Origin of the sequence: Clostridium sp. (assembly GCF_034179595.1) — a bacterium.
Taxonomy (GTDB): Bacteria; Bacillota; Clostridia; order Clostridiales; family Clostridiaceae; genus Clostridium.
Genome location: NZ_JAXFPT010000027.1, coordinates 1 through 57,671 on the forward strand (window position 1 = coordinate 1; position 57,671 = coordinate 57,671).

A 57,671-nucleotide genomic window follows, 5' to 3' on the forward strand; every position below is an offset into this window, starting at 1 on the left:
TGATGTTATAGTTATAACTACTAATAGTAATTAAATACAAATCTGAGCTATTTCCATTTGGAATTGATTCATATATATTTCTCCTAATTATTGTTATATTATTCGTAAAATTACATTTCTGCTTCTGTCATTGTATAATCTTGTCTTTGATTATATGTACATATTCAATAACCTATTGTCCAATTTCCTCTTACATATTGATAAGCTGTCGCTGAAAATCTTTCCCACGACTTAATAAATAAAATATTCAACATAGCTTAGGTCATTCGAAACTATCTACAACTATGGATACTTATTAACATGTAACTAAGAAGATGCAAACTTCAACAGTAAATATTTTAGAAAATATTATTGCCGCCAAATAGAACCTATGTCGGCAAATTGGCGGCAAATAAACTTATTTTATTAATATCAATGCTTGTAAAAACTAACTTATTTCTTAATTAGCTTAACTACAGTCTCACCATGTGGTGTATTAGGGAACATATCCTTAACTCTTGTTTTTTCTATTCTGTATCCTACTTCAGTTAATCCTTTAAGGTCATTTACTAATGTCTTAGGATTACATGATACATACACGATTTCTTTTGCATTAAATCTTATTACGTATTCTAACGCCTTAGGACTTACTCCACTTCTTGGTGGATCTAGTATTATTATATCTGGCTTATCTTTAACTTGTTTTATAGTTTGTGCAACATCACCAGCTATAAATGTACAATTATCTAGTCCATTAAGCTTTGCATTTTCTTTTGCAGCTTCTACTGCCTCTTCTATAAGTTCAAGTCCTATAACCTTTTTAGCCTTAGGTGCAACTATTTGACCTATAGTTCCTGTTCCACAATAAAGGTCAAATACTACCTTATTTTCTGAATCTCCCATAAATTCTCTAACTATACTATAAAGACTTGCAGCCCCTTTAGTATTAGTTTGGAAGAATGAAAATGGTGATATTTTAAACTTTAAGCCTAAAAGTTCTTCCATTATATGATCTTTTCCATAAAGAAGGTTAACTTTTTCAGGTATTACTGCATCTGATAATGAATCATTTTCTGTGTGAAGAAGTGATACTAATTCTCCATCAAACTCTAATCCTTTAATTATATTAACCCATTCAGTTAAATCAAAATCAACTTGTGTTGTTGTTACAAGATTTACTAATAACTCACCTGTGTTTTTAGCTTTTCTAATAACTAAGTGTCTTAGATATCCTTCCTTCTTCATTACTCTATAATAAGGAAGACCTGTTTTTCTAAAGTATTCTACTGTAGCTTTTATAACTTTTCTAAAATCTTCATCTACTATTTTACATTGATCAACTGTTATTATGCCAAAGCTTGCATTTTTCATATGCATACCAAGGCAAAGTTCTCCACCTTTACACTCATCTCCAAATGTAAATTCCATCTTGTTTCTATATTCCCATTGATCATCACTTCCTGTTACACCTTCATATTCTCCAGTTGTAACTTCAGCATCTTTAAATAATTCTAAAACTTCTTCACTTAAAAGTTCTAGTTGCTTTTCATAAGTAAGATTTTGTGATGAACATCCCCCACATATTCCAAAGTGAGGACATTTAGCTTCTATTTCATAAGGTGCCTTTTCTAAGACCTCTAAAAGTTTAAGTTCAGCATATTCTGCTCTACTTTTTTTAACTCTACCTTTTACTGTTTCACCAGGAAAAGCATTCTTTACATATATTTTTTTACCATCTTGAATTCCTACACCTACTGATGGAAACTCAGTTTTATCTATTTTAACTGTTATTTCTCTTGCTCTTCTTCTGCCCACTCTTTGTTCTCCTATTCTTTAATTATATTATTCCTAGTATTCTTTTTCCTATAGTTCTTCTATCTTTTGATTGAAGTATAGATTGATAAATTATATTAACTATTACATCTATTATAAATAAAATTGTTGTTGGTTCAACCACCATATAACCTATAAATCCTATTATTAAATCAAATAACATTAATATGATTGCAGATATCCCTAAAATTATTGCTTGATCTAAGATATTTGCAAATAATCTCTTTATAAATGATGGATTTGCATCAATCTCAACACTTATCTTTTTTTTATCTTCTATATTAGTATTATCTTGCCCTTTAATATTCATACTTTCTTTTTCAGACATAGTCCCCTCCTAAATATAATTATTTTATACCTTGATTTGTATTGTCAGTAAATTTATATATCTTTGTAGATAAAGTATATACTATATAGTCTTTGCTTACTGCAAATTCTTCTGATAATCCATTTATATTATCATCTATTATGCCTTCATTTTTATCACTCTTAATTATATCCACTATCTTCTTGTTTATATCATCAAAGTTTCTATCTTTTTCACCTGTCATGATTTGTGAATATTGAGCTAATGAAGTATCTCCTAAATTAAACTTATTATCCTTCTTTATAGCATTTCCATCAATTTTAATTGATATCTTTAATTGCATTCTACCTGAATCTTGAGCTTCTCCCATAAGTTGAGATTCAAATTGCATACTTTCAAGTTTATTTGTTTCTGGATTTTTATTATCTAAATAAATTGACTTAACACTAGCTGTAACTCCGCCTATTTCTTTAACTTGATCTTCTTTTTTGTAGTCTAAACCGAATTCTTTAGTCTTATCTTCAAATTCCTTCATTAAACTATCACTTTTATTAACAAACTCTTCGCGAGTAAAATCTTTAATCCAATATCCTTTTAAATCCTTAAATTGCTCTTGGTTATCTATATTAAGTTCTGCATTTTTTGTATTTTGACTTGTATTATCTTTTTGTTTACTACTACCACATGCTGCTAATGAAACTAATAGTGTGGCACTTACTAATAATCCTACAATTTTTTTAATCATATATTTCTCCTCCTAAATAGAACATCTACAATCGGAATTTCTTCATATTTTTTAATTATAACATTCTTGTAACTATTCTTACAACTTATATTATATATAAGTATACGATTTAAAGTATAATATTTTCCTTACAATTTCTTATTTTACGCTTAAATAAAAAGATGAAGACAAAAGCCTTCACCTTTTATATTACTATTTATTTTATACTGATATATAATCCTTTATTTTTAAGAAAGTTCCTTCACCAATTCCACTTACATTTTTTATATCTTCAATTGAGCCAAAGCCACCATTTTCTTCTCTATAACTTATTATAGCCTTAGCTTTTGCTGGACCTATTCCATTAATCTTTACAAGTTCACTTTCACTTGCAGTATTTATATTTATTATTTCATTCCCATCATCACTATTAGTTGAAGCCATGCTACTTGGCATACTTGCTATATTATTGCTTTGAGGTCCTTTAATTTCATTACTTTCCTCTTTACTTGGTATTATAATACATTTATTATTTGTAAGCTTCTCTGCTCTATTTACCAAATCAAGTGAAGCCTTATCTGTAATTCCACCTGCTTCTCTTATAAGGTCCTCTACTATACTCCCTTCATTTAAATAATATACTCCTTGATTTTTAACTTCTCCTTTTATATCAACAACAATTCTATTATCTTTAAGTTCTATAATTTCTCCACTTCCTTGACCTTTAACATTTGAGGAACTTTGTTTATTATTTTCTTTTGAATTTTCTTCTAATTCTTCATTCTCTTCTTCAACAAAAATATTATCATTATTATTCTTATTTAAACTATCTCTTCCGCTAACAATATAATTTATAAGTAATCCGCCACCTATTATCACTGCTATTATTATTAAACCTATGCTTTTCTTTTTTGCATCCATATAAATTCTCCTAGTTTTTTCTAAATTATTATCAAAATTAAAATAATTTATTCTTTAACAGCCTATTTTTTAATAAAATATTATTAAAGTATAGAAATTCCAAAAACTTTTTGTTAAAATTAAAAAAATTAAATATAATAATAAGGAGAATTCATGAGTAAAAAATTTAAATCTTTAATTAAGTTTTTATTTCTTATACCTGTTTTCTGCAACTTATTTTTAACTACTGCAAATGCTAAAGAAAACCCACCTAAGATTAATGCTGAATCTGCAATATTAATCAATGGTGATACAGGTCAAGTTTTATATTCTAAAAATGAAAACACTAAACAATTTCCAGCTTCAACAACTAAAATTTTAACTGCCTTAGTTGTATTAGAAAATACTAAACTAACAGATATCGTTACAATAGGCGACAAACCTCCTTTTGCTGATGGTAGTTCAATTGGTTTAAAAAAAGGCGAAAAATTTACTGTTGAAACACTTTTAACAGGACTTTTACTTGAATCTGGTAATGATTGTGCTGAAGCATTAGCAGAACATGTTGGCGGATCTATAAAAGGATTTGCAAAAATGATGAATGAAAAGGCTAAAGAACTTGGATGTGAAAATTCAAATTTTGAAAATCCAAGTGGACTTCCAGACAAAAATCATAAAACAACAGCTTATGATTTAGCACTTATAATGAAGGAAGCTTTAAAAAATCCTGATTATATTAGAATTTCAAGGATAATATCTTTAGAACTTCCTGCTAGTAATTTAGATGGTACTAAACGTTGGGTTAATAATCATAATCATTTAATTAATAAAAATTCTAAATACTATTATTCTAATGCACTTGCTGGTAAAAGCGGTTATACAGAAGTAGCTAAACATACTTTTGTTATATCTGGTAAAAAAGATGACAAATTATTAATTGGAGTATTTTTAAAAGCTGAAGATAAAAATAAAAATTTTAAAGATATGAAAGACTTATTAGAATATGGCTTTAATAATTTTGAAGAAGTTAAATTATATTCTAAAAATCAAGAAGTTGATAATATAAATATCGCAAATAATACTAACTTACCTTTAATTATTGATAAAGATGTATTCTTTACCGCTAATAAAGCTAATATAAATGATATAAAACCTACTTTAGAATATACTTTACCTGCTAAAATAAAGAGGTTATCATTTAAAAAAGGTGATGTAGTAACAAAGGCTAAAGTAATAGTAGATGGACAGGTTATATCTGAAGTTAATTTATTAAGCGGCATTGACAGAGATTATAATTTTAAAACAGAGATATCACAAATAATCACTGATAATTCCTTTAAAATCACATGTATTGTAATAGGATTTACTTTACTAATTATTTTAGTAATTATCAGAATTATTATAGTTAAAAATAGAAAAAGAAAATAATTAAAACTAAAAAAGCATATATTACTTCATTGCAATATATGCCTTTTATTTTATTTAATCTTTTCTATTAATTGCTTTAAATCATCTGGAAGCTCAGCTCTTAAGCTTAATGGTTCTTCTGTTCTTGGAGACTTAAAATCTAATCCATAAGCATGAAGTGCTTGCCTGTTTATAAAGTCTTTTTCTTCATCTCCATCACCATATAAGAAATCTCCATATATAGAATGACCTAAATGAGATAAGTGAACTCTTATTTGATGTGTTCTACCTGTTTCAAGTAGACATTCGACTATATCTCCACCTTTAAAACTTTCTAAAACCTTATAATGAGTTATACTTCTTTGACCTCTATCATCTACAACTCTTTTTATGCTATCAAAGCCATCTCCTTCTTGAGGTCTATATATTGGAAGGTCTATTGTTCCTTCTTTTTCTTTTAAGTTTCCATGGACAATTGCAATATATCTTTTCTTTATATTGTTTTTTTCCATTTCTTTTGATAGTGCCATATGAGCAAATTGATTCTTTGCAATTAATATAAGCCCTGAAGTGTTCATATCTAATCTACTTACAAGTCTTACTATGCAATTTTCACCTGTTTCCATGAAATAATTTCTAACACCATTTGCTAATGTTCCTGATTGATATCTTTTTGTAGGATGCACAACTAAAAATGGTCTCTTGTTTATAACTAATATTTCATCATCTTCATATACAATATCTAAATCCATCTTTTCTGGAGTAATATCTTGCGTTTCTTCTCTATCTAAGTCTATCTTTAATATATCTCCTGTTGAAACTCTAAAATTCTTTCTTACTTTTTCACCATTTATAAATATTCTTTCTTCTAAAGCTGCTCTATTTATAAGTCTTGATGAAAAATTTAATCCTTCTTTTAAATATTTTCTAAGCTTAATTCCATCATATTCTGATGGTACAGTTTTTTCTAGGATACTCAAATCTTAAAATCCTCCTAATCTTAATGTTAATAGTTTTTGGCATCATTACCAAGTATAATTATCACATCATATCCTGAGTTTTGATATTTTGAATTAATGCTTTCATAATCAGTTATTGATTTAAAATCTTTTTTAAGAGAATTCTTTATATTATCATTATCAACCATGATAACACTCTTATCTCTAAGGTCTGTATTGCCTGTATCTACATTATTATATCCAAGCTGTTTAAGCTGAATTTGATATGTTGCTGCAAGACCACTTATCTTAGTTGCATTTAATATCTTAATTCTTACATCTTCAGGCTTTATTACTGTGCTTGATGACTCTGAAGAATTAAGAGTTTTAATTAGGTTCATGTTCTCTTCTTTATTTACTATAAAGTAAGATTGACCATTAATCATCTTAGGTTCTCCTTTAAGTGTCATCATGTTAACATTACCTGATTTAACAGTCATTAGTTTTAATGCGTATTTAAGCATTGTAGTTCCATCCATATTAGTTTCTACATTTTCTTCTATGGCTTTAAGTATTGCTGGCATCTTAAATATTGTCATTGGACTTGCACACTTTTTAGATAATTGTTCTAAAAATGCATGCTGATTTCTTATTCTTCCTATATCCCCATCAGCAAGTCCTGTGCCATCATTATTTTTTCTCCATCTAAAGAATTCTTCTGCCTTCTTACCATTTAAATGAACTGTTGTTCCTTTTTTAAAGTCAATTCTTAAATTTTGAGATTTATCAGTGTAGTCCATATTATATTCTATTTTCATATCAACTCCACCAATTGCATCAACAATATCTCTAAATGCTTTATAATTTACTTTAGCTATATAATTAACTTTAACTGATAATAAATTTTGTACCTCTGTTATTACTCTTTGGTCTCCTCCAATTGGATAAGCAGCATTTATCTTCCACATACGTCCATTTATAGTTATAAGGGTATCTCTAGGTATTGATACGATGTTTATCTTTTTTGTTTTTGGATTGAAGTTTATAAGCATCATTGTATCTGTTCTTTTAATAGATTCATCACTTGGGTTATTCACATCCCCAACATCCATTCCAAGAAGTAATATATTTACTGTATCATTCATAGACACCTCCACTGGTGCTGTTATATTATCTGTATTTATTTTATTAACAAGCTTAGCTATTCTTACACCACTTATTACAATAAATATTAAAAATATAGCAAATATAATCCCTATTATCTTTTTAAATGATATACCCTTCTTTTTCTTTGATGCATTTTTCTTTAAATTTCTATTTTTACTTTGTTTATTGCTAGATCTTAAACTTTTAGATGAATTTCTATCTTCTCTAACTGAAGAATCTACTCTTCTTCTTGCATCATTATTAGGAATACGATTATTGTCTGAGCTTCTTCTACTTGTTTGTCTTCCTCTTTTTAATTCTTCATTTCTCTTAGCAATACGTTTTCTTCTTATGGCCTCTTCTCTTTCATTTTCCATTCTCTTTCTTCTCGAAGAGGAATTTCTAGGTTTTCTATCATCAGCCAAAACTTTCTACACCCCATCTCCAATTTAAACTTAAGTTAAGCTTTATTTAATATTAAATAATTTCTAGCTTTAACGGTATTTAAATCTATAAGTTGTTCTCTAGATAATAAATATTTTATAGTATGATCCATTCCCATAAGTACTCCTTCATCTAGATTTTCTAAAACTTTTTGTCTAATTTCTTCAACGCCATCATAAGTTCTTGATGGTTCAATCATATCTGCAATATAAATAATCTTATCTAGAGTACTCATATTTTCTTTACCTGTTGTGTGCCATCTCATAGCTTCAAGCACTTCTTTATCATCTATATTAAACTTTTCTTTAGCAAGTATCCATGATACTATTCCATGCCAAAGTTCTGGTGTTTTTTTCTCATCTATTGTCAACTCTATATTATTTTTTTTGATGATATTCATTAATTCTTCCGGAGTTAAGTTTTTAGCTACATCATGACATAATGCTGCTAGTTCTGCTTTATCTTCATCTACACCATTTAATTTTGCTAATTTTTTTGCTGTAGACACAACTCCTAGTGTATGTATATATCTCTTTGGTTTTAAGTTTTCTTTTAAGTAATTATAAATATAAGTAATTTCTATATTATTTATCTTTTCCATAAGCCCTCTCTCTTTCGATAATTTTAAGTACTTCTTTTGGTACAAAAAAGTCAACCCTTTTTCCTTCTCTAATTCTTCTTCTAATATCAGTTGATGATATTTCCAAATCTAAAACATTTAAAAATGTTATTTCCCCATTATACTTTTTTTCAGCAATTTCTTTTTCTTTTAATAAATCTTCTTCTCTAAAACCTGGTCTTGTAAATACAACAAAATTACAAAGAGAAAAAATCTCACTTACATTTTTCCATTTATCTAAATCAACAAGACAGTCTGCACCTGTTATAAAATATAATGATATATCTTCACTTTTAAAATGCTCTAATGTCTTATATGTGTAACTGAGTTCTTTCTTATTTATCTCATAGTCTGAAACCTCAAAATCTTCAAAATCCTTAATAGCTTCTTTAACCATTTCGTACCTTAAAGAAGCCCCCGTTACCTTCTTTAAAGATTTATGTGGGGGACTTCCATTTGGTACAAATATCACCTTATCTAAGCCTAATTTAACTTTCGCTTCATAAGCTATATAAAGGTGTGCATTATGGATAGGATCAAAGGTTCCTCCAATAATCCCATACTTCTTCATTATTTTTGGTTTTTAAATTTTCTAGGTATTTGTATTTTAGGGTTTTTTGAAGATCTTTTATATAAAACTAATTTACTTCCAATTGCTTGAACACCTTCACATTTTATTTCATTGCATATATAATCTGAAGCTTCTCTTGCAGTAAATCCGCTATTTTCTAAAACCTTTATCTTTATAAGCTCTCTAGCTTCTAGTGCATCTACTACTTGTTTTAAAAAGCTCTCCTCTATACCATTTTTACCAATTTGGAATATTGGTTGCATATCATTAGCTAAGCTTCTTAAGTAAGCTCTTTGTTTTCCTATTAACATTAATTTTCCTCCTATAGTAAGTATTCAAATTCAAAGTCATTAAGGTTTACCATGTCACCGTCTTTGATTCCCATTTCTCTTAATTCGTTAAGTACTCCCTTATTAGTTAATACTTTATGGAAGTATCTTAATGAATCTGCATCATTTACATTGACTGCACTTAATAATCTATCTACGAAGCTTCCTTCAACGAAGTAAGTATCGTATTCTTCACCTTTTTCAACTCTAATTTCATAAGTAAATTTCTTATCTTCAGGAATATATCTTTCTTCATCTGATATTTCAAGTCCTGTTATAGGAATTTCCTTAAGCATTCTAGCACATTCCTTAATTACTTCATCAACACCTTCTCTAGTTGCAGCTGACATCTTATAAACTTTATCAAAGCCTAATTCATTAACCTTATTTTTGAAGTTTTCAAACACTTCTTCATCAAATAAAAGGTCTGTCTTGTTTGCTACTACTATTTGTGGTCTATCCCAAAGCTTAACAGAATATTTCTTAAGTTCTTCATTTATCTTAACGAAATCTTCAAATGGATCTCTTCCTTCAAGTCCTGATATATCAACAACGTGAACTAACAATCTAGTTCTTTCAATGTGTCTTAAAAATTCAAGTCCAAGTCCTACACCTTCACTTGCTCCTTCAATTATTCCTGGAATATCTGCCATAACAAATGGTTCAATACCATCTACTGCAACTACACCTAAGTTTGGCTTTAAAGTTGTAAAATGATAGTTAGCTATCTTTGGCTTTGCTTTAGTTGTCATTGATAAGAATGTTGATTTACCTACATTAGGGAAACCTAAAAGACCAACATCTGCAAGTAATTTTAATTCTAAAACTATATCCATTTCTTCTCCAGGCATACCTGGTTCTGCAAAGTTTGGTGCCTGTCTTGTAGGTGTACAGAATTTACAATTTCCTTTTCCACCTTTTCCACCCTTTAAAAGAACAAATTTATCATCTTTTTCTGAAAGGTCACAAATAATCTTATTGCTTTCAGCTTCTCTAATAATTGTTCCCATAGGCACTTTTATGTAAAGATCTTCTCCATCTCTACCATAGCATTTTGATGTACCACCATTTTCTCCTGGTGCTGCTACGAATTTTCTTTTGTATTTAAAATCCATTAAAGTTGTTATTCCAGTATCAACTGTGAAGATAATACTTCCGCCTCTTCCGCCATCTCCACCATCTGGTCCTCCAAGTGGAACATACTTTTCTCTTCTAAAAGAAACTGCGCCATCTCCACCTCTACCAGACTTTACAAATATTTTGGCCTTATCTATAAACATATAGTCACCTCTCCTTTTTGCAAAATCTCTATATTCATATTATTCCTTAACATATGAATAATAAGTCTTCATTTTTTAAATATTTCTATTTTATAAAAATATTTTCTTAATTATAACACAATAGTATTATATATAAAGAAAAAAAACACTATTTAATGTTATTATTTAAGTAAATCTTTATTTTTTTACATTTAAAAAGCACCCAAATTAATGGGTGCTTTATATAAATAACTATTATTCAGCTATTTCTTCTACATTTACTGGGTAAACAGAAGCTTTCTTCTTGTCTCTTCCCATTCTTTCGAATTTAACAACTCCGTCGATTTTAGCGAATAGAGTGTCATCCTTACCCTTTCCAACGTTGTTTCCTGGGTGGATCTTAGTTCCTCTTTGTCTTACGATGATGTTTCCAGCAAGTACGAATTGTCCGTCAGCTGATTTAACACCAAGTCTCTTTGATTCAGAGTCTCTACCATTCTTTGAGCTACCTACCCCTTTCTTGTGGGCAAATAATTGAAGGTTCATTATCATCATGTCACTACACCTCCTCTTTTAATAAATTTATATATTCTCTACGTTTATTATTTCCAAACATTTGATCTAAGCTAGAAATTACACTTTCTAAACTTTTCTCGAAGGTTTTAAGTAAAACCTGTGACTCTTCTAATTCTTCTTTTGAAAAATCAGTTAAGTCTAATTTCAAGTATCCGTCTGCAATCTCGTATGTACAATTCAGTTTTAAAACTTCATCTATACCTATAAGAACACTTTGTGATAAGACTGAAACTGAGTTACAAACCATATCAAAAGCTTCTCCTACCAATAAGACATCATTATTAAAATCTCTATCTCCTGGCATTGCATGATTGTCGATTACGAATCCTATAATATCGTTATTCTTGTAAAAAATCTTTGCGTTAATCATAGACTATGCTTCGATCTTTTCGATAACTAATTTAGTGTAAGGTTGTCTGTGACCAGCTTTTCTTCTGTAGTCTTTCTTAGCCTTATACTTGAATACTGTTACCTTCTTAGCCTTACCTTGTGATAAAACCTTAGCAACAACTTTAGCTCCTTCAACCATTGGCTTACCAACTGTTAAAGTTTCTCCGTTAGAAACAGCTAATACTTCTGTTAATTCAACTTGTGAATCTACTTCTGCTTCAAGTTTTTCAACGAATAATACGTCTCCTTCTTGAACTCTGTATTGCTTTCCTCCTGTTAATACTACTGCGTACATTAAAACACCTCCTCATAACGGTCTCGCCACTACGGGTACAAAGAAAAACTTTGTTTCATTAAAAACCCTATCGTGAGCGGTTTACTAACCTATCTTAACATACCATCAAATTTTTGTAAAGAAATTAATTAATATTTTTCTATTGCTTTAACTTTATAATCTGCAAGATTTTCTTTTTGATTTTTAAATATTAAAGGCTCTATTTTATATCCATCAATTCCATCTGAAAATTTAAGGAATATTTCTTTATCTAAGCCATCAATATTTTTTAAAAAGCTAAATAAATCACCATTTACACTTTCCTTATAAATATTATCTAATTCAATAAAGAAACTTTTTATAGTATTATCTTCTACTGATCTTAATATATCATTTCTTATTAGATCTTCAATATATGATAATTTAAGAATATTGCCACTTCCCTTGCATAGTGGACATTTTTCTTCTATTGAATCATATATGCTCTTTCCTCTACGTCTTCTTGTTATTTGTACTAAATCAAGTTCTGTAAAAGGATATATCTTGCTGTTTCCTTTATCATTTTTAAGTGCTTCTTTTAATTCTTTCATAACTTCTATCTTTTGAGTATGATCTCTCATATCAATAAAGTCTATAAGAATTATTCCACTTAAATTTCTAAGCATTATCTGCTTTCCTATTTCTTTTGCAGCTTCTAGATTTGTTTGAAGAATAGTCTTATCAAAGCTTCTTCCTTTGATATTTTTGCCGCTATTTACATCAATAACGTACATAGCTTCTGTTTTTTCAATAACAATATCTCCACCACAGTTTAGCTTAATTTTGTTATGTCTAAGCTTTAATATTTCTTTTTCTATATTGTAATAATCAAATAATGTTCTTAATCCATCATAAACTATTATCTCAATATCTTTCTCTCCATCTAAGAATGTTTTAACATAAGCTTCATCTTCAATATTATCTACATATATCTTTAGATTTCCCTTTGTTATATTATCTCTTAGAATCTTGTCTAAAAATACATTCTCTCCATATACTTTTGAAAGTTCTATGCTGTAGTTAAGTTTTCTATTCATCTCATCTAATATATTCTTTAACTTATCTCTTTCAGCTTTAAGAACTTCTATTGGTACATTAACAGCTTCTGTTCTAACAACAATATTAATGCCTTCAACTTTTTCAAGTTCTGCTTCTATTAATTTCTTTTTAACTTCATCAGTTATTCTTTTAGAAAATGATATGTTAGTTTTATCATTTGTAAATACTAAATATTTTCCAGGTATGCTGAATTTATTAGTAAGTTTTGCACCTTTTTCATTTAAAGGTTCTTTTAAAACTTCAACTAAAAATTCATCACCCTTTTTAATATGTGATTTCTTCAATTCTTCACTATAATACATATAGCCTTCTTTATCTAATCCTATATCTAAAAATAATGAATTTATTGCTGGAACTATATTTTTAACTCTTCCTTTATATATCTCTCCATAAGTTGGTTCGTTAAGTTTTTCATCTATGAAACATTCTTCTAATTCATTGTTATTTTTAACTGCAATCCTTATGGATCTTTCTCTTCTTTCAATAAAAATTTCTCTCATTAAAATTACACTTCCTATACACACTTATAAAGAGGTACTAATACATCTTCCTTCATAAAATACATTTCTTCTCTTTTTATTTCAACGAAAGCTTCTTCATCAAAATTAGTTGTGTTTTCTTGTATAAGCTTTACTAATAAATCTGGTGCTAAGTGCTCTCTACTTCCAGAACTTATTAAAACATTTAATACAACTTCATCATCTTTAATCCAATATTTAAATTCATGAACCATAGGCTTTATATCAACTTCTTTTACGCCTTTTTTACTTCTCTTAGTCATTATCCAAGCTTCTTTATCTAAAAGAGACTTCATCTCTTCTTCAAAATTTGTTAAGTCCTTATAGTGCATCTTTATTGTATATCTTGCTGCATCTATTAAAGCCATAGCTTGTGGCACTTTTTTAACATTTGGAATTACTTCTATTTTAATTGCATTTAAGAACTTAATTGCATTTACAGAACTTTTGTTAAGTCTATCTATTATTTCATCTGTATCAACTTCTTCTTTTAGCACTACATCCATATATTCACCTTCTGAATATACTCCTACTGAAAGTGGTTGTGCTATTGAAAGAGCCATGTGTGGATTAAATCCTTTTGAATAATCAACAGGTAATTCTGATCTTCTAATAATTCTTTGAATTGTTCTCATTAAATCTAAATGAGCTACAAATTTTATATCTGCTTCTTTAGTGAACTTTATTAGATATCGCACCTTCGAAACACTTCCCTTCTCTAAAGTTAACGTTGATTCCACATCCTGTGCATCCCTTTTTACAGTTTTGTGTAAGTTCAACTCTTCTAGCCTTTTCATTTTCTTCAACTAAATATGCTCTATCAACTCCGATATCAATGAAATCCCAAGGAAGTATTTCATCATAATCTCTTTCTCTATAAGCATAGAAGTCTCCATCAACATTACATTCAGCTAAAGCTTCTTTCCAAGCATCAAAATTAAAGTATTCTGACCATCCATCAAATTTGCATCCCTTTTCAAATGCCTTTACTAAAACATCACAAAGCTTTCTATCTCCTCTTGCAAATACAGCTTCCATATATGAAGTTTTTTGTTCATGATAGTTATAAGTTATGCTTCTTGATTTTATTGAGCCTTTGACAGCCTTTATCTTTTCATTAACATTTTCTATTCTTTCCATTGGAGCCCATTGGAATGGAGTAAATGCCTTTGGTACAAGTATTGAAGTACTTACTGTAATTTTTAAGCCTTTCTTTCTAACTTCTTTTGGTACAGTATAGTATTCTTCTACCATTTTTTCTGCAAGTTCACCTATAGCTGCGCAATCTTCTATATTTTCATAAGGAAGACCTATTATAAAGTAAAGCTTTATTGTGCTCCAACCATTTTCAAATGCACTCTTTGTAGCTTCAAGTATTCTTTCTTCAGTTAATCCTTTATTTATTACGTCTCTCATTCTTTGAGAGCCAGCTTCTGGTGCAAAAGTTAATCCTGTTTTTCTAACCTTTTGGATTTCCTTTATTAAATCAACTGAGAATGCATCAACTCTTATTGAAGGTAATGCTATACCAACTTTATTTGCTTCATGTTCTTCCATTAATTCATGTATAAGTCCTTGAATATCTGAATGGTCACATATACTTAATGAAGCAAGTGAAATTTCTTGATACCCTGTTTTCTTCACTAATTCTCTTGCTTGCTTAATTAATGTCTCTCTAGTTTTTTCTCTAACTGGTCTATAAATCATACCTGCTTGACAGAATCTACATCCATTAGTACATCCTCTAGCTGTTTCAAGCACTATTCTATCATGAACAACTTCTGTATAAGGTACTATCATATCTTCAATTGGGAAATCAACTTTATCAAAATCTCTTATTATTCTCTTCTTTACAACTTTAGGAACATCATCATATTTTGGTTTAAACTCTTTTATTGTTCCATCTTCATTGTAAGTTACATCATATAATGAAGGTACATATATACCTCTTATCTTTGAAATTTCTCTTAAGAATTCTTTTTTCTTTCCTTTACCCTTGTACTTAGCATATACATCTAAGACATCATTCATCATTTCTTCTCCCTCACCAAGTTCAAAGAAATCTACTATATCATATAGAGGTTCTGGGTTGTATGCACAAGGTCCCCCTGCCATAATTATTGGCTCATCTTCTCCTCTTTCTGATGCTCTTATTGTAATATTTGACATATCAAGCATATTTAATATGTTTGTATAACTCATTTCATATTGTAATGTAAAGCCTAATATATCAAATTTATCAAGTGAGTCTTTAGTTTCTAGAGTATATAAAGCTACGTTATTATCTCTCATTTCTTTTTCCATGTCTGGCCATGGTGCAAAAACTCTTTCACAATATGTATCTTCTCTATTATTTATTGTATGATAAAGTATTCTTGTTCCTAAGTGAGACATTCCTACTTCATAAACATCTGGAAAACAAAAGGCAAATCTAATGTCTACTTCTTTTGGATCTTTAATTACTTGATTTAGTTCTCCACCAACGTATCTTGCTGGTTTTTCAACCTTGCATAAGATGTTATCTGAAATTTTATTCATTAAATTACATCCTCCTAAAAATTACTTTGTATATATTTATTTAATTAATCTATTCATACATATACATCCCTATATTCTAGCACAAATTAAATTTTTGTTCTACATAAAAAAGAAACCCATCACTGGGCTTCCTTTAATTTATTAATATATTCTTCTAGTGTTATATTACCAAAATTCTTTAAACTTTCAATCAACTCATCTTCATGCATTATCTTAAGAAGCTTAAGTTCTTCATCTAATATATAAAAGGTATTAAACTTACTTTTATCAAGCAATCTCATTACATCAAGTAATTCATTTTTATAAAATACTGATACTGTTTTATTTTCTATATAATCATATTTTTTTATTTTTTTTCTTTTCTTAATTATATCCCCCATTATTATATACATAATTAATTTCTTTTCTAAGATAGTTGAATAAAATATCAAAATACCAATTAAAAATAGGTTAAGATTTACTTTATGTAAAAAGATCATAATAAAAAACAATATAATTAAACAAGCTGATAATATATAACTTGTCCATATGGTTACTTTTTTACTGTTATTATATGAATTATATTTTGACAACATTATCTCTAATATCCTTGAACCATCTAACGGATATGCTGGAATCAAATTAAATATAAAAAGCCCTATATTTACTTCACACCCTGTATTAAATATAGAAAAGCCACTTATAATATATAAAACATAAAAAAGTAATGCTAAAATAAAATTCATAATAGGTCCACTTAAATATAATATAAGTTTTTCCTTATCTATAAGATCTTCAATATCTGAAAGCTTTGCTTTAGCTCCTACTAATCCAAGTTCTAAACCATAAATCTTACATCCAAGCTTATTACCAACGAAAATATGTGTAAATTCATGCAATATTATTGATATAACTCCAATTAGAATTTTACTTTCAAAGCTAATTGCAAGTAATAATAACACTATCTCTATAATTATTAACTTATAAGATTTTTTCATTTTTATCCTCAAAAATATTGCTAAATATCAAAATAATCATCCTTTAAAATTAATATATTTTGCTGGCTCTATAAATCTTCCCATATAACTAATTTTAAATTCTATTTTATAATTTTCTTTATCAACTTTTGTATTAAAGCCTATACATTCTCCCTTTTCAACTTTATCCCCTTTTTTTACGCTAGCTTTACTTATCATATTATAATAACTTTCTATTCCATTTCCATGATCAATAACTAAGTTTGTTTTATTGTCATCTAATGATATCTTTGTTACTTCTCCATCAGATGCAGAAAAAACTTCTTTTTCACCTGTAGATTTTATATATATTCCGTCTTCTATAGTTTCTATTTCACCTATTAATGGAGTCATTAATTCTCCGTTTATTTTATTTTCTATTTTATAACTTTCTGATACTTTGCTTTTAAATTTATTTAATGCCTCAATAGTATTCAAATTATTTAATTTATCAAAATAATCTTTTGAAACCATGATATCTTTTATATTTGAATATATAATATTTACCTCTTTATAAGGTATATATTTTAATGCCATAATAATTAACATTATTGTAAATATCCCTATGATTTGTGTAAATAAAAAATTTATCATTCCTCCTTTCTTTTTTCTTCTTCCCCTTATGTAATAAGAATTTAAATTATCTCCTTCATCAGAAATAGGTCTATATCTGCTACTTTTTTTACCTATACTTTTATAATATCTCTCGTATTGATCCCTATAACTTCCCATTTTACTTATCTCCTTATTACTTAGCACTACTTTATTATATTTTTGAAATAAGTATTTTATGAAATCATAAGAAAATTTATATTATAAATATAATATATTAAAGAAAAAGAGTATCTTTATTATAATAAAGATACTCTTTTTTAATGTTATATCTAAAATCTAATTTTCTTTCTTCTCATTCCTATATTTAAAATTAATCCTATTGACATTATTGTAGTTAAAAGCGAACTACCACCATAACTTAAAAGCGGTAATGTTATACCTGTTATAGGCATAAGCCCTATAGTCATACCTATATTTTGGAATATAGCAAATAAGAAATAAGATACTAATCCAACACATATTATTGATCCAAATATATCCTTAGAGGTTCTAGCAATAGCTATCATCCTATTTATAAGTAATCCATACATAGTTAATAAGAATAAGACTCCAAGTAATCCCCAATTTTCTGCGATTTCCGCAAAAATAAAGTCTGTTTGTACTTCAGGTACGTGTTGTGCTGCATATCCTGAACTTGAATCATTTGAAAAAGATGGTCTATTCCCAGTAAGTCCCCCTGAACCTATCGCAATTAATGACTGGCTAAGGTGATAACCTGATCCTGATATATTAGCTTCTGGATTCATAAATGATGTTATTCTTGTTTTTTGATAATCTTGAATAAGTCCTGAATTCCATACAATGACTATTCCAAGAAGTAATGTAAAGAATCCCCCACTTATTATTCTCATATCTATTCCTGCTATGAAAAATATACCAAGAACTATAAAGAATGAAACCATACTCATTCCCATATCTGGTTGTATTACTATGAAAGCTACTGGCACTGCTGCATAAAAAGCAAGTGTAAAGAAATTTTTTAAGTTATTTATCTGTAAGTCCATTTCTTCCAATTTTTTTGCAAGCATGAGTATCATACCTATCTTTGAAACCTCTGCTGGTTGTAAAGATATAGGACCAAATACTAACCATCCTCTAGCTCCACCTCTAACAGAACCTAAAAACATTGTTGCAATAAGTAAGAGAACTCCACCCCAATAAAAAATTGGAACATAATTATAAAGAACTCTGTAATCAACAGCCATAAATATATAAAGTGCTATAAGCGAAACTATAAACCATATTAATTGCTTTTTTGCATAACTAAATCCATAGTTCCCTTTTGTGGCGAAATATATGTTTATTATACCAAATACCGCTAATACTATTGTTGTTAACAATAACACCTTATCTATATCTCTGATTTTTTTAAAATCCATTTTATACTTGTTTTGAGTTCTTGGCGTATCAAATAATAAATCTCCTCTTAACAATAATCTTTCACCTCCTGAAAAACCTGTATTTTTATTATATATTATTCTCTAAAACAAATCATAAATAAATAGTAAAAATAATAAATTTTTAATATATAAATTAAATATAAAAGGCTTCATACTTAATAGTATGTAGCCTTTTAATCATAAAATTCTCTTATATCAATTTACTTACCTCTTACATTTTTAATAGGTATATTAGCGACTAATGCTGAACCTTGTTCCCCTTCTTCAATGTCGCTTTTGCTTACTGATATTTCCACATCATCTGCTGATATTTCTACATATTTTGAAAGAACCTCTAGTATTTCACTTCTTATCTGCTCTAAAGTGTCAGTTGGAAGATCACCTCTATCATGTATAAGTATCAACTTCAATCTATCTTTAGCAATATCCTTTGGTTTAGGTCTGCTATTTGTAAAACTACTAAAGAATCCCATTTCAAATTCCCCCTATTTACGCTTGAATAACTTCATTATAGATCCAAATAACCCTTGTGATTCATTGTTTAAATCCATGAAAGGTACATTTTCACCCATTATTCTCTTTGCTATATTTCTAAATGCTTCCCCAGCTCTAGCTTCTTGTTCTAAAACTATTGGTTCTCCTTTGTTTGTAGAAACAGTTATCTCTTTATCATCAGGTACAACTCCTAATAATTCAATTGAAAGTGTTTCTATTATATCACTTACATCAAGCATGTCTCCTCTTTGAGTCATAGCATAATTCATTCTATTTACAATTACTGAATGATCTTCAAGTCCTTTAGCATCTAACTTTCCGATTACTCTATCTGCATCTCTAACAGATGTAATTTCTGGATTTACAACAACTACTGCTTTATCTGCTCCAATTACTGAGTTTTCAAATCCTTGCTCGATACCTGCTGGAGAATCTATAAGAACATAATCGAATTCTTCTTTTAATTCTTTTACGATCTTAAGCATTTGTTGTGCAGTTATATCGTCTTTATCCTTTGTTTGAGCTGTTGGAAGAAGACAAAGATTTGGAAATCTTTTATCTTTAATTAATGCTTGTTTTAATCTACATCTTCCTTCTATAACATCAATTATTGTATATACTATTCTATTTTCTAATCCCATTAATACGTCTAGATTTCTAAGTCCTGTATCACCATCAACAACGACAACCTTTTTCCCATGTGCTGCTAATGCAGTACCAATATTCGCTGTTGTTGTAGTTTTACCAACTCCACCTTTTCCTGATGTAATTACTATAGATACTCCCATTTAATATTCCCTCCATGCTTTAATAAATATATTTATTTGGTATGTACGGCTCTACTATTATTGTTCCGTCTTTTATTTTTGCAACCTCTGGATAACTAGGTTTTTCTGAGTCTGGTGAAAATGTTACAAGATTTGAAATTTTCAATGTTTCTGGTTGAAGGCTAAAAGCTGCAACTATCGCTTTTGTATTTCCATTAACACCTGCGCTAACATTTCCTTTTATACTTCCTAAAACAATAACATTTCCAGTTGCCATAACTTCTGCACCGCTATTTACATCACCAATTATTACAATATTTCCATTATAATTTATGCATTGTCCACTTCTTACTGTTTTTCTCAAAAATTTTGTTTTTCCTTCGTATACTCCTGAAAAAATCTTTTTATCATTTTCTTTATCTTTTGAAGCTTCATCTTGTAAAATTATATCTTTTATTTCTATTTCATTAAACAATACTTCTTTAAGACGCACTAGATTTTTTTCATTGATTGAGTTTAAATTTGTGCTAATAACTAATGTAGAATTTTTGTAAAAACGCTTTCCTTTTGATAGCTTACCAACTAAGTTTTCTAGCATTTCTTCAAAACCACTAAATTTATCGATATTTATTATAGCACTTATTCCAACTCTATTACCTTTTATAACTATTCTATCATCCATTATTGGTTTCCCCCCACCAATTCTCATCACTTTAACACTATTCTACAAAATATAGTAAAATCCTTCTACTATTATAGCATTAAAATGTAAGTATTTGTAGGTTTAGTTTGTTTTTTTAAGATAAAAAAATAACATTGATACTATTAAAGTTCAATGTTATTTTTATTGATTGAATTATATTCTAATTTGTAGAGTTATTTTTTGATGAATCATTATTATTTTTCTTTGAGTCATCTTTTTTCTTATTCTTATCTTTTTCAGCTTTCTCTTTTTCTGCCTTTTCCTTTTCAGCTTTTTGAGCTTTTTCTCTTTCGGCTTTTTGAGCTTCTTCGCTGTTATCTTTTGGTACATTCATTACATACTTTTTAAATGATTCTGAACTTTTAGCATATTCAGGATAATCTTTTAAGATTTTATCTTTAAAGTATGCTTCATAAACTGCTTTTGCAACTGGTGCAGTGTAAGAACCATGACCTCCGTCATATATAACACCAACAAAAGCAATTTCTGGTTTATCAACCGGAGCAAAACTTACATATGTTGCATAAGGTGATCTACCATAATCTCTTTGATCATTTGAGTAATCGGCTGTACCTGTCTTACCTGCTGTTTTTATAGGGAAGCTACTAAATACTGATGAAGCTGTACCACCTTCTGAGTCATTGTTAACTCTTGCCATCCCTTCTTTAACTGCATCAAGAGTTGATTTGCTAATATTTATCTTATCAAGCACCTTAGGTTTATATTCCTCTACAACATTTCCATCTACATCTGTTACACTATCTACTAAATGAAGTGCATATCTAGTTCCCCCATTTGCAAGTGTTGATATATATGCTCCAAGTTGAAGTGGCGTATAATGGTTTATACCTTGACCGATAGCTGAATATACAAGCTGTCCTGGTGATGTCATTTCTGCTGATTTATCAACAACAACATATCTTGCAATTGCATTAGCAACAAGTGAAGCCTGTTCATCTATATTAGCACTCTTATTATATTTTGCTTCGTACTTTTTAACATTACTCTTATATACATCTGAATTTTGCATTATACCTTTTACATCTGATAATATACTAGCTGCAAATTCATTTTCATTTTTACCTGTTGTACCTGTTCCTACAACTTCAAATCTTTCTTTAATTTTTTGTTTTAAGTCTACTTTTAAATTCTTTACTTTTTCTGAATCATCATCTGTGTAAGAGAAATCGAAAGGAATAAAATTAATAATTCCTTGATAAGTAGCTATTGCTGATCCTTTTGAAGTTTCATTTTGTAGGAAATCTGCTATTTCAAATCCTGAAAGCGCAATTATGCTATTTTTAAATGTTTTGAAATTATATGTTTGTCCTGTAGTATTTTCTTCTATTTCAATTCCTGTTGATGGATTAGTATTACTATCTGGATCTACTCCAAGTCCAAATTTCCAAGCATATTTTGCAATAGTATTTAGAGAATCTGGTCTATTAGTTCCTCCACCATCTTTCATATATAATCTATATGCAGTTTCATAGAAGAAGAAGTTACATGAAACTTGAAGAGCTTTCTTTACATCTGTTGGACCATGACTTCCTGGATATATCCAACATACTGGTCCAAATCCTGTACCAAATGTTTCAGGGTGAATATTAAATTTACCAGTAGCATTTACAGTTTCGTTTGGAGTTATTACGCCTTCTTCAAGTCCAGCAACTACTGTTACTGGTTTAAATATAGATCCTGGTGGCATTGTACCTAAAGTAGCATAATTATAAAATGGTTTTGCATATAAATCATAAGGGTCTGTTCTATAACCATTTTTATCTTTTGGGAATAAATCATTTACTGATTTTTTAAGTCCCATTCTCTTTATAAGCTCTTTACCAAATTTCTCAAGATTAGGTGAGAAATATTGTTCTGTTTGAGCTTCAGTAAGCTGTCCTGGTATTGCAAAAAGATTTGGATCAAAGTCTGGATAACTTGCAAGTGCAAGTATTTTACCAGTATTAACGTCTATAGCAAGTGCAGCTCCTCTAGTAGCATTTTGGAAAGTATGTCCATTTGAATCTGAGATTTCAGTTTGAACTTGCTTTATTCTATCCTTTAATGCTTCTTGCATAGCATACTGAATATTTTTATCTATAGTAAGATTTACAGTATTTCCTGGATAAGATTCTAACTTAAATAACTCTTCTGTTGTTCTACCTGATGAATTTACTTTAACAGTTTCTCCACCTTTAACACCTTTAAGTTGATCCTCAAATGCTGATTCTATACCAGATTTACCAATAAGATCTGTTGATGTATCATAACCTCTTAATTTATATTCATCTTGCAGAGAACTATCAATTTGACCAACATATCCAAGTACTGCTGATGCTAAATTATTGTAAGGATAATATCTAACTGGTTGAAGTTCTACTCCAATACCTGGTAAATCATTAAGTTTTTGATATATAATAAATGCTGTATCTTTTTTAATGTTACTTGCAATAGTTACAGCTTTATATCCCTTAAAACTTTGCATTTTTATGGCATCTTTAACAACCATATAATCTCTTATATCATCTAATGAATATTTTTTTAATATAAGATCTGTTAGTTGTTTATCATCCATTTCTTGATATTGTTTCTTTTCTTCATCTGTTGGGTCTGGATTAACAAGGTTTATCAAATCATAAGTTCTTACTAAATAATAAAACGCTTGTTCTGGAGTTACTTCTAATAACTTTTTATCTATTTCAGCTATTTGATTATCAGTTAAATCATTATTTGAGCCTTTAAAAAGTTCTTTTTTTACTTCTTCATCCATTCCTCTATCTTTTAAAAATCTTAATTTTTCAGATTGTTGATTATCAGCTGATGAAGTTTTATATGCAAAATAAAACTCACCTTTATCATTAACCTTTACTAATAAATCATCTTGAACTGTTTCTTTGTTTTCTTTAAGAATTTTAAATATTGATGCTAGTGTGCTATAAAAATCTTCTTTTGATTTGTCTGTTGTTGTAAATGTTAATGTATAAGTTTGTTTATTTGTAGCTAATACATTTCCATTCTTATCTAAAATTTCTCCTCTTGGAGCTTTTTCTGCAATAAACCTAACTGAGTTTTCATTTGCTCTATCTTCATAATCATCATGTTTATATACTTGTAAATAAAGCATTCTTAATGTTATTGCTGAAAATATAACTAACATTATAATATTAAGAACTGTATATCTAGAAAGCTTTTTCTTTTTATTTTTTGGTTTATTAACTATCATTTAAACCTCCACTTACTGTTTACATCTTCAGTATCTGAAAACATAAGTATATATTTATATACTATAAATGCTATCACCGAATTATATATTGCAACTATAAGTATGTTATTTAAACTAGCCTTGTAATTTAATAAATATAGTATTATAAAGACAACTAAATGCTTAACTATAGTAGCTACAAAAACAGTTGTTACTGGAATTAATTTCCTCTTCTTAAATACTCCATTACCTATATAAGCTGCTAATATACATATAAACATATTAACTAAGGCATTTATCCCTAATCCATTTGCAAAAAAAATATCTTGCAATATTCCACTAATTGCACCAATAAATACCGCATCTTCTAATCCATTTATTAATGAATATAATACAGCAAAAATAAATAATAAACTTGGAAAACCTCCCCATACTCCTAAAAATGGCATTATAGAATTATCAATTATTAATAAGAGGATAGATATTAAAACTACTATTAATTTTTTCATCTCATCACCTCTTAATATTTAATATCACGTTTATCTTTAGGTGCAACAATAAATAAACTTTCAAGTTTATTAAAATCAACACTTGGTTTAACAATTGCATTCTTCATTACATTTACTTTATCTTCTTCAACTGATACAACTTTACCGATTACTATATCCTTAGGATATATTTGACCAAGACCTGAAGTAACTATTGAATCTCCAACCTTTACATTAGAATCCATAGGAAGATTTTCAACCTTACACTCAGCTTCTCCATTTTTACTTCTATATCCTCTTAGTATACCAGTATTTTCTTTAGTGCTTTCTACTTTAACACTTACTGCAATGTTTTCATTTAAGATGCTTTTTATTATTGACCAATTACTACCAACTGAAGTAACTTGACCAACCAACCCATCTGATGCAATTACAATCATGCCTTTTTCTATTCCGTCATTATTACCTTTATCAACTATATAACCATCTAATATATTTCCTCCTGCATATCCTATAATATTAGTAGCTATATAATTGTAATCTTCTCTTGAATCTTTGAAATTTAAAACTTTTCTAAGCTGATCATTTTCTTGTTTAAGTTGTGAATATTTTAAAAGTGTCTTTTTAAGATCTGCATTTTCTTTAGTAAGTTCTCTATTTTCTTCTCTTACTGTAGAAAAGTTTAAACATAAATCAACAAAGTCTTTTACCTTTGTATTAACAGTATAAGCAATTTTCTGTATAGGATTTAATGCTGCGCCTGCACCACTTTCAATAATATTTTTATTTGAATCTTTAAATGTGAAGATAATTAAGGCTAAAAATGTAACTGACAGTACTATTATAGTAACTGCCAGTTTGTTCTTAAGACGCTTCATGCTCTTATCTATCTTCCTTGCTAATTCTGTCGAAATCTTCTAAAGCTTTTCCAGCTCCTAGAACAACACAATCTAATGGTGATTCTGCAATATGTACAGGCATATTAGTTTCTTTCATTATTAAAACATCTAATCCTTTAAGCATTGCTCCTCCACCTGCTAACATTATTCCTTTTTCCATTATGTCAGCTGCAAGTTCTGGTGGTGTCTTTTCAAGAGTTGTCTTTATTGATTCAATTATTGCATATACTGGTTCTTTTAAAGCATCTCTTATTAATGATTCTGAAATTTCAACTACTTTAGGTAAACCAGTAACTAAATCTCTTCCCTTGATTTCCATTTCTCTTTCTTCATCATCAATCTTATAAGCTGATCCTATTTCCATCTTGATTTGTTCTGCTGTTCTTTCACCAATCATTAAATTGAATTCTTTTTTAATATAAGCAATTATTGATTGATCTAATTCATCACCAGCAACTCTTAATGATCTACTTGTAACTATACCTCCAAGTGAAATAATAGCTACTTCTGTAGTACCTCCACCAATATCAACAATCATGCTTCCTGTTGGTTCACTTACTGGAAGTCCTGCTCCAATTGCTGCTGCCATTGGTTCTTCCATTAATATAACTTCTCTTGCTCCTGCAAGCTTAGTTGCTTCTTCTATTGCTCTTTTTTCAACTTCAGTTACTCCTGAAGGATAGCAAACTATTATTCTTGGCGCTTTGAATGCACTTTTACTTGCTGCTTTTTCTATTAATGATTTTATCATTGTGTGTGCAACATCAAAATCTGCAATTACACCATCTCTAAGTGGTCTTATTGCAACTATGTTTCCTGGTGTTCTACCAATCATCATTTTTGCTTCTGTACCAACTGCAAGTGGCTTTCTTGTTGTGCTATTTATAGCTACAACTGATGGTTCTCTAAGAACTACACCTTTACCTTTAACAAACACAAGTGTATTGGCTGTTCCTAAATCTATTCCCATGTCTTTACTAGTTCCGAAAAATCCCATTTTTCATTCCCCTTTCGATTATAATATTCCTTTTTCTTTTAGACTTACGTAATTATTTCTACCTATTATAATGTGGTCAATAAGTTTGATTCCTATTATATCTCCACTTTGATTAATTCTGGTAGTAACTTTTATGTCTTCACTACTTGGAGTTGGATCTCCTGATGGGTGATTATGACATATAATTATTGAAGCTGCACTATTATTTATAGCCTCACTAAATATCTCCCTTGGATGAACCAAAGAAGAATTTAAACTCCCCTTAAAAACATCCTTAATCTTTACAACTTCATTTTTAGTATTTAATATAATTAATTTTAGTATTTCTTGATTAATTGTTCCCATCTCACCATAAAGCATATTTGCAACATCTTTTGGCGAATTAATCCTCTTAAATTCACTATAAGATTTATAAGTATTAAATCTTCTAAAAAGCTCTGCTATTGCTAATATTTGAGAAGCCTTTGTCTCTTTTATACCTCTAATTTTTGTCATTTCTTTCATTGATGCATTTAAAATACCATTCAATCCATTAAGTTCTGTAATTATTCTCTGACTTAAATTTAATACATTTTCACCCCTAGTTCCAGTTCTTAAAACTATAGCTAAAAGTTCTGGATTACTTAAAGATTCTGCACCATATTTTAATAATTTTTCTTTTGGTCTTTCATTTTTAGGTATATCTACAATTCTAAGGTAATTATTCAAAATTATTTCTCCTTACTTTTATTAGAATACCCCTCCCCCATAAAAATTATTTAATTATTGTTTCAATCATCTTATATGTCCCATTTAGTGGTAACCCAACTACATTATAATAGTCTCCTTTTATAGATTCAACAAAAACTCCTGCTTCATCTTGTATTCCATAAGATCCTGCTTTATCAAGAGGATTTCCACTTTGAATGTATTTTTTTATTCTGTCATCACTAATTTCTGAAAAAGTTACCTCAGTTTTAAAACTATCACATAATATGTCCTTTGTCTTATTATTTATGACACAAACTCCTGAATAAACTTCATGAGTATTTCCACTAAGCATTTTTAGCATTTTAAAGGCATCTTCTTCGTCTTTAGGTTTACCTAGGATATTGTTATCAAAAGAAACAACTGTATCTGCAGATATTACTATACTGTCATCACTTATATTATTTAAAATAGCACTAGCTTTACCTAATGCGATTTCTTCCACATATCTATTAACGTTACCTTTAAATTCGACATTTTTTTCTTCAAATTCACTAACGATAATATCGAAATCAGTAATTATTCTTTTTAATAATTCTTGTCTTCTTGCGGATGCTGATGCTAATATAAACTTCATAATATCCCTCTTTTAAATAACTTTAATATAATATAGTATCTCCATATTTATATTCAAATACTATATTTTATAAAATAATATTAGGTGTAGCATTTTAGAACTACACCTAATATAGTTTATCATTTTATAAGGCTTTAAACAAGTAGCAATGCCATATAATGATAGAATTAATTTTTTTTTAAGAATTGTTTATACTCTATGCTTTATAAGCATTTTATACATAAATTCTAAGGATTTTTTAGCACCATTTCTATCTAATTCCTTTGGTAAATTTTCTATATGTTTTCTTAAACTTTTAAGTTCATCACTTTTTATTTCATCTTTAGAATCATTTCCAAGCTCACTTACCCATTTTTTAAATTCTGTCGTATTTACACTTTTTACTTGCTGATTCTCTAATTCATTTAAAATTTTCATAAAACCTGAAACTATTTCACATATCATTGAATTTTCACTGTCGCTTAATTCATAATCACATTTTATTTTAACATTAGCTATTTCTTTTTCAGTTAATTTTTCTATTACCTTATCTACATTATCCTCTGTATATATTCCAGCAATTATTCTAAATTTACCATCTTCCTCTATTATAAACTTATTATACGTTGATGGAATTTCATTTAATACTTTTTCTGCATTTTCTTTTTTCCCATAAAATCCACATTGAATCATAGAAAATCTTTTTTTATTTTCAGTTTCTGTTACTTTATTAGATGTATCTATACTTTCATTATCTAAAACACCATTTGGTTCAGTTTCTTTAATTTCACTTGTTTTTTCTGAATTTGCAACATTATTAGGTTTAAATATAACCTTTCCTATAAGTAAGCCTATTACTATTGCTAAAAGTATTCCAACTGCTCCTATGCTTAAGAAATTCCTTCCTGGCTTTTTTCTTGGCTTATAATTATATCTTGTGTATCCCATGTTATCCCTCCTAAAATATTACTCTATTAAAATATATTAAGAAGGATACAATAATATTCATTATGTAAAAAAAATCTTCACCTAAATTTTAGATGAAGATTTTAAAAATAATTTTTTATTAAAGTGGAAATATAAATTATTTAATTTCTTTTAGTATATTTAATAGGTATTCCCAAACATTTTGAACTGATTTTATGCTCATATGTTCTTGTGGTGTATGAACATCATAAAGATTTGGACCGAAACTAATCATATCTAAATCTCCTAATCTTTCTTTAAATAACCCACATTCAACACCTGCATGTATTGCAACTACCTTTGGTTCTTTTCCGTACATTCTCTTATATACATCTTTACAGATTTCTCTTATTTTTGATTCACTATTATATTCCCATTCTGGATAATTAGCATGAGTTGAGAAGCTTCCACCTAATATTTCAGTTATTGCCTTACTTCTTAAAACAATTTCTTCTTTTAATGAAGCAACTGAACTTCTTACTGCACTATCTAAGCTAACTGCATTTTCTGAAGTAGTAACTACTCCTATATTAGTTGAGCTTTCTACTAATCCTTCTATTGATTTACTCATTGTATTTATACCATTTGGGTAAAGATATAAAAGATCTATAATATTTTCTGTACATTTTTTATCAAAAGTCTTTTTAACATCATTGCATTCTACAACTTCTAAGCTAACATTTGGATCTTGAACCTTAAGTTCATGTTTAAATATTTTATCAAATTTAGCTACTTCTGCTTTTATGTTTTCAGCATCACTATTTAATACAGTAATTATTGCATCAGCTTCTCTTGGAATTGCATTATCTTTAGATCCACCTTCAATATGAACTAATCTTATGTCATGATTTTCATAAATGTTTTTTAATAATCTTGCCATAAGCTTATTTGAGTTTCCACGTCCCTTATTTATTTCCATTCCTGAGTGTCCACCCATAAGTCCTCTAAGCTTGATTTCTAAAGCTACATGATTTTCTTGTTTATCTTCCCAGTTGATATTCATTGAAGCTTTACTTCTTAATCCACCAGAACAACTTACTAAAAGTTCTCCTTCTTCTTCTGAATCAAGGTTTAATAATATCTTTCCATTTATATGTTCAGGTGATATATTCATAGCTCCTGTCATACCTGTTTCTTCATCTGTAGTTAATAATACTTCTATAGCTGGGTGTTCTATTGTATCATCAGCTAAAATTGCCATACCATAAGCAACAGCTATTCCGTTATCTGCACCAAGAGTTGTACCATTTGCATATATGTTATCTCCATCAACTCTTAATTCTATTGGATCTTTTGTAAAATCATGTTTTGTGTCTTTATTTTTTTCACAAACCATATCCATATGTCCTTGGATTATAACTCCAGGAGCATTTTCATATCCTTTAGATGCTGGCTTTTTAATTATTATGTTTAAAGCTTCATCTTGTATTACTTCTAATCCAAGACCTTTAGCAAATGAAACTAAATAATCACTTATCCCTTTTTCATTTCCTGAACCTCTTGGAATTTTTGAGATTTCTTCAAAATAATTAAATACTAATTTTGGTTCAATGTTTTTTAAAACTGACATTTTCTATTCCTCCCATTATTTTAAATATATTGCATATAAATTAGTATATCATAGTATATTTATTTAAATATACTAATAATAAATATTTAACTTAGATTTTAAATATTTTTATATAATATATCATATTTAAATAGTGTAATAAATATTTGTGAGGTAGTTTTATGCAAAAAACAAAGATGATTTTTACAATTGGACCATCTAGTGATTCAGAAAATACTTTAAAAGAATTTATAAAGATAGGTATGAGTGCTGCAAGACTTAACCTTTCTCACGGAACTCATGAAACTCATAAACAAAAGATTGACCTTATAAAAAAGATACGAGAAGATATAAATTCTGAGACAGCAATTATAATTGACATTAAAGGCCCTAAAATAAGAACTCATAATTTTAAAAATAATAGTGCTACACTAAAAGAAGGTGATAAATTTTCATTTATATGTAGTGGCGAAATATTAGGTGATAATTCTAAATGTTCAATAACTTATGAAGATCTTTATAAAGATGTTAAAGTTGGGGCAACTATACTAGTTGATGATGGACTTTTAGTATTTGAAGTTGATAGTATAGAAAATAAATCTATAAATTGTACAGTTAAAGTTGGAGGTATAATTACAAATCATAAAGGCGTTAATGTGCCAAATATAAATATAAATTTACCATCAGTAACTGAAAAAGATAAAAAAGATATAATATTTGGTTGTAATAATGATATTGATTTTATAGCTGCATCCTTTATAAGAAAAGCATCTGATATATTAGAAATTAGAGATATTCTTAAAGAGCAAAATAATAATCATATAAAGATAATAGCTAAAATAGAAAATCAAGAAGGTGTAAATAATATAGATTCTATAATTGAAGTTTCTGATGGAATAATGATTGCTCGTGGTGATATGGGAGTAGAAATTCCTATAGAAAAAATTCCTATAATACAAAAGAAAATTATTAAAAAGTGTAATGAAGCTGGAAAGATAGTTATTACAGCAACTCAAATGCTTGATTCTATGATTAGAAATTCAATTCCAACTAGAGCTGAAGCTTGTGATATATGTAATGCAATATTTGATGGAACTGATGCTATAATGTTAAGTGGCGAAACTGCCTCCGGAAGCTTTCCTATAAAAGCTGCAAAAACAATGTCTAAGATAGCTATAGAAACTGAAAAAAATTTAAATTATAGCCAATATAAATATGTAGAGCCATCTAATCTTTCATCTTCTGATGCTATAAGTTATTCTGCATGCAGAACTTCAAATATAGTAAATGCAAAAGCTATAATAGCTGCAACTCAAAGCGGCGCAACAGCTAAATTAATCTGCAAGTACAGACCTAAATCAGAAATAATTGCTATAACCCCATCTAGATATGTAATGAGAGAACTTGCTCTTAATTTTGGTGTTATTCCGGTTCATTGTAAAATATTTAATACAACAGATGAGATATTAAGTGAAGCAAAGAAAATCGCTAAAACTTTCGATTTTGTAAAAGAAAATGATGAGATAATAGTTGCAGCTGGACTTCCAACTACACATATAGGTGGGACAAATATGCTTAAAATAGAAAAAGTTTAAAAGTTAAAGGATACTAAAAGTTTTAGTATCCTTTAACTTTATATTAGAATAAGTCCTTAAATAAATCTCCAAGACTTACTCCATCATCTTCATTATTCATATATTTAAGGTATTCTGAACTTTTTTCAACTGCATCTTTAATACTTAAAGCTAACTTTTTATTTTCTTTATCAATATTTAAAACTTTAACTTTAACCTTTTGATTCATCTTTAATACATCTTCAGGTTTTGTTATATTTTCATCAGTTATTTCACTTATATGAACTAATCCTTCTACACCCTTAAATAATTCAACAAAAGCTCCAAAACTTGTAAATCTAACTACTGTTCCTTCTAAAGTATCTCCAATATTTATTGAATCAGCATGAAGATTCCAAGGTTCTTTATTTACATCCTTTAATACTAATGATAATTTTCTATTCTTTGGATCTACATTTCCAATATAAACTTCTATTTCATCACCAACAGAAACTACATCTTCAACTCTCTTAACTCTTTCCCAAGCTAAGTCATTTATATGAATTAACCCTTGTATTCCTCCAATATCAACAAAAGCTCCATACTTAACGATATTTTTAACTACACCTTTTCTCTTTTCTCCATTTTTAAGTTGTGCCCATAGAGCTTTTTGATCTTTTTCATAAGCTTCTTCTTCAATAATTCTTCTTGAAGCAACAACCTTATTATTATTAAAATCTAATTCTATTATTTTTACTTCTAATTCTTTTCCTACTAATGATTTTATATCTATTTTTTCTCTTGAAGCAAGTGAAGCTGGTATAAATACTCTAACTGCTCCATATTGTGCAACTAATCCACCTTTAACTTCTTCTTTAACATTAACTTTTATTGTTTTATCATTATCAAAAGCATCTTTAATATCTTCTTTTTCTTGTTTTATTAACGCTCTTTTTCTAGACAATTTTACAAAACCTTCTCCATCATTAGGTGAAAGTACAACAACCTTAAATTCATCACCAGGCTTTACTACTTCTAATGGATTTTTATCATCTGCTGTAAGTTCTTCTCTTTCAATAACTCCATCAAAAGCATATTTAATATCAACAGTTACTTCTTTATCATTTACATCGATTACTCTACCTTCTAATATATCTCCTTTATTGATTCTTTTAACATCATAAGAATCTAATAATTCATTCATAGCATTTTCATTTATCATTTAAATTCACTCCTTCTTTTCCCCAACATATACTCTACTTATAATTTTAATCTATCAATAAATTTAATACAAGAAAAACACTTCTTTTAATAATTTAAACATTATTTATGTTATTCCATATATTAATTATATGAATTTATCGTTTTATCTTGGAGGAGTTATGGAAATATTAAAAAAGTTAAAATTTAATAGGAAATCTAACTCAAATAAACAACATAAAATAAAAGATTGTAAAAATACTTTAGATGACTTATTATTTGAATTTTCTGATCTAATCGATAAATTATATTCACTTAAAAGTGATATTTATTGGTTAAATGATATGTGTTTAGATTATGACTCTAAAATACAGCTTGCAATAAAAAAAGATAATATTAATCTTGCTAAAAAAGCTCTTGAAAAAAAATTAGCTTTAGAAATAGAATTAAAAACTATGGAAGATAAGGTTAATTATTTATCAGAAGCTGAATCTATTATAGATACATTATTAAATAAATTAGAGTCTGAATATGATAATATAGAAACTAATTATAAAAATAACTATAAATTCAAAACAGCATCTCATATAAAAAACTTCTCAAATATAGAAGGGAAAATTAAAAATAAATTCCTAGAAACAAAAGAAACTCTTGATAAAACTTCAAATCCTTCTTCATCATTTGATATAGATATTGATGAAGAAATAAAAAAATATATATAAAAAGGAGCATATTTAAATGCTCCTTTTTATATGGTCTTATAAATTATAATCTTTCTATTTCTTTTACTTCTTCTAAATCATATCCAGCATCATCTATTAAATCTTTTAATTCTGCTTCGTTTATATCTCCTTCAACTATTGCTTCTCCGACCTTTACTTCATATTGCTTTATTCTGCTATCTCCTGCAAAAGCACTTTCTATACTATCTACACACTTTTGACATCCCATTCCACCAATTTTTACATCAAATTTTTTCATAATTATCACTCCTTAATTTTTTATATTTTATATTAAAATTTAGGTTTAAATCCTTTTAATCTTAATGCATTTAGTAAAACTGATACTGAGCTTAAACTCATTGCAAATGATCCAATCATAGGATTTAAAAGAGGACCTCCAAATAATTTTAAAATCCCCATAGCAACTGGTATACCTAGTACGTTATATCCAAATGCCCAGAATAAGTTTTGTTTTATATTTCTAATTGTTGCTCTACTCAATTGAATAGCACCAACAACATCTAAAATATCACTTCTCATAAGTACTATATCTGCAGATTCTATAGCAACATCAGTACCTGAACCAATTGCCATACCTATTTCTGCTGTAACAAGTGCTGGAGCATCATTTATTCCATCTCCAACCATAGCAACTTTTTTGCCTTCTTTTTGTAAATCTTTAATAACATTTGCTTTTCCTTCTGGAAGAACATCTGAAATTACTCTATCAATTCCAACTTGTTTTGCAATTGATTTTGCTGTTTTTTCATTATCACCAGTTAACATTACAACTTCAATTCCCATATCATGAAGCGCTTTTACAGCTTTCTTACTATTTTCCTTAACTGTATCTGCAACTGCTATTATCCCAGCTAAAGTTCCATCTATTGCTATAAACATTGGAGTTTTACCACTATCTGCTAATTCATGTGCCTTAGCTTCAATACTAGTAATGTCTATCTTATTTCTATCCATTATCTTTCTATTACCAATAACTATATCTTTTCCTTCGATATTTGTGATAATACCTTCGCCTGGAATAGAATTAAATGTTTTTATTTGTGGTAAATTTATATTTCTATTTTCAGCTTCTTTAACAATAGCTTCTCCTAATGGATGCTCTGATCCTTTTTCAGCAGCTGCTGCTAATTTTAATAATTCATCTTCGCTTATAGAAGCTGATATTATATCTGTTACCTTTGGCTTTCCTTCTGTAATTGTACCTGTTTTATCAAATACTATTGTATTAATCTTATGTGCCTCTTCAAGTGCTACTCCACTTTTTATAAGAATTCCATTTTCAGCACCTTTTCCTGTTCCTACCATAATTGCTGTTGGTGTTGCTAAACCCAAAGCACAAGGACAGGCAATTACAAGGACTGATATTAATATATTTAATGAGAATTCTAAGTTTTCATTTCCTATAAAGAACCAAGCTAAAGCTGATAAAACTGCAATTGCTATTACAACTGGTACAAAATATCCTGAAATAACATCTGCAAACTTTGCAATTGGGGCTTTTGTTCCTTGAGCATCTTCAACTAAGTTTATAATCTTTGAAAGGACTGTATCCTTACCAACCTTAGTTGCCTTATATTTAAACATACCATTTTTATTTAAACTTGCACCAAATACTTGATCTCCAGGATTTTTTTCTACAGGAATACTTTCACCTGTAAGCATAGATTCATCTATACTTGTTGTTCCTTCAACAACTTCACCATCTACTGGTAATTTTTCACCTGGCTTTACAAGAATTATATCATTAACTCTAACATCATCAATTCCTATAACTTTTTCTTTTCCGTCAACTATTATTGTTGCAGTTTTAGGTGCTAGTCCCATAAGTTTATTTATAGCATCTGAAGTCTTTCCTTTTGTAATAGCTTCTAAGAATTTACCAAGACTTATAAATGCAACAATCATACCTGCTGATTCAAAATATAAATGATGGGCAAAATGTACATCACCTTGATAAATTTTTACTAATGCATATATTCCATAAAGTATAGCCGCACCACTACCTAATGCAATAAGCGTGTCCATATTAGGACTTAAATGGAATAAGTTCTTAAATCCATGTATAAAGAAATCTCTACCTATAAATGCAATAATAAGTGCTAGTATTAATTGTATAAAAGCATAATTAAATGGACTTACATCTGGATTTATTACACCTGGTAATTTTAATCCTAGCATAGGACCCATAGCTATTATTAAAAGTGGAACTGCAAAAACTACTGACCATATAAATCTATTTCTAGCTTTTTTAACTTTTTCTTGCGAATCCTTTTTATGATCACTTTTAGCTGTATCTTTTATTTCTATAGCTTCATATCCAGCATTTTTTACTACTTTTTCGATATCTTCTATCGATACTTTTCTTTTATCATACTTTACATTCATGTCTTCAAGTGCAAGGTTTACTACAGCTTCATAAACGCCATCCATTCTATTTACAACTTTTTCTACTCTATTAGAACATGATGCACAAGTCATTCCTTTTACTTTAAAATGTGCTTCTGATTTATTTCCTTCATCAATTTCTTCAGCACCATAACCTGCTTTTTCAACCTTCTTTATTATATCTTCTGAAGATATGACACTCTTATCAAATTTAACTGTAGCTTTTTCTGTAGCAAGGTTAACAACTGCACTCTCTACACCATCAGCTTTATTTAATATTTTTTCTATCCTACTAGAACATGATGCACAAGTCATGCCAGTGATATTATAATTTTTTTCTACTATATCATCTGATTTTATTTCAGTTGCTTCATATCCAGCTTTTTTAACCTTTTCTTCTATTTGATCAACACTTACTTTATCTTGATCAAAATCAACTGTCATCTTTTCTGTGGCTAAATTTACTACAACATCATTAACGCCATCCATTTTACCAACAACTTTTTCTACTCTACTAGAACATGATGCACAAGTCATTCCCTTAACATCAAATTGTCTTTTCATACTGATACCTCCTTAATATAGTTTATTTTTTATTTTATTTAGCCAATCTTTATGTAACATATACAATAATTTTATTTATCTATAAGTTTTGTTAATATGCTTATTATTTCTTCTACTTTAGCATTTTTATCTACATTATTTTCACTCAACATGCTTTCTGTCACACAATGATGCATATGTTGTGTTAATACATGCTTATTAGCCTTTTTAAGTAATCCTTGAGCAGCTATTATTTGATTTGATATATCAATACAATATCTTTCATCTTCAAGCATCTTTATTATTCCATCAATTTGTCCCCTACAAGTTTTTAAAAGCTGCATAGCTTTCTTTTTATCATCATTCATATTTATCCCCCTTTACCCCCACCTATAGGGGGTGCGTTTTCTGATTATAAATATACTCTTTTTGATATTTAATGTCAATAACTCTACAGTTCTTTTCATTTTCTATTAGCAATATGTTAAAAACTATGTACATATAGAAATATTTTTCATCCATAATAAAAGAACCTAGTATGTACTAGGTTCTTAATATAAATATATTTACTTATTTTTCATTTCATTATAACAATAATTTATTATATCACTTCTTTTTATAATCCCTATAAATATTCCTTCATCATCAACAACAGGAACGAAATTTTGATTAATAGCAAGTGATATTAAACTTTCAATATCAGAATTTATTAATACACTCTTATGTGCTCTTCTAGTTTTAATATCTTTTACTTTTACAGACTCAGTATTTTTAAAATTAAGTTCTGGAGTATTTTTAAGCTTCCATAATAAATCTCCTTCTGTTAGAGTACCAACATATCTTCCATGCTTGTCTATTAAAGGAATTGCAGTATACCCATGGTGCTCCATTCTCTCCATTACTTGTCTCATAGTCGATTCTAAACTCTCACAAACCACTTCATTTTTAGGTGTAAGAAAAAATGCTATATTCATACCTATTCCTTTCCTTTTTAATATTTTATTTATATACCATATACTATTTTAGCATAATTCATTTAAGATTATTATAGTACTTTTTCATTCTTTAAGAAATATTTATCAAGCTTATAGGTATAATCTAAATACTCTAAATTTCCTATAATATTTCCAATCTCATAATAAATAATTTCTTCATGAAGTGTTTTCTTTACTATAACTTCATTAAGTATAGAAGCATTACACTTAGAACATTTTCCTATTGATATAAACCTCCACTTATATGGCATATAATCAAAATCTAATTCTATTTTTTTACTACATCTTGGACATAATGATTTTACCTTAGATACATCTAAAGTAATATTATCTATATCTTTTATATTTATTGTTGGTATATCATAAATATTATCAACAATATAATTTTTCACAATCCTATAATTATATAGTTGTTTAAATACAAGAAAAGTAAATTCTGCATCATTTAAAGCATCATGCAAAAGACTATTATCTATTTTTATGTTAAGCCTCTTTAATGCATTTTTTAAACTTAAAGATTTCTTAACACCTAATATTTTACTTGTATACTCTTGAACATCTAAGTATTTATCTATCCATTCTAAATTCTTAAAGCCATGATGATGTGCATTTATTATTATCTGCGCAACATCATCCTTAGCCCAAGAACAAAATACATCTTCCCCTATAAAATCTCTTAACTTTTTTATTGCTTCATGAAATGTAATACCATTATCTAAATCTTCTTCAGTTATATTTGTTATTTTAGTAATCTCTGGATTTAAAACTGGTATTATTGATGGTTTAATATATTCTTTTAATCTTCCTTCAACTTTCATGTATTTATCTACTTTAATTGCACCTATTTGTATTATTTCATTTTGTATAGAAGGTGTCTTAAAATCTGGATATATCTCATAAAATTTAGGATGATACTTTGTTATATTATTTAAATTATTAAATTCTAAGTCTATTATTACGTAACCCATGCTTAAAAGCCCTCTCTCTTTTTTCCCTATACCTTTATTTAAACTCAATTCCTGCAAGTTTCATAAGATGTATTGCATTTTGAGTTTCACTTTTCCCAACTCTTAATTTATAATCAAATTTTATTTTATTATCTTCATAATATTCTCTAAAATTATAGTTTTCTATTCTATTATCATATTTTTCTAAATCACATAATTCTAAATCATGAGTAGATACAAGCCCAATAGCACCACTATTTATTAATTGTTTTATAAGCTCAGTTGCTCCAACATGTCTATCTAAAGAATTAGTTCCCTTAAAAATCTCATCTAATAAAAAGAAGACATCTTCTCCTTTTTTACTTGCTTCTATCAAAATCTTAATTCTAAGTATTTCTGCATAGAATGATGATATATTTTCTTCTAGATTGTCTTTAGTTCTCATACATGTATAAATATTAAATATTCCACATGTAAAATCATCACTAAAAACAGGAGCTCCAATATATGATAATACTAAATTTAAACCAATAGTTCTTAAAAATGTACTTTTACCTGACATATTAGATCCTGTAATTAGAGTAACTTTTTTATTACCTGAAAGAGAATAATTATTTCTAACGGCTTTTTCTCCTAGAAGTGGATGCCCAATAGCTTTTCCTTTTACTTCTTTTTTGTCTGAAATCTTTGGGAATTTAAATTCTTCAAAATCAAAATATACATTGGATATGCTCATTAATGCATCAATTTCACTTATAACATCTATCCATACTTCTAATTCCTTTGAGTTTTGTTCTCTCCAAGTTTCTAAATTTTCTACTATAAATACATCTGAAAATATAAAAACATTAATTATTAAATAGTATGCATTTCCAGAGCTATCTCCTATCCAATCTAAAAGATTAGATAATTTTTTCATTTCTTCACCACATGAATTTTTTGTACCACTTTTAAGCTTAGATTTTATTTCTTTTAAATATTGTGATTTAAATTCTTCTTTTTCTATTAATTCTAATATTTTAGCATAAGACTTAATAGTATTTTTTATACTATTAAACATCTCTAAATCTTCTTTATTATTTTTTGTAAGTAACTTAATAACAGCAAAGTTGATTAATAACATAAGTAAAATATAACTAGCTGGTATTATTTTAACTATTGATAAGACTATGCTTAAAAATGTTATAGCTATAAATAAGTACGCTACTATTTTTTTGCTTGCACCCTTACTTCTTTTTTCTTTGCTCCAAACCACAAATGCATCCAATTCTTCAGTTTCTTTTTTCTTATTCTTTATTATAGTTTTACCCTTTACTAAAAGTTCTTGTCTCCAACTTATTTTTTCACCAAGTTCTTTAATAGCTTCTTGTTTTTTTTCTACACTTTCCTTTGTAGGTAATTTTCTTAAAGAAAGATAGCTTACAAGTCTTTCTCTTCCCCCTTTAGTTAAGGTATCATTTATTAATTGGAACAATGAACTTTTCCCGAAAATATCAATATCTGAAGAAAATGGATGTGAGTCATCAATATATTCTGAACCATCATCTTCTATAGTTCTAAATTCACCATTTATTCTTTTTACACCTTTTTCATTTATCTCTAAAAATCTCACTATTTTAATTTTATTATTTATTATTTTATTGTGATATATAACAACCCCTACTAAAATAGCAAATAATAAAACCTCTCCACCTATAAACATTGATATTTTATTTTGTCTATATAGCACATAACCTAAAACTATCATTAAAACTACTATTAATAATCTACTCCAACCTATAGTAGTTATACTTTTTTCCATTTTATTTATTTTATCTTTACTATACTTTATATTATTTTGATAGTATTCTAAAGCTTTAATAAAAATCTCCTCCTTTACTATTTTTTACATATATTATAGCATATTAATATTAAAAAAAGGTTTGATTAACCTTTATTTTAGTTAAATCAAACCTTTTTTATTACTTATTTTCTTCTACTAAACTATCATATATAACTTTTAAATCATACTTCATACCTTCTAAGTATGTTTTATCATCTTCGCTTGATTCTAAACTATATATCTTTTCAACTTTAGCTCCTGCTTCTCTTGCTAAAGTTTCTGAAGTTTTAGGTTCAGCTAAACTTTCAGAGAATATTGTTTTTATATTATTCTTTTTACAATACTCTGCTAATTCTTCAAGTTTCTTTGGAGTAGCTTCCCCATCTGAATATAAATCACTAATTGACTTTTGAGTTAATCCAAATTCTCTGCAAAGATATCCAAAAGCAGCATGACCTGTTATAAAATCTTTATTTTTAAGTTTTTCAAATTTTGGCTTATATTCATTATGTAATGAATCAAATTCATCTTTTAGTTTATTATAATTTTTTTCATAATATTCTTTATTACTTGGGTCTTTTTCTATTAAAGCATTCTTTATATTATTAGCTTGAATTGTTGCATCCTTTAAACTTAACCAAATATGTGGATCTATTTTATCTCCATCTTTAATTACATCAACTCCATTGCTTGAATCAACCATTAAAGTTTTACTATCTTTTAATTGATCCTTTACTTTATCAAGCCATTCTTCTAATCCAAGACCGTTATAAACAAATATATCACTATTTGCAAGTTCTTTAAAATCCGCAGGTTTTATCTCAAAATCATGTGGTTCTTGCCCTGCTCCAACTAATGTCAATACATTTACTTTATCTCCACCAATCATTTTTGTAAATTGTTCTAATGGATAAATAGAAACTACAACATTTAATTTATTATTATCTGTTTGTTTATTAGAATTTTCTTTATCTCCCGCAAACCCAATAAGTCCAAAACATATAAGTATTGCACTTAATACTCCTATTACTTTTTTCAAGATTCGCACTCCTTTTGCATATGATTTGCATTTGCATATGATTAATTTTAATGTTTTTTCCTACTATTGTCAATTATAAATCTAAAATTTATTATATTATTTCTCTAAATCTTTCTAAATAAATTCCTAAATCTATTAAATCTATATATTCTAAATTTATAATTTTTAAATTATTCTTTATTTCAGTTTCTTTTTCTTCTAACTCAATGCAAATCTTTTTTAGAACTTCTTTTTTAGATTTATATTCTAAATATAGCTTATCTAAATCTCTTTTAATATCTTCAAATTCCTCTAATTTAATATAAATATCATCTATTGTATTACATCCACAAAGTTTAAGCATTGAATCTATAACTTTTTTATTCTTATTATATCTTTCTTCATCTTTATAAATACCAGACATATGTTTTAATTCAATATTCTTTTTTTCAATTTTCAACTTAATCTTTGCTTCTAATAAGTAAAAACTTTCTAAATCGCTTACAGCTTTTGATAAAGCTTCATGACTATCACAATCTATAAGATTCATATATTTTTGTAGTTTTTCTTCAATCTCTTTTATATCTTTATTTAAAGAACTAATCTCTTTTCTATTATTTATTTTATATTCGATATCTTTTTCTACATTATCTGAATATATAGCAAAAAATATTCCGGCAAGTATCAATATAATACTTAAAAAATACAAAATAGATGCATGAATATTTATTATATTAATTATAAATATTAGTGCTCCTAATATAGATAAAAATATAAACTTATTATTCTTTAGCTTTTGACCCATACTTAATTTTTCAATATTCTTATCTATATTAGAATATTTTATTTTTTCTTTTAATTCTTCTTGTTTAGCTTCATAATCTTTAATTAATATTTTTATTTCTTCCTTATAAGAAGTTAATTTAAATGTTTCACCTAAAAGTCTTCTCTTTTCTTCTAAAATTCTTTCCTCTTCTTCTAATGAAAATTTTATTTTCCTATTTTGCAAAACTTTATTCTGCAACTTTTTTTGTTCGCTACTTAGCTTAATTAAATTTTCTTTAAAGTCTTCATCCATAGACGAGAAAAACTTATAATCATCTAATTTATTATTTTTACAAATTATTTTATTTTTAATTTCTTCTAAATCAAACTCATTCTCTTTTTTTATATGTAATATTTTTAAGTATGTTTTATTTTCTTTAACTAGATAATTTACAAATTCCTTAGTAACTATACCTCTATTCTTTTCTAAATAATTATTTATATCTTTTTCTTTCTCTTCTAATAATCTTAATTTATTTATGTGGTTTGATATTTCTTCTTTCTCTTTATTGTCTATTTCTCTTCCAGTTAATCTATCATAAATAATTAAATCATCATCTTTTTTATTTAATCCAAAAGTTCTTTGAATTACATATTCTGCCCCACGATATTCAATTATTAATTGTCCTTGCATTTTTTCTTCTGGAGATGATAAAAATTTTTTTCTTAAACTACTTATATTAGTTTCTGAATCTTTAAATCCATAAAGCCATATATTTATAAAATTCTCTATAGTTCTTTTTTCATCTTCTCCATTTATTAAATTTATCCCTCTTCTAAAATCAAACTCTCTATCCTTAATACCTCCAAATGATTTAATCCTAACTTTTTTAATAATCATCCAAAGCCACCTCTTCTTAGCTTAAATTTTTAAAATTTAAGCCCTAATACAACTAAAAAATTGTATTATAATTGTTCTTTCTTAAGTTCTTTATATAACTTACTTGTATCTTTTGTTTTATTATTCTATTTAAGTAAATTTTGTTCTAATTTTATCATATATTTTACGCAAAAATAAAGAGGATGATTTAGAAAAAATCATCCTCTTGGTACTAAAATATAATATTACTTAATGGTGTAATTTTTTGATTTTAATTATTACCTTTTAGTAGGTGTTTATTTTATAGTATTTTCATATTCTTGTACCATTCTTTTAACCATTTCGCCACCTACAGATCCACATTGTTTTGAGCTTAAATCTCCATTGTAATCTGAAAATGGAACTCCTAACTCTTTTGCTACTTCATTTTTGAAGTTACTTAGACCTTGTTTTGCTTCTGGAACTATTACTCTATGTGACATAATCAATCCCTCCTACGGCTTACGGTATAAATGTAAGATTAAATCTTTGTTTGATTTACCTTACATCTATAGTTTATCCTGATGGGATATTTTAATTCATTGTAAATTAATGTTTTTTTGTTATATAAATCCAAATAATATTTTCTCTATTTTTAAGTTATAATTTAATATTTATGTATTAATAATTTACGTTTTCTATAGTCTTTAATACATCATTAACCCCATTTTTACTATTCTCAAATTTTACGCTTGAATCTATTACTTTTCTCTTTCCTTTATAATTTAAAATTATTGAAGATATTATTATGCTAATCGTAATAAGAATAAAAACTAAAATTATAATAATCTTACTTTTTTTATTCATTTTCTCCTCCTATGATATACCATTTGTTAAATTATATCATATTTTTGAAAAAATACTAATTTTTTTATATTTTTATTAAAAATCATATTTTTTTATTTGTTTTTTTATGAATTTATAATAGTTTTATTATATTATATTTTATTGTATTTTTGTTTATATAATTAAATTTTCGCACAAAAAAACACTCAGTTTTAAAACTGAGTGTTGCTGGCAGGGGCACTAGGACTTGAACCCAGAACCAATGGTTTTGGAGACCACTACTCTACCAATTGAGCCATACCCCTAAGACATTTACCATAATATCATAGTATATGACATTATGTCAACTATATTTTTATAATATTTTTAATACAAGAAATAACTACAATAAATGAATTGATGACTCAATTAAAATATTAAATAGAATAAATTTAAAATGAGAAAGACAAAATATCTTTCTCATTTTTATTGTAGAGTTGTTTTATAATTTGCTTTTTAAATTTTATGTAATATAGTTGTTTAAGGTATCTCTATTAAATATTATCAAGCTATCCTTTGATTATATTTTAACCTTTTTTCAAAAATCTTCAAGTTAAAATTTTGTAATAATTAACTATTTATTTAATAATATAAATAAAAGAAGTTTACCTTAAATTTTTTAGATAAACTTCTTTGTTCTATATCTTATTTTAAATCTGCTGGATATTCTAAACCTATCTGCATTCTTATTTCATCCATTGCTTGAATCGCCATTAATGAATTTTCATATGAGTTTTTCTTAGATTCTGTTTCATTTCTATTTATAACATCTATAAATTCATCTATTTCATAATACATATCATTTTCTTTTTGATCTACAGAAATTATCTCTTCTCTTCCATCTCTATAGACTATTTTTGCATTTTTAAATAATATACTATCAATTATAATAGTTCCTTCTTCACCTTGTATTTCTAGTGGTAATTTTGAATCGCTTATTTTAGAATACATAACTACTCCACTTGCACCTTCATAACTAAATAAAGCACTACCTTGTCCATCAACTCCACTTTCTAAAAGCATTGATTCACTTACAATTTTATTTGGCATTCCAAATAAATTAATCATAGGGTGAATACAATATACCCCTATATCCATAAGTGATCCGTTTGAAAGTTCTCTTTTAAAGGCGTTAAGAACAATTCCTTCCTTATACTTATCATATCTTGATGAGTATTGGCAGTATGATGCAAAATATCTTCTTACTTTACCTATCTTATGTAAGTTTTCTTTTACTTTTAAGAAATTTGGTAATACAGTTAATCTCATGGCTTCCATTAAAAGAACATTATTCTTTTTTGCTGCATCTATCATAGCTTTAACTTCTAATTCATTTGAAGCCATTGGTTTTTCACAAAGTACATGTTTTTTATTTTCTAAGCATAAAATTGCTTGATATGAATGAAGTGAATTAGGTGATGCTATATAAACTGCATCAATATCTTTTGACTTTGCAAATTCATTTAAATCATCAAAGAATTCTGTTGCTCCGTATTTTTTTCCAAATTCTTCAGCTTTTTCTATGCTTCTTGAATACATTGCTACAAGTTCAAAGTTTTCATGTGTAAGCGCTACATCTAAAAACCTTTCAACTATCTTTCCCGTACCTATGATTCCAAATCTTATTTTATTCATTTTTCAAAAAACCCACCTTTACTTTTTTTAGTACAGCTCAGGAATAATTATAACTATACATTTAGCTCTTTTAACTACATGTTCAGTTACTGATCCAACTAATGCTGTAAATTTCTTTTTAGTATTTTTTGCCATAATTATGATATCTACATCATTATCTTCTGCATAATTTAATATTTGATCTCCAGCATATCCAAATGCAAATTCTCTTTTACAATTGAATTCTTCTATTTTTTCGCTTGCATCTCTTAATATTGATTTACCTATAATTTCAGCATCTTTTATTTCTTCTTGAACAGCTAATCCGTTTATAAAAACTATTTCTCTTACGTTTATAACTGTTACTTCAACATCTTCTGGCTTAAAATTATTCTTTAAATAATTTAAGGCTATAAGACTTTTTTCACTGCCATCTATTGGTATTAAAATTTTTTTCTTTGTCATTTTAAGCACCTCTTCTTATGTAAAAATTTCTATTTTCTATATTATACATCTTATATCTTAATTTATTTTACTTTTAAATACTTATTCAATATAATTTAAACGTTTTAAAATAATTATAATAATTTCATAAAAATTTTTCATAAGATATGCATTAAAATATAAAAATAAAAGCTAGAAGTAATATCACTTCTAGCTTTTATATCTTTGGCAGGGGCACTAGGACTTGAACCCAGAACCAATGGTTTTGGAGACCACTACTCTACCAATTGAGCCATACCCCTTTAGGACAATATTAATTATAATACATATAAAACAAAAAAGCAATAATTTTATTTATTTTTTATTAATTCCTTTAATTTATTTATATTATATTCTATTTCCTCTTTAAAACTCTTATTATCATTATAAACTTCTAATTTTACTGCCTTAATACCTTTAACTTCATTCTTTGATTTTTTATCTTGAATAAATATTAAATTTTTAGTATCAAGTTTATTTTTCCTAATATAATCTTTTAGATTATTATCTTTAGGTAAAATATTATATTCAATTCCTAAACCCCTAAAGAAATACTCTAATTTATTATCTTCTAATATAAAATTATATTTATTTAAATCTTTACATTCATTACTAAAATTATCTTTTAATTTATCAATCTCTTCAACTATTTTATTGTAATTTTCTTCATAATATCCTCTATTTATAGGATCTTTTTCTTGAAGCGCTGATTTTATATTGTAAAGCATAATCTTATATTCTGGAATTCCTAAATAATAGTATGGATTTTGAACATCCTTATCATCAACTTTATATCTTAATTCTCTTATTCCTCTAGATAAATTTACAACCCCTAAATTACTTTTATCTAATTTACTTATCATATCATTAACTGATATATTTTCATTTCCAACTCCAAGATAAAATAATAAATTTTTACTTGATATATCTTTTATAGTATTTTCATCATACTTAAATTTCTTCATTTCATTCTGATTGTTAAACATATATTCTACATTGTGCTTATCTAAAACTAATGATTTAACAGCTTCATACTGCGGTTTATCTAATGTAATTATGTTTAAATTTACGCCCTTATTGATATTCTCATCAGTAGACGCATCTGCCATAAGAGTTTTTGAAACTCCACCAAGACCTAAAAAAAACGCTGCTGTTATAATTAGCATTGCAGCTGTTAATTTTTTCATGATTCCACCTCTTCATATATTCTCTCTATAAATATATTTGATATTAGATTTATTTTTTGTAAATATTTGTGTATTCTAATTTTACACTTTTTATTTTTATAATGCAATTACTTTTACTTTTCTTTTCTTGAATTTTTGGATAGAATATATAGATAGGCTAGATTTAGCGAAAGGAGGAATTTTTAAATGGAATTTGAAGTTAATAGTATTGAAGAAACTACAAAACTAGGTAAAGAGTTAGGTAAAATTTTAAACCCTGGCGACATAATTTGTTTAACTGGAGATTTAGGAACAGGAAAAACTCATATAACTAAAGGAATATCTGAAGGTCTTGGTATAACTGATAATATAACAAGTCCAACATTTACTATTGTAAATGAATATAATTCAGGAAGGCTTAAGTTATATCATTTTGATGTTTATAGAGTAAGTGATCCTGATGAAATTTACGCAATAGGTTTTGATGATTATATATTTGGAGATGGAGTTTCAATAATTGAATGGGCAAACTATATAGAAGAAATTTTACCTAAAGAATATCTTCATATATATATAACAAAAGATTTATCTAAAGGAGAAAATTATAGAAAAATAACAATTACTCCTTATGGTGAAAAATACAATTACGTAAAGGAGCTGACTTTATGCTAGTTTTAAGTGTTGATTCATCTTCAAAATGCGCTACAGCTGCATTAATAAAAGATGACCTACTTTTAGCAGAATATACATTAAATAATAAAAGAGAACATTCTGTTCTTCTTATGGGAATTATACAAAAATTATTAGATGATTCAGGAATTACAATTGATGATGTGGACGGATTTGTAGTGTCAAAAGGTCCTGGATCATTTACTGGACTTCGTATTGGAATGGCTACTATAAAAGGACTTAGCTTTGGTAGCAATAAACCATATGTTAGTGTATCTACTCTTGAAGGACTAGCTTTTTCTGTTTCTTCTTTCGATGGAATAATATGTCCAATAATGGATGCATTAAGAGAAAATGTTTATACAGCAATTTATAGAAGTAAAAATGGTAAGCTTGAAACAATAGTAGATTGTACTTCAATGGAACTTTCAGAACTTAAAGAAAAGCTCAATGAACTTGGAGAAAAAGTTATGTTTACAGGTGATGGTGTCTATAAACATAAAGATTATTTAATAGAAAATATTGAAAATGCTTCATTTGCTCCAATCCACCTTAATACAGTAAGGGCATCACAGATTGGTGAAATAGGCTTAAATCTTCTTAAAAACGGAATCAAAGATGATGATAATTCTTCTCCTTTATATTTAAAACAACCTCAAGCAGTTAGAGAATTAGAAAAAAGGCTTCAAATGAATAATGGAGAATCTAACTCTTAAGAAATTAAGTTTAGAAGATATAAATGGTTTGTATGAAGTAAGTTCTTTAAGTCTTAAAGAAACTTGGAGTTTAGATGCTATAGAAAAAGAATTATCTAATAAGTTTGCAAGATACATAGTCTGTAAAGATGGTGATAAAGTCATTGGATTTATAGGTGCATGGCTTATAGCTTCTGAAGGACAAATTACAAATATAGCAGTTCATCCAGATTATAGACAAAAAGGAATTGGAAGAAAACTTCTTAAGTCATTAATATATTCTTTAAAAGAGGAAGACTGTAATGCAATAACATTAGAGGTTAGAGAATCTAATATTATTGCTAAAAACCTTTATAAAAGCTTAGGTTTTTTAAGTGAGGGTATCCGTAAAAATTTCTATGAAGATAACAAAGAAGATGCTAATATAATGTGGTTACGTGATTTTTAATTATAAGTAAAAAAGCTATGTATCTCAAAGTATACATAGCTTTTCTTATATCTTTTAATATTATACTATTTTTTGTTTCTTTTTACTCCCAAGGTCTGGTTCAACCTTAAATACAGCAACTGAAATTTTCTTATATAACATATAAGTTAAAACTGATAATACAACTCCCTTTACTGTATTAAAAGGAAGTAATCCTATTGTTACATATTCCATTAATTCAGCTGGTGCCATTTTCATACCATATACTGGCAATAAGAAATATATGTTAGCTACGATTGCTACAACTTCCATAGCTATTAACCCAACTATCATTCCTAAAATAGCAGTTTTCTTTGATTTATTTCTCCAATAAATAAATGCTGCTGGCGCTACAAATGATACTCCTATCATAAAGTTTGCAACTTCACCAACTCCACCTGTTGAGCTACCAGTTAATAAGAAATGCATTACAACTTTTAAAAATTCTATCAAGATTCCTGTAAGCGGTCCAAATGCAAATGCGCCCATAAGTGCCGGCACATCACTTATGTCCATCTTAAGCCACGGAAATATTGGTATTATAGGAAGTTCTATAAACATAAGTATAAATGCAACTCCTACCAATAGTGAAACTTTCACCGTTTTGTTAATGTTTGATTTCATTGTAATTCCTCCCCCAAATCATCTTCATTTGGTGGGTAGGTATTAGTAAATTACAAAAATAAAAAGCCCTACTATACATTTAAGTATATCAGGGCTTATAATTCTTTCTACTTAAGATACTAATACCTTACCTTCTTTCATCCAGACTATACTGTCGGCTTCGGAATTTAACCGAATCATGCTAAAAGTTAGCTCGCGGGCTTTACCGCCGGTGGGGAATTGCGCCCCGCCCTGAAGATCATATTAATATTATTTACTTTATATTATAATAATATCATTTTTGTTATAATATTGTCAAATTACTTTTTAATAAAACATATTATATACCCTTAATTTACTTCCTTCATAGAAAGAGATATTCTTTTTCTTTTTTCATCAACTTCTAGTATTCTAACCTTTATTATATCTCCAACCTTAACTACATCAAGGGGGTGTTTTACAAATCTATCTGCCATTTGACTTTTATGAACTAATCCGTCTTGATGAACTCCAATATCAACAAAAGCGCCAAAATCTGAAACATTTCTAACTGTTCCCATAAGTGTCATACCAGGTTTTAAATCCTTCAAGTCTATAACTCCTGTTTTAAGTATTGGCTTTGGCATATCTTCTCTTGGATCTCTTCCTGGCTTTTGTAATTCCTTTATTATATCCTTCAATGTAGGTTCGCCCACTTGTAATTGTTTAGCTAAATTACTTATACCTTTTTCTTCAGTTCTCTTTTCTATATCTTTTAAATTCTTATTTTTTAAATCATCTATAGTATAACCTAAAACTTCTATAAGCTTTTTAGCTACATCATATGACTCTGGATGAACTGATGTATTATCAAGAGGATTATCACTTTCCATAACTCTTAAGAAACCTGCACATTGTTCAAAAGCTTTTTGTCCTAATCTCTTAACTTTTAAAAGTTCTTTTCTTGTTTTAAATTCTCCATTTTCTTCTCTATAAGCTACTATATTATCTGCAATACTTGTATTTATACCTGATATATGCGTTAAAAGACTTGGTGTAGCTGTATTTAAATCAACACCTACTTTATTAACTGAATCTTCTACAACACCATTTAATGATTCTTCTAATCTTTTTTGGCTTACATCATGTTGATACTGTCCAACTCCAATTGCTTTTGGATCTATCTTAACAAGTTCTGCTAATGGATCTTGAAGTCTCCTGCCTATAGATATTGCTCCTCTTACAGTAACATCTAAATCTGGATATTCTTTTGTAGCAAGCTTTGATGCTGAATATACTGAAGCCCCAGCTTCTGATACAATAACATAAGCTATTTCTTTTCCCGTTTCATTTTTTATCTCTTTAATCATTTCACTTATAACTTCTTCTGATTCTCTTGAAGCTGTTCCATTTCCTAAAGATATAACATCAACATCATATTTATTTATAAGTTCTTTTAATTTATTTTTAGTACCTTCAATATCATTTTTAGGAGCAGTTGGGTATACAGTAGTATTTTCTAAGAATTTACCTGTACTATCTAATACTGCCACCTTACAACCTGTTCTAAAACCTGGGTCAAATCCCATAACAACTTTCCCTTTTATTGGAGCTTGAAGTAATAATGATTTAAGATTTTCCTTAAATATATTTATAGCCCCTTCTTCTCCTTTATCAGTAAGCTCGCTTCTTATTTCTCTTTCTATTGATGGATATATTAGTCTTTTTAGTGAATCTTTAATAGCCTCTTTTAATAATTCATCAGTATGACTATTTTTCTTTAATAAATCATTTTCTAAATAATTTATTATCTTTTCTTCATTTGAAGTTATTTTAACTGAAAGTACCCTTTCTTTTTCACCTCTATTTATAGCAAGTATTCTATGTGAAGGTATCTTTTTAACTTCCTCACTATAATCATAGTACATTTCAAAAGGAGTTGACTCTTCACTTTCTCCTTTTGTTTCTATTACTCCCTCATTATAAACAAAATTTCTTATCCATTTTCTATATTTTGCTTCATCTGAAATAACTTCAGCAATTATATCTAAAGCACCTTTTATTGCCTCTTCTTCACTTTTAACGCCTTTTTCTTCACTTATAAACTTTTTAGCTTCTTCATTTATATTTCCTTTAAAGTTTCCATTTAATATAGTTTCTGCAAGTGGTTTTAAATCTTTTTCTAATGCAATAGTTGCCCTTGTTCTCTTCTTTGGTTTAAAAGGTCTATATATATCTTCAACTTCAGTTAGTGTTTCTGCTTTTTCAAGAAACATTTTTATTTCTTCAGTAAGATTACCTTGCTCTTCTATTATCTTAATTACCGCTTCTTTTCTATCTTCTAAATTTCTTAAATATGTTAATCTCTCTTCTAATTTTCTTAAAACTTCATCAGAAAGTCCACCAGTCATTTCCTTTCTATATCTTGCGATAAAAGGTACAGTATTTCCACTATCTAATAATTCAATAATATTATTAATAACATTTAATTTTAATCCAAGCTCTTTAGCTAATTTATCATTAATATTCATTATAAAACCTCCAAAATTCACTTTATCTTTATTATACCCCTGTTTATTGTTTGAATGAACTTTTTAGTATTATTTTACATACTATTTTTTATTACTATTGTAATTATGTTAAGTTCTAGTATAATTATAATTGTAAATATTTTCCATTAGAAAGGTGGTTTACTATGAATAAATATATAGAAAAATTAATTTCTTTATTATTAGTAGTGCTTATATTACTATTAGCATTTAATCACTTTAATGTAATACAATTTTCTGAAGTTTTAAGACATTCATTTTCATTTATAACATTTATTTTAGTTATAATTTCGTCATTTTCAGTTATTAATGGAAGAAAACCAGTTGCATATAAGGTTGTAAATTATATAATCTTAATCAGTGCTATAATTGGTGGAATATATGCAATAATAAGCTCAAAGCTAAATATAAGCATATATATCTGCCTTTTATTTAGCATTGCATATGCTATTGTAGATATGTTATACAAAAGAGCTTAACGCAAACTTAAATTCTTTTAATCATAATCGTTATAAAACAGTAATAGACTTAAATATAACGATTATAGATAGGAGGATTTTATGAAATCTAAAATATATAAAGCCTGTACAATCATTTCTGCAATAATATTTATTTTTTTCTTAATTATTAGATGCACTATCCATTATTTTAGTGTTAATGAAGTAAAAGGCAACATAGCTTTTTTATCTTCAAATCAATTTAATGGTAGACTATGTGGAACTGATGAAAATGAGCGAGTTTCAAACTATATATCTCAAGAATTTAAAAAATTAGATCTTAAGCCTCTAGGTGATAGTTATACTCAAGGCTTCCAAGTTGTAGCTCCTTTTAAAAATAATCAATCTCCAATACTTGAAATAAAAAAAGATAATAAATCTATCAAAAAATTTAGGTATGGAGTAGATTTTAAAGAAGATATGCTTAATTTTAGCGTTTCAGATATAACTCTTTCTTCTGAAGATAATTTAAACATATTTCCTTCTTCAATCTCATTTAAAAAGGGAGGGAATTTATTTTTACTTTACGTAACTAAAGAAGATAACTTTAAATTTAGAAGTTCTTTTGTACATGAATCACCAGTATCTTTTGCTATAGCAATTACCGAGGATGTATATCATGAAATAATTTCAAGTATTAAAGATAACTCTGAAATATCAATAGCACTTCCTTATACCTTAAAGACAACTGAAGTTTATAATGTAGTTGGTAAAATTGAAGGAAAAGATAAGAATAATCCTCCACTTATACTTACTGCTCATTTTGATCATTTAGGTTCTGATTGTTTAGGAAACATATATAGCGGTGCCCTTGATAATGCTTCTGGTACATCTTTTTTATTAGAACTTGCTAGTTATTTAAAAAGTTTGCCAACACCTAATAGAGATATAATCTTTGTTGCTTTAAATGGGGAGGAATTTGGTCTTATAGGTTCTAATGAATTTGCATCACAATATAAAGATACCTTAAAAGATGCTAAAGTTATAAATTTTGATATGATTGGTGCTGAAAACTTCCCTATAACTTTTATGAGAGGGGAAAAAAATATTGAAACTGAATCATCTCTTCTTACTGATCTTGAAAATGTCTGTGAAAAATTAAATTTAGAATCTAATGTTAAATATGAAGATTCTAGCGATCATGCTAGCTTCGTAAATAATGGCTTTGATGCACTTACTATTACTCATAGTGATACAAGTAGAATTCATACACCAGATGATACTATAGAATTTATATCTAAAGATGCTATATCTTCTGCTTATGATTTATGTAACGAATATATTATTAATAATAGTTATAATTTATATGCAAAGATATTAACTAACGATATGCTTCATATAGCTTCATTTATTATCTTTCTAATGTTTATTGGTTATCCAATTTTAAAGAGAGTAGATAAATATAAAAAGGCTAAGTAAATTACTTTCAAAGCTAAAAAGACTGTGTTTTAAAACACAGTCTTTAATCATTTTACAATTGTCTTAAATATAATAAGCTATATCTTCAATGCTATGTTTATAATTACTAGCTAATTCTTTTAATGTAATAGAATCAAAATAATCATTAATCTTTTGATTTATAACATTCCATAGATTTTCATAAAGATATTCTGTAAGTTGATCATTATCTTTTTCATTATCTATTAAGACTAATTTTCCTTCAAGGCTTCTTAAAATTTCACCAACAGTAATAGTTTTAGCATCTTTAGCTAAAAAATATCCTCCTTGTGGTCCTTTCTTCCCTTCTATTATTCCGTCTTTTCTAAGTGAAGAAAAGATTTGCTCTAGATACTTTTCTGATATCTCTTGTCTTTTAGATATAGATTTTAAAGTTACAGTTTCGCAAGAAGCATACATATATATATCAATTAATGCTTTTAACCCATATCTTCCTTTTGTTGAAATTTTCATATAATCACCATTCCCTAAAAGCTATTTCCTTAATTATTCTTATGATTATTATTTTCCCCATAAAAAATCTTTTTGTCAATAGCATTGAAACTATTACCAACGGCAATTGCTGTAACCATAGTTCCATTTACATTAAGCATTGTACGTGCCATATCAAGAATAGGATCTATTGCAAGAATTCCTCCTATAAGTGGGAAGTAGCTTCCCATTCCCATACCTGAAATTGTAACTGATACTGAAACTGTAGCAGTTCCTGGTATACCTGCAATACCAATAGAACCTATAACAATTATTACAACAAGCATCACATAGAACGAAAAATTCATAGATGTTCCTGATATATTAGCTATAGTAACTGCCATTAAAGCTGGATATATAGCCGCACATCCGTTCATTCCAGCATTTGATCCAATACTTCCAACAAAACTTGCTACACCATTATCTAAACCAACATTTTTAGTTAAAGTTTCTATTGTAACTGGCAATGTTCCAAGGCTTGAACGTGAAGTAAATGCAAGTATTAATGGTTCCATAACATTTTTTATATAAGTAATTGGATTTAAACCATTTATTGCAACTATTATAAGATGCACTATAAACATTAGTATTACACTTACATAAAGGGCTACAATAAAGTTAATCACTCCAAATATTGCTGAAAGACCTCTACTTGCAATTGTATTAGCTAATAAAGGAACTACTGCATATGGCATAAACTTTATTACAGTCATAGCAACACTTACTATTATTTTATATGATCCTTCAACAAAATCTTCAACTGTTTTTACTTTTTCAATATTTGATTCTGATAATCTCTTTATTGCTATACCAATAAATGCTGCAAAAATTACAACTGCAACTACATTACCTTCTGCCATAGCTTTAATTGGATTTGATGGTAGAAGTGCTCTTATTGTATCAATTATTGAAGTTACTTCCTTCATTTCTGAAGTTGCTTTAACTACTTCAAGGCCTACTCCTAAATTAAATAAATTTCCTATAACTATACCAATTATTGAAGCAATTGTTGTTGTTAAAAGTAAAATAAGTATTGTTCTAAATGTTAATTTTCCTAAGTTTTCACCATTTTTCATATCAACTATAACTTTTATTATTGATATGAAAACTAGTGGAACAACTAACATCTTTAATAAATCCATAAATCCATTACCGATTAATCCATACCAACTAGCTGTTTCTTTTACCCAAGAAATTTCATCTGGATTATTTGGAAAACCTGCAACTACTTGCACAATTCCACCAAGAACAAGTCCTGATATTGTTGCTATTATCATACGTTTTGAAAAACTTGCTTTATTACGTTCAAATCTTCTGATAATAAAAAATACTCCTATTAAGAATAAAACAAATAATATCGTTTTAAAATTTGTAATCATTAAAAAATCTGAAAGAAATACATTATTCATAAATCCTAAACTCTCCTTTTTATATATTTCCTATATGTTTTATAGGTTTTATAATTTTATATTAATATAATATATTGTTAGTGGCTCTATGTCAATAATTAATATTAACTTTTTTTAAATAAAAAAGACATAGCAATTACTTATAAATTACTATGCCTTTAGCATAAAAATATAAAAGTTAATTTTTAGATACTATCATAAGTTATACAAACAGGTTTTCCACTCTTTGGTTCTTCTATTATTTCTGCATCTATATTAAATATTTCTTTAAGATTTTGATTTGTCATAACTTCTTTAGGTGTTCCTTCGCATACTATTTTTCCTTTTTTAACACCTATCATGTGATCTGCAAATCTTGCGGCATTATTTAATTCATGTATTACCATAACAATTGTTCTGCCTTGCTTTTTATTTAATTCTTCTAACAACTTTAATATATCTAGTTGATGTGCTAAATCTAAATATGTAGTTGGTTCATCTAATAATAACATATCAGTTTCTTGAGCTAAAGCCATAGCTATCCAAGCTCTTTGTCTTTGCCCTCCTGAAAGCGCATCTATAGTTCTATCCTTAAATTCTGATATTCCTGTAACTTCTAATGCCCAATTTACTATATCATGATCTTCTTTACTTAAACTTCCAAATCCTTTTTGATGTGGAAATCTACCATAAGCTATAAGCTCTTGTACTGTTAATCCATCTGGTGCTTTTGGGCTTTGTGGTAATACAGCCATCTTTTTTGCAAGCTCTTTTGAACTTTGCTTGTTTATCTCAGTTCCAGCTATATATATTTCACCACTTTTAGGCTTTAATATTCTAGCTAATGTTTTTAATATAGTGGATTTACCACATCCATTTGCTCCTATTATTGTAGTTATCTTGCCTTCCGGTATACTTAAATTTAAATCTTTTACTATATCTACATTTCCATATGAAATATTTAGATTTTTTGTAGTTATTACGCTCATATCTTTATAATTCTCCTTTCAACAATATCTTAAGTTTAATCATTTAGCATTAAATAAATGAAGTATGGTACCCCTATTATAGAAATAACTATTCCAACAGGGATTTCTATAGGTGCTAATAAGTTTCTTGATATTGTATCAGCAATTAATATAATTAACGTTCCCATAAGTGCTGATATAGGAATTAAATTTTTATGTTTAGGTCCTACTAATTTTCTAGCTATATGTGGTGCTACTAAACCTAAGAATGAAATACTTCCAGCTACTGAAGTTGCAACCCCAGCTAATATTACAGCATATATAAGAAGTCTTCTTCTTTCTTTTTCTACTGCAATACCTAATCCTGTAGATATTTCATCACCTAAATTTAAAACATCTAAATATCTTGATTTATATATAACTAAAGCTGAAAACACTAATATAAATGGAGCTACTGCAATTACATATTTCCAATTAGTACCCCATATACTTCCTGAAGTCCAAGCCATTACCCTATTAAATTCTTGAGTTGTAAATTTTAATTGAAATATAGTTAATAATGACGTAAAAGCTATATTAATCCCTATACCTACAAGAAGCAATCTTGAAGGATTTATGCCCTTTTTCCATGATAATATATAAATTAAAAATGCTCCAAATATAGCACCTAAAAGTGCAACAATTGGCATAGTAAATATAGTTAAATTACTTATCCCATCAT

The 57,671-nt window shown here is 27.7% G+C and carries 58 protein-coding genes, 2 tRNA genes and 1 riboswitch (1 of these 61 running past the window's edge); of the genes, 8 read left to right on the forward strand and 52 right to left on the reverse strand.

Annotated elements, in window-relative coordinates; all coding sequences use genetic code 11:
* Positions 1 to 432 precede the first annotated feature (432 nt).
* From rlmD to SPJ33_RS03115, 4 genes are all read right to left on the reverse strand, one after another.
* Positions 433 to 1,794 carry a 23S rRNA (uracil(1939)-C(5))-methyltransferase RlmD gene (rlmD, locus tag SPJ33_RS03100; RefSeq protein WP_321116515.1) on the reverse strand — a complete coding sequence of 454 codons (1,362 nt, stop codon included), beginning with the start codon at positions 1,792 to 1,794 and terminating at the stop codon, positions 433 to 435.
* A 22-nt stretch (positions 1,795 to 1,816) separates the two neighbouring features.
* The gene (locus tag SPJ33_RS03105) at positions 1,817 to 2,140 is read right to left on the reverse strand and encodes an RDD family protein (protein WP_321116516.1); all 324 of its coding nucleotides are present in this window, start codon (positions 2,138 to 2,140) and stop codon (positions 1,817 to 1,819) included.
* 19 nt (positions 2,141 to 2,159) lie between these two features.
* Positions 2,160 to 2,864 carry a hypothetical protein gene (locus tag SPJ33_RS03110; protein ID WP_321116517.1) on the reverse strand — a complete coding sequence of 235 codons (705 nt, stop codon included), beginning with the start codon at positions 2,862 to 2,864 and terminating at the stop codon, positions 2,160 to 2,162.
* Between the two features lie 201 nt (positions 2,865 to 3,065).
* Positions 3,066 to 3,764, reverse strand: coding sequence for a helix-hairpin-helix domain-containing protein (locus SPJ33_RS03115; RefSeq protein ID WP_321116518.1), 699 nt, complete (start codon positions 3,762 to 3,764; stop codon positions 3,066 to 3,068).
* Positions 3,765 to 3,917: 153 nt separating this feature from the next.
* On the opposite strand from SPJ33_RS03115, the gene SPJ33_RS03120 reads away from it, so the two are divergent.
* Positions 3,918 to 5,171 carry a D-alanyl-D-alanine carboxypeptidase family protein gene (locus tag SPJ33_RS03120; RefSeq protein ID WP_321116519.1) on the forward strand — a complete coding sequence of 418 codons (1,254 nt, stop codon included), beginning with the start codon at positions 3,918 to 3,920 and terminating at the stop codon, positions 5,169 to 5,171.
* A gap of 50 nt (positions 5,172 to 5,221) precedes the next feature.
* Here the strand turns inward: SPJ33_RS03120 and SPJ33_RS03125 are convergent, their stop codons facing one another.
* From SPJ33_RS03125 to SPJ33_RS03250, 26 genes are all read right to left on the reverse strand, one after another.
* Positions 5,222 to 6,130: an RluA family pseudouridine synthase gene (locus SPJ33_RS03125; RefSeq protein ID WP_321116520.1), complete on the reverse strand. Its 909-nt coding sequence runs from the start codon at positions 6,128 to 6,130 to the stop codon at positions 5,222 to 5,224.
* Between the two features lie 26 nt (positions 6,131 to 6,156).
* Positions 6,157 to 7,659 (reverse strand): LCP family protein, encoded by a 1,503-nt coding sequence (locus tag SPJ33_RS03130; protein WP_321116521.1) that lies wholly within the window; start codon positions 7,657 to 7,659, stop codon positions 6,157 to 6,159.
* 35 nt (positions 7,660 to 7,694) lie between these two features.
* Positions 7,695 to 8,279, reverse strand: a complete 585-nt coding sequence (gene yqeK, locus SPJ33_RS03135) for a bis(5'-nucleosyl)-tetraphosphatase (symmetrical) YqeK (protein WP_321116522.1) — start codon at positions 8,277 to 8,279, stop codon at positions 7,695 to 7,697.
* Entirely contained in the window at positions 8,263 to 8,868 is a 606-nt protein-coding gene (nadD, locus tag SPJ33_RS03140; RefSeq protein ID WP_321116523.1) for a nicotinate-nucleotide adenylyltransferase, read from the reverse strand. The genes yqeK and nadD overlap by 17 nt, the downstream gene beginning before the upstream one ends.
* Positions 8,868 to 9,179 carry a YhbY family RNA-binding protein gene (locus SPJ33_RS03145; RefSeq protein WP_321116524.1) on the reverse strand — a complete coding sequence of 104 codons (312 nt, stop codon included), beginning with the start codon at positions 9,177 to 9,179 and terminating at the stop codon, positions 8,868 to 8,870. The genes nadD and SPJ33_RS03145 overlap by 1 nt, the downstream gene beginning before the upstream one ends.
* Before the next feature lie 11 nt (positions 9,180 to 9,190).
* Complete coding sequence (obgE, locus tag SPJ33_RS03150) at positions 9,191 to 10,477, reverse strand: GTPase ObgE (protein WP_321116525.1); 1,287 nt, start codon at positions 10,475 to 10,477, stop codon at positions 9,191 to 9,193.
* A 234-nt stretch (positions 10,478 to 10,711) separates the two neighbouring features.
* A complete protein-coding gene (gene rpmA, locus SPJ33_RS03155) occupies positions 10,712 to 11,011 on the reverse strand; it encodes a 50S ribosomal protein L27 (RefSeq protein WP_321116526.1) in 300 nt (99 codons plus the stop codon).
* 4 nt (positions 11,012 to 11,015) lie between these two features.
* The gene (locus SPJ33_RS03160; protein ID WP_321116527.1) at positions 11,016 to 11,402 is read right to left on the reverse strand and encodes a ribosomal-processing cysteine protease Prp; all 387 of its coding nucleotides are present in this window, start codon (positions 11,400 to 11,402) and stop codon (positions 11,016 to 11,018) included.
* A 3-nt stretch (positions 11,403 to 11,405) separates the two neighbouring features.
* The gene (rplU, locus tag SPJ33_RS03165; RefSeq protein WP_321116528.1) at positions 11,406 to 11,717 is read right to left on the reverse strand and encodes a 50S ribosomal protein L21; all 312 of its coding nucleotides are present in this window, start codon (positions 11,715 to 11,717) and stop codon (positions 11,406 to 11,408) included.
* A 128-nt stretch (positions 11,718 to 11,845) separates the two neighbouring features.
* Positions 11,846 to 13,294, reverse strand: a complete 1,449-nt coding sequence (locus tag SPJ33_RS03170; RefSeq protein ID WP_321116529.1) for a ribonuclease E/G — start codon at positions 13,292 to 13,294, stop codon at positions 11,846 to 11,848.
* A 14-nt stretch (positions 13,295 to 13,308) separates the two neighbouring features.
* The gene (locus SPJ33_RS03175; protein WP_321116587.1) at positions 13,309 to 14,010 is read right to left on the reverse strand and encodes a TIGR03936 family radical SAM-associated protein; all 702 of its coding nucleotides are present in this window, start codon (positions 14,008 to 14,010) and stop codon (positions 13,309 to 13,311) included.
* Entirely contained in the window at positions 13,985 to 15,850 is a 1,866-nt protein-coding gene (locus SPJ33_RS03180) for a TIGR03960 family B12-binding radical SAM protein (protein ID WP_321116530.1), read from the reverse strand. Before SPJ33_RS03180 ends, SPJ33_RS03175 begins: the two co-directional genes overlap by 26 nt.
* 119 nt (positions 15,851 to 15,969) lie before the next feature.
* Positions 15,970 to 16,827, reverse strand: a complete 858-nt coding sequence (locus SPJ33_RS03185; RefSeq protein WP_321116531.1) for a site-2 protease family protein — start codon at positions 16,825 to 16,827, stop codon at positions 15,970 to 15,972.
* A 36-nt stretch (positions 16,828 to 16,863) separates the two neighbouring features.
* A complete protein-coding gene (locus SPJ33_RS03190; protein WP_321116532.1) occupies positions 16,864 to 17,577 on the reverse strand; it encodes a M23 family metallopeptidase in 714 nt (237 codons plus the stop codon).
* Positions 17,578 to 17,729: 152 nt separating this feature from the next.
* Positions 17,730 to 18,839 (reverse strand): rod shape-determining protein RodA, encoded by a 1,110-nt coding sequence (gene rodA, locus SPJ33_RS03195; RefSeq protein ID WP_321116588.1) that lies wholly within the window; start codon positions 18,837 to 18,839, stop codon positions 17,730 to 17,732.
* A gap of 221 nt (positions 18,840 to 19,060) precedes the next feature.
* On the reverse strand, positions 19,061 to 19,333 hold the full coding sequence (minE, locus tag SPJ33_RS03200) for a cell division topological specificity factor MinE (protein WP_321116533.1): 273 nt from the start codon (positions 19,331 to 19,333) through the stop codon (positions 19,061 to 19,063).
* Positions 19,334 to 19,345: 12 nt separating this feature from the next.
* Positions 19,346 to 20,143 carry a septum site-determining protein MinD gene (minD, locus tag SPJ33_RS03205; RefSeq protein ID WP_321116534.1) on the reverse strand — a complete coding sequence of 266 codons (798 nt, stop codon included), beginning with the start codon at positions 20,141 to 20,143 and terminating at the stop codon, positions 19,346 to 19,348.
* Between the two features lie 19 nt (positions 20,144 to 20,162).
* Positions 20,163 to 20,807, reverse strand: a complete 645-nt coding sequence (gene minC, locus SPJ33_RS03210) for a septum site-determining protein MinC (protein ID WP_321116589.1) — start codon at positions 20,805 to 20,807, stop codon at positions 20,163 to 20,165.
* 178 nt (positions 20,808 to 20,985) lie between these two features.
* A complete protein-coding gene (locus tag SPJ33_RS03215) occupies positions 20,986 to 24,048 on the reverse strand; it encodes a penicillin-binding transpeptidase domain-containing protein (protein ID WP_321116535.1) in 3,063 nt (1,020 codons plus the stop codon).
* Complete coding sequence (gene mreD, locus SPJ33_RS03220; protein WP_321116536.1) at positions 24,045 to 24,536, reverse strand: rod shape-determining protein MreD; 492 nt, start codon at positions 24,534 to 24,536, stop codon at positions 24,045 to 24,047. The genes SPJ33_RS03215 and mreD overlap by 4 nt, the downstream gene beginning before the upstream one ends.
* Before the next feature lie 11 nt (positions 24,537 to 24,547).
* Positions 24,548 to 25,393, reverse strand: coding sequence for a rod shape-determining protein MreC (gene mreC, locus SPJ33_RS03225; RefSeq protein WP_321116537.1), 846 nt, complete (start codon positions 25,391 to 25,393; stop codon positions 24,548 to 24,550).
* A 4-nt stretch (positions 25,394 to 25,397) separates the two neighbouring features.
* Positions 25,398 to 26,411 carry a rod shape-determining protein gene (locus tag SPJ33_RS03230; protein WP_321116538.1) on the reverse strand — a complete coding sequence of 338 codons (1,014 nt, stop codon included), beginning with the start codon at positions 26,409 to 26,411 and terminating at the stop codon, positions 25,398 to 25,400.
* Positions 26,412 to 26,429: 18 nt separating this feature from the next.
* The gene (gene radC, locus SPJ33_RS03235) at positions 26,430 to 27,119 is read right to left on the reverse strand and encodes a RadC family protein (protein WP_321116539.1); all 690 of its coding nucleotides are present in this window, start codon (positions 27,117 to 27,119) and stop codon (positions 26,430 to 26,432) included.
* A 46-nt stretch (positions 27,120 to 27,165) separates the two neighbouring features.
* Entirely contained in the window at positions 27,166 to 27,735 is a 570-nt protein-coding gene (locus SPJ33_RS03240) for a Maf-like protein (RefSeq protein ID WP_321116540.1), read from the reverse strand.
* Positions 27,736 to 27,924: 189 nt separating this feature from the next.
* Positions 27,925 to 28,662 (reverse strand): SPOR domain-containing protein, encoded by a 738-nt coding sequence (locus SPJ33_RS03245; RefSeq protein WP_321116541.1) that lies wholly within the window; start codon positions 28,660 to 28,662, stop codon positions 27,925 to 27,927.
* Between the two features lie 136 nt (positions 28,663 to 28,798).
* Positions 28,799 to 30,250 carry an aminoacyl-histidine dipeptidase gene (locus tag SPJ33_RS03250; protein WP_321116542.1) on the reverse strand — a complete coding sequence of 484 codons (1,452 nt, stop codon included), beginning with the start codon at positions 30,248 to 30,250 and terminating at the stop codon, positions 28,799 to 28,801.
* Between the two features lie 161 nt (positions 30,251 to 30,411).
* On the opposite strand from SPJ33_RS03250, the gene pyk reads away from it, so the two are divergent.
* Positions 30,412 to 31,824, forward strand: coding sequence for a pyruvate kinase (pyk, locus tag SPJ33_RS03255; protein ID WP_321116543.1), 1,413 nt, complete (start codon positions 30,412 to 30,414; stop codon positions 31,822 to 31,824).
* A 43-nt stretch (positions 31,825 to 31,867) separates the two neighbouring features.
* On the opposite strand, the gene rpsA is transcribed toward pyk, so the two are convergent.
* Positions 31,868 to 33,004 carry a 30S ribosomal protein S1 gene (rpsA, locus tag SPJ33_RS03260; RefSeq protein ID WP_321116544.1) on the reverse strand — a complete coding sequence of 379 codons (1,137 nt, stop codon included), beginning with the start codon at positions 33,002 to 33,004 and terminating at the stop codon, positions 31,868 to 31,870.
* Positions 33,005 to 33,164: 160 nt separating this feature from the next.
* On the opposite strand from rpsA, the gene SPJ33_RS03265 reads away from it, so the two are divergent.
* Positions 33,165 to 33,704, forward strand: a complete 540-nt coding sequence (locus tag SPJ33_RS03265; protein ID WP_321116545.1) for a hypothetical protein — start codon at positions 33,165 to 33,167, stop codon at positions 33,702 to 33,704.
* 43 nt (positions 33,705 to 33,747) lie between these two features.
* Here the strand turns inward: SPJ33_RS03265 and SPJ33_RS03270 are convergent, their stop codons facing one another.
* The 15 genes from SPJ33_RS03270 to SPJ33_RS03340 all read right to left on the reverse strand — a co-directional run bounded on the left by SPJ33_RS03270 (position 33,748) and on the right by SPJ33_RS03340 (position 47,228).
* Entirely contained in the window at positions 33,748 to 33,963 is a 216-nt protein-coding gene (locus tag SPJ33_RS03270) for a heavy metal-associated domain-containing protein (RefSeq protein WP_321116546.1), read from the reverse strand.
* A 32-nt stretch (positions 33,964 to 33,995) separates the two neighbouring features.
* On the reverse strand, positions 33,996 to 36,674 hold the full coding sequence (locus tag SPJ33_RS03275) for a heavy metal translocating P-type ATPase (protein WP_321116547.1): 2,679 nt from the start codon (positions 36,672 to 36,674) through the stop codon (positions 33,996 to 33,998).
* A 71-nt stretch (positions 36,675 to 36,745) separates the two neighbouring features.
* Positions 36,746 to 37,021 (reverse strand): metal-sensing transcriptional repressor, encoded by a 276-nt coding sequence (locus SPJ33_RS03280; protein ID WP_321116548.1) that lies wholly within the window; start codon positions 37,019 to 37,021, stop codon positions 36,746 to 36,748.
* Positions 37,022 to 37,219: 198 nt separating this feature from the next.
* Positions 37,220 to 37,627 (reverse strand): CBS domain-containing protein, encoded by a 408-nt coding sequence (locus SPJ33_RS03285; protein WP_321116549.1) that lies wholly within the window; start codon positions 37,625 to 37,627, stop codon positions 37,220 to 37,222.
* 71 nt (positions 37,628 to 37,698) lie between these two features.
* A complete protein-coding gene (locus SPJ33_RS03290) occupies positions 37,699 to 38,616 on the reverse strand; it encodes a 3'-5' exonuclease (RefSeq protein WP_321116550.1) in 918 nt (305 codons plus the stop codon).
* Between the two features lie 34 nt (positions 38,617 to 38,650).
* Positions 38,651 to 40,396 (reverse strand): MutS-related protein, encoded by a 1,746-nt coding sequence (locus tag SPJ33_RS03295; protein WP_321116551.1) that lies wholly within the window; start codon positions 40,394 to 40,396, stop codon positions 38,651 to 38,653.
* 160 nt (positions 40,397 to 40,556) lie between these two features.
* On the reverse strand, positions 40,557 to 41,459 hold the full coding sequence (locus tag SPJ33_RS03300) for a metal ABC transporter solute-binding protein, Zn/Mn family (protein WP_414627202.1): 903 nt from the start codon (positions 41,457 to 41,459) through the stop codon (positions 40,557 to 40,559).
* Positions 41,460 to 41,547: 88 nt separating this feature from the next.
* The gene (locus SPJ33_RS03305; protein WP_321116553.1) at positions 41,548 to 43,101 is read right to left on the reverse strand and encodes a hypothetical protein; all 1,554 of its coding nucleotides are present in this window, start codon (positions 43,099 to 43,101) and stop codon (positions 41,548 to 41,550) included.
* Between the two features lie 275 nt (positions 43,102 to 43,376).
* On the reverse strand, positions 43,377 to 43,562 hold the full coding sequence (locus tag SPJ33_RS03310; protein ID WP_321116554.1) for an alpha/beta-type small acid-soluble spore protein: 186 nt from the start codon (positions 43,560 to 43,562) through the stop codon (positions 43,377 to 43,379).
* A 178-nt stretch (positions 43,563 to 43,740) separates the two neighbouring features.
* Positions 43,741 to 43,926, reverse strand: coding sequence for a hypothetical protein (locus SPJ33_RS03315; protein WP_321116555.1), 186 nt, complete (start codon positions 43,924 to 43,926; stop codon positions 43,741 to 43,743).
* Between the two features lie 208 nt (positions 43,927 to 44,134).
* Positions 44,135 to 44,210 (reverse strand) — tRNA-Trp (locus tag SPJ33_RS03320).
* Between the two features lie 379 nt (positions 44,211 to 44,589).
* Complete coding sequence (locus SPJ33_RS03325; protein WP_321116556.1) at positions 44,590 to 45,579, reverse strand: Gfo/Idh/MocA family oxidoreductase; 990 nt, start codon at positions 45,577 to 45,579, stop codon at positions 44,590 to 44,592.
* 27 nt (positions 45,580 to 45,606) lie between these two features.
* On the reverse strand, positions 45,607 to 46,023 hold the full coding sequence (locus SPJ33_RS03330) for a universal stress protein (protein ID WP_321116557.1): 417 nt from the start codon (positions 46,021 to 46,023) through the stop codon (positions 45,607 to 45,609).
* Positions 46,024 to 46,228: 205 nt separating this feature from the next.
* A tRNA-Trp gene (locus SPJ33_RS03335) sits at positions 46,229 to 46,304 on the reverse strand.
* A 48-nt stretch (positions 46,305 to 46,352) separates the two neighbouring features.
* The gene (locus SPJ33_RS03340; protein ID WP_321116558.1) at positions 46,353 to 47,228 is read right to left on the reverse strand and encodes a metal ABC transporter substrate-binding protein; all 876 of its coding nucleotides are present in this window, start codon (positions 47,226 to 47,228) and stop codon (positions 46,353 to 46,355) included.
* A 186-nt stretch (positions 47,229 to 47,414) separates the two neighbouring features.
* On the opposite strand from SPJ33_RS03340, the gene tsaE reads away from it, so the two are divergent.
* From tsaE to rimI, 3 genes are read left to right on the forward strand one after another with little or no spacing between them, the layout of a single operon-like run.
* Positions 47,415 to 47,879 (forward strand): tRNA (adenosine(37)-N6)-threonylcarbamoyltransferase complex ATPase subunit type 1 TsaE, encoded by a 465-nt coding sequence (gene tsaE, locus SPJ33_RS03345; RefSeq protein ID WP_321116559.1) that lies wholly within the window; start codon positions 47,415 to 47,417, stop codon positions 47,877 to 47,879.
* The gene (gene tsaB, locus SPJ33_RS03350; RefSeq protein WP_321116560.1) at positions 47,873 to 48,592 is read left to right on the forward strand and encodes a tRNA (adenosine(37)-N6)-threonylcarbamoyltransferase complex dimerization subunit type 1 TsaB; all 720 of its coding nucleotides are present in this window, start codon (positions 47,873 to 47,875) and stop codon (positions 48,590 to 48,592) included. The genes tsaE and tsaB overlap by 7 nt, the downstream gene beginning before the upstream one ends.
* Positions 48,573 to 49,019, forward strand: a complete 447-nt coding sequence (rimI, locus tag SPJ33_RS03355; protein ID WP_321116561.1) for a ribosomal protein S18-alanine N-acetyltransferase — start codon at positions 48,573 to 48,575, stop codon at positions 49,017 to 49,019. Before tsaB ends, rimI begins: the two co-directional genes overlap by 20 nt.
* A gap of 60 nt (positions 49,020 to 49,079) precedes the next feature.
* On the opposite strand, the gene SPJ33_RS03360 is transcribed toward rimI, so the two are convergent.
* Positions 49,080 to 49,661, reverse strand: coding sequence for an ECF transporter S component (locus SPJ33_RS03360; protein ID WP_321116562.1), 582 nt, complete (start codon positions 49,659 to 49,661; stop codon positions 49,080 to 49,082).
* Positions 49,662 to 49,786: 125 nt separating this feature from the next.
* A riboswitch (FMN riboswitch) is annotated at positions 49,787 to 49,904 on the reverse strand.
* A gap of 86 nt (positions 49,905 to 49,990) precedes the next feature.
* Positions 49,991 to 52,150 carry a Tex family protein gene (locus tag SPJ33_RS03365; RefSeq protein WP_414627200.1) on the reverse strand — a complete coding sequence of 720 codons (2,160 nt, stop codon included), beginning with the start codon at positions 52,148 to 52,150 and terminating at the stop codon, positions 49,991 to 49,993.
* A 164-nt stretch (positions 52,151 to 52,314) separates the two neighbouring features.
* On the opposite strand from SPJ33_RS03365, the gene SPJ33_RS03370 reads away from it, so the two are divergent.
* Both SPJ33_RS03370 and SPJ33_RS03375 read left to right on the forward strand, forming a co-directional pair.
* Positions 52,315 to 52,647 carry a hypothetical protein gene (locus tag SPJ33_RS03370; RefSeq protein WP_321116563.1) on the forward strand — a complete coding sequence of 111 codons (333 nt, stop codon included), beginning with the start codon at positions 52,315 to 52,317 and terminating at the stop codon, positions 52,645 to 52,647.
* 81 nt (positions 52,648 to 52,728) lie between these two features.
* Positions 52,729 to 54,084, forward strand: coding sequence for a M28 family metallopeptidase (locus SPJ33_RS03375; RefSeq protein ID WP_321116564.1), 1,356 nt, complete (start codon positions 52,729 to 52,731; stop codon positions 54,082 to 54,084).
* Between the two features lie 63 nt (positions 54,085 to 54,147).
* Here SPJ33_RS03375 and SPJ33_RS03380 read toward each other — a convergent pair whose 3' ends face one another.
* The 4 genes from SPJ33_RS03380 to SPJ33_RS03395 form a co-directional block, all read right to left on the reverse strand.
* Positions 54,148 to 54,576: an Rrf2 family transcriptional regulator gene (locus SPJ33_RS03380; RefSeq protein WP_321116565.1), complete on the reverse strand. Its 429-nt coding sequence runs from the start codon at positions 54,574 to 54,576 to the stop codon at positions 54,148 to 54,150.
* Positions 54,577 to 54,605: 29 nt separating this feature from the next.
* Positions 54,606 to 56,003 (reverse strand): cation:dicarboxylate symporter family transporter, encoded by a 1,398-nt coding sequence (locus SPJ33_RS03385; protein ID WP_321116566.1) that lies wholly within the window; start codon positions 56,001 to 56,003, stop codon positions 54,606 to 54,608.
* Positions 56,004 to 56,188: 185 nt separating this feature from the next.
* On the reverse strand, positions 56,189 to 56,971 hold the full coding sequence (locus tag SPJ33_RS03390; RefSeq protein WP_321116567.1) for an ABC transporter ATP-binding protein: 783 nt from the start codon (positions 56,969 to 56,971) through the stop codon (positions 56,189 to 56,191).
* 35 nt (positions 56,972 to 57,006) lie between these two features.
* Positions 57,007 to 57,671 carry the 3' portion of an iron ABC transporter permease gene (locus tag SPJ33_RS03395; protein WP_321116568.1) on the reverse strand. 352 nt of this gene lie beyond the right edge of the window, so only the last 665 of its 1,017 coding nucleotides appear in the window; its start codon lies beyond the right edge, outside the window — the gene reads right to left on this strand; the stop codon is at positions 57,007 to 57,009.

Excerpts from the sequence above, each read along its gene's own strand:
- SPJ33_RS03285 (WP_321116549.1), bottom strand. The coding sequence starts at position 37,627 with ATGAATATAGCATTTTTTCTTACACCTAAAAATGAAGTGGTTTGTGAG.
- minD (WP_321116534.1), bottom strand. The coding sequence starts at position 20,143 with ATGGGAGTATCTATAGTAATTACATCAGGAAAAGGTGGAGTTGGTAAA.
- SPJ33_RS03110 (WP_321116517.1), bottom strand. The coding sequence starts at position 2,864 with ATGATTAAAAAAATTGTAGGATTATTAGTAAGTGCCACACTATTAGTT.
- rodA (WP_321116588.1), bottom strand. The coding sequence starts at position 18,839 with ATGGATTTTAAAAAAATCAGAGATATAGATAAGGTGTTATTGTTAACA.
- SPJ33_RS03385 (WP_321116566.1), bottom strand. The coding sequence starts at position 56,003 with ATGAATAATGTATTTCTTTCAGATTTTTTAATGATTACAAATTTTAAA.
- SPJ33_RS03370 (WP_321116563.1), top strand. The coding sequence starts at position 52,315 with ATGAATAAATATATAGAAAAATTAATTTCTTTATTATTAGTAGTGCTT.
- SPJ33_RS03145 (WP_321116524.1), bottom strand. The coding sequence starts at position 9,179 with ATGTTAATAGGAAAACAAAGAGCTTACTTAAGAAGCTTAGCTAATGAT.
- mreD (WP_321116536.1), bottom strand. The coding sequence starts at position 24,536 with ATGAAAAAATTAATAGTAGTTTTAATATCTATCCTCTTATTAATAATT.
- SPJ33_RS03305 (WP_321116553.1), bottom strand. The coding sequence starts at position 43,101 with ATGATTATTAAAAAAGTTAGGATTAAATCATTTGGAGGTATTAAGGAT.
- SPJ33_RS03340 (WP_321116558.1), bottom strand. The coding sequence starts at position 47,228 with ATGAAAAAATTAACAGCTGCAATGCTAATTATAACAGCAGCGTTTTTT.
- SPJ33_RS03380 (WP_321116565.1), bottom strand. The coding sequence starts at position 54,576 with ATGAAAATTTCAACAAAAGGAAGATATGGGTTAAAAGCATTAATTGAT.
- SPJ33_RS03250 (WP_321116542.1), bottom strand. The coding sequence starts at position 30,250 with ATGTCAGTTTTAAAAAACATTGAACCAAAATTAGTATTTAATTATTTT.
- SPJ33_RS03215 (WP_321116535.1), bottom strand. The coding sequence starts at position 24,048 with ATGATAGTTAATAAACCAAAAAATAAAAAGAAAAAGCTTTCTAGATAT.
- minE (WP_321116533.1), bottom strand. The coding sequence starts at position 19,333 with ATGGGATTCTTTAGTAGTTTTACAAATAGCAGACCTAAACCAAAGGAT.
- rimI (WP_321116561.1), top strand. The coding sequence starts at position 48,573 with ATGGAGAATCTAACTCTTAAGAAATTAAGTTTAGAAGATATAAATGGT.
- SPJ33_RS03315 (WP_321116555.1), bottom strand. The coding sequence starts at position 43,926 with ATGAATAAAAAAAGTAAGATTATTATAATTTTAGTTTTTATTCTTATT.
- SPJ33_RS03295 (WP_321116551.1), bottom strand. The coding sequence starts at position 40,396 with ATGGAAAAAAGTATAACTACTATAGGTTGGAGTAGATTATTAATAGTA.
- SPJ33_RS03390 (WP_321116567.1), bottom strand. The coding sequence starts at position 56,971 with ATGAGCGTAATAACTACAAAAAATCTAAATATTTCATATGGAAATGTA.
- tsaB (WP_321116560.1), top strand. The coding sequence starts at position 47,873 with ATGCTAGTTTTAAGTGTTGATTCATCTTCAAAATGCGCTACAGCTGCA.
- SPJ33_RS03290 (WP_321116550.1), bottom strand. The coding sequence starts at position 38,616 with ATGGGTTACGTAATAATAGACTTAGAATTTAATAATTTAAATAATATA.
- SPJ33_RS03325 (WP_321116556.1), bottom strand. The coding sequence starts at position 45,579 with ATGAATAAAATAAGATTTGGAATCATAGGTACGGGAAAGATAGTTGAA.
- rplU (WP_321116528.1), bottom strand. The coding sequence starts at position 11,717 with ATGTACGCAGTAGTATTAACAGGAGGAAAGCAATACAGAGTTCAAGAA.
- SPJ33_RS03360 (WP_321116562.1), bottom strand. The coding sequence starts at position 49,661 with ATGAAATCAAACATTAACAAAACGGTGAAAGTTTCACTATTGGTAGGA.
- SPJ33_RS03170 (WP_321116529.1), bottom strand. The coding sequence starts at position 13,294 with ATGAGAGAAATTTTTATTGAAAGAAGAGAAAGATCCATAAGGATTGCA.
- rpmA (WP_321116526.1), bottom strand. The coding sequence starts at position 11,011 with ATGATGATAATGAACCTTCAATTATTTGCCCACAAGAAAGGGGTAGGT.
- SPJ33_RS03190 (WP_321116532.1), bottom strand. The coding sequence starts at position 17,577 with ATGGGAAGTTATAGGGATCAATACGAGAGATATTATAAAAGTATAGGT.
- SPJ33_RS03230 (WP_321116538.1), bottom strand. The coding sequence starts at position 26,411 with ATGGGATTTTTCGGAACTAGTAAAGACATGGGAATAGATTTAGGAACA.
- nadD (WP_321116523.1), bottom strand. The coding sequence starts at position 8,868 with ATGAAGAAGTATGGGATTATTGGAGGAACCTTTGATCCTATCCATAAT.
- SPJ33_RS03115 (WP_321116518.1), bottom strand. The coding sequence starts at position 3,764 with ATGGATGCAAAAAAGAAAAGCATAGGTTTAATAATAATAGCAGTGATA.
- tsaE (WP_321116559.1), top strand. The coding sequence starts at position 47,415 with ATGGAATTTGAAGTTAATAGTATTGAAGAAACTACAAAACTAGGTAAA.
- yqeK (WP_321116522.1), bottom strand. The coding sequence starts at position 8,279 with ATGGAAAAGATAAATAATATAGAAATTACTTATATTTATAATTACTTA.
- SPJ33_RS03185 (WP_321116531.1), bottom strand. The coding sequence starts at position 16,827 with ATGAAAAAATCTTATAAGTTAATAATTATAGAGATAGTGTTATTATTA.
- SPJ33_RS03160 (WP_321116527.1), bottom strand. The coding sequence starts at position 11,402 with ATGATTAACGCAAAGATTTTTTACAAGAATAACGATATTATAGGATTC.
- SPJ33_RS03280 (WP_321116548.1), bottom strand. The coding sequence starts at position 37,021 with ATGAATGATGATAAAAAGAAAGCTATGCAGCTTTTAAAAACTTGTAGG.
- SPJ33_RS03365 (WP_414627200.1), bottom strand. The coding sequence starts at position 52,150 with ATGAATATTAATGATAAATTAGCTAAAGAGCTTGGATTAAAATTAAAT.
- SPJ33_RS03375 (WP_321116564.1), top strand. The coding sequence starts at position 52,729 with ATGAAATCTAAAATATATAAAGCCTGTACAATCATTTCTGCAATAATA.
- mreC (WP_321116537.1), bottom strand. The coding sequence starts at position 25,393 with ATGAAGCGTCTTAAGAACAAACTGGCAGTTACTATAATAGTACTGTCA.
- SPJ33_RS03120 (WP_321116519.1), top strand. The coding sequence starts at position 3,918 with ATGAGTAAAAAATTTAAATCTTTAATTAAGTTTTTATTTCTTATACCT.
- SPJ33_RS03265 (WP_321116545.1), top strand. The coding sequence starts at position 33,165 with ATGGAAATATTAAAAAAGTTAAAATTTAATAGGAAATCTAACTCAAAT.
- SPJ33_RS03245 (WP_321116541.1), bottom strand. The coding sequence starts at position 28,662 with ATGGGATACACAAGATATAATTATAAGCCAAGAAAAAAGCCAGGAAGG.
- SPJ33_RS03310 (WP_321116554.1), bottom strand. The coding sequence starts at position 43,562 with ATGTCACATAGAGTAATAGTTCCAGAAGCAAAACAAGGTCTAAGTAAC.
- rpsA (WP_321116544.1), bottom strand. The coding sequence starts at position 33,004 with ATGATAAATGAAAATGCTATGAATGAATTATTAGATTCTTATGATGTT.
- pyk (WP_321116543.1), top strand. The coding sequence starts at position 30,412 with ATGCAAAAAACAAAGATGATTTTTACAATTGGACCATCTAGTGATTCA.
- SPJ33_RS03275 (WP_321116547.1), bottom strand. The coding sequence starts at position 36,674 with ATGAAAAGACAATTTGATGTTAAGGGAATGACTTGTGCATCATGTTCT.
- SPJ33_RS03330 (WP_321116557.1), bottom strand. The coding sequence starts at position 46,023 with ATGACAAAGAAAAAAATTTTAATACCAATAGATGGCAGTGAAAAAAGT.
- SPJ33_RS03270 (WP_321116546.1), bottom strand. The coding sequence starts at position 33,963 with ATGAAAAAATTTGATGTAAAAATTGGTGGAATGGGATGTCAAAAGTGT.
- SPJ33_RS03105 (WP_321116516.1), bottom strand. The coding sequence starts at position 2,140 with ATGTCTGAAAAAGAAAGTATGAATATTAAAGGGCAAGATAATACTAAT.
- SPJ33_RS03240 (WP_321116540.1), bottom strand. The coding sequence starts at position 27,735 with ATGAAGTTTATATTAGCATCAGCATCCGCAAGAAGACAAGAATTATTA.
- obgE (WP_321116525.1), bottom strand. The coding sequence starts at position 10,477 with ATGTTTATAGATAAGGCCAAAATATTTGTAAAGTCTGGTAGAGGTGGA.
- SPJ33_RS03180 (WP_321116530.1), bottom strand. The coding sequence starts at position 15,850 with ATGAATAAAATTTCAGATAACATCTTATGCAAGGTTGAAAAACCAGCA.